General features: G+C 38.1%; 45 protein-coding genes and 1 riboswitch (1 of these 46 running past the window's edge). Of the genes, 17 read left to right on the top strand and 28 right to left on the bottom strand.

Annotated features, from left to right (window positions below; all coding sequences use genetic code 11):
- Window positions 1-147, bottom strand: the beginning of a protein-coding gene (locus tag HND50_09535; GenBank protein ID NOG45463.1) for a P-II family nitrogen regulator. Its footprint begins 195 nt before the window's first position; only the first 147 of its 342 coding nucleotides appear in the window; it begins with the start codon at window positions 145-147; its stop codon lies off the left edge, out of view.
- Window positions 148-450: 303 nt separating this feature from the next.
- Here HND50_09535 and HND50_09530 point away from each other — a divergent pair, with 303 nt between their 5' ends.
- From HND50_09530 to HND50_09520, 3 genes are read left to right on the top strand one after another with little or no spacing between them, the layout of a single operon-like run.
- Entirely contained in the window at window positions 451-1995 is a 1545-nt protein-coding gene (locus HND50_09530) for a sigma 54-interacting transcriptional regulator (protein ID NOG45462.1), read from the top strand.
- A gap of 24 nt (window positions 1996-2019) precedes the next feature.
- Entirely contained in the window at window positions 2020-6549 is a 4530-nt protein-coding gene (gene gltB, locus HND50_09525) for a glutamate synthase large subunit (protein ID NOG45461.1), read from the top strand.
- A complete protein-coding gene (locus HND50_09520; GenBank protein NOG45460.1) occupies window positions 6549-7967 on the top strand; it encodes a glutamate synthase subunit beta in 1419 nt (472 codons plus the stop codon). The genes gltB and HND50_09520 overlap by 1 nt, the downstream gene beginning before the upstream one ends.
- 73 nt (window positions 7968-8040) lie before the next feature.
- On the opposite strand, the gene HND50_09515 is transcribed toward HND50_09520, so the two are convergent.
- From HND50_09515 to HND50_09470, 10 genes are all read right to left on the bottom strand, one after another.
- Window positions 8041-9192, bottom strand: coding sequence for an acetylornithine/succinylornithine family transaminase (locus HND50_09515; GenBank protein NOG45459.1), 1152 nt, complete (start codon window positions 9190-9192; stop codon window positions 8041-8043).
- On the bottom strand, window positions 9189-9980 hold the full coding sequence (locus HND50_09510; GenBank protein NOG45458.1) for a [LysW]-aminoadipate kinase: 792 nt from the start codon (window positions 9978-9980) through the stop codon (window positions 9189-9191). The genes HND50_09515 and HND50_09510 overlap by 4 nt, the downstream gene beginning before the upstream one ends.
- Window positions 9981-10128: 148 nt before the next feature.
- A complete protein-coding gene (locus HND50_09505; protein NOG45457.1) occupies window positions 10129-10767 on the bottom strand; it encodes a hypothetical protein in 639 nt (212 codons plus the stop codon).
- 123 nt (window positions 10768-10890) lie between these two features.
- Complete coding sequence (locus HND50_09500; GenBank protein NOG45456.1) at window positions 10891-11937, bottom strand: N-acetyl-gamma-glutamyl-phosphate reductase; 1047 nt, start codon at window positions 11935-11937, stop codon at window positions 10891-10893.
- On the bottom strand, window positions 11937-12785 hold the full coding sequence (lysX, locus tag HND50_09495; protein NOG45455.1) for a lysine biosynthesis protein LysX: 849 nt from the start codon (window positions 12783-12785) through the stop codon (window positions 11937-11939). The genes HND50_09500 and lysX overlap by 1 nt, the downstream gene beginning before the upstream one ends.
- A 118-nt stretch (window positions 12786-12903) precedes the next feature.
- Window positions 12904-14061, bottom strand: a complete 1158-nt coding sequence (locus HND50_09490; protein ID NOG45454.1) for a 2-isopropylmalate synthase — start codon at window positions 14059-14061, stop codon at window positions 12904-12906.
- Between the two features lie 3 nt (window positions 14062-14064).
- Window positions 14065-14238, bottom strand: coding sequence for a lysine biosynthesis protein LysW (lysW, locus tag HND50_09485; protein NOG45453.1), 174 nt, complete (start codon window positions 14236-14238; stop codon window positions 14065-14067).
- Window positions 14239-14271: 33 nt separating this feature from the next.
- The gene (locus HND50_09480) at window positions 14272-15630 is read right to left on the bottom strand and encodes an aspartate kinase (GenBank protein NOG45452.1); all 1359 of its coding nucleotides are present in this window, start codon (window positions 15628-15630) and stop codon (window positions 14272-14274) included.
- 8 nt (window positions 15631-15638) lie between these two features.
- A complete protein-coding gene (metX, locus tag HND50_09475) occupies window positions 15639-16775 on the bottom strand; it encodes a homoserine O-acetyltransferase (GenBank protein ID NOG45451.1) in 1137 nt (378 codons plus the stop codon).
- A gap of 35 nt (window positions 16776-16810) precedes the next feature.
- On the bottom strand, window positions 16811-18127 hold the full coding sequence (locus HND50_09470; protein NOG45450.1) for an O-acetylhomoserine aminocarboxypropyltransferase/cysteine synthase: 1317 nt from the start codon (window positions 18125-18127) through the stop codon (window positions 16811-16813).
- Between the two features lie 94 nt (window positions 18128-18221).
- A riboswitch (SAM riboswitch) is annotated at window positions 18222-18329 on the bottom strand.
- A 545-nt stretch (window positions 18330-18874) separates the two neighbouring features.
- On the opposite strand from HND50_09470, the gene HND50_09465 reads away from it, so the two are divergent.
- The 13 genes from HND50_09465 (at window position 18875) to HND50_09405 (ending at window position 30192) form a co-directional block, all read left to right on the top strand.
- A complete protein-coding gene (locus HND50_09465) occupies window positions 18875-19729 on the top strand; it encodes an ATP phosphoribosyltransferase (protein ID NOG45449.1) in 855 nt (284 codons plus the stop codon).
- A 3-nt stretch (window positions 19730-19732) separates the two neighbouring features.
- Complete coding sequence (hisD, locus tag HND50_09460) at window positions 19733-21019, top strand: histidinol dehydrogenase (protein NOG45448.1); 1287 nt, start codon at window positions 19733-19735, stop codon at window positions 21017-21019.
- A gap of 170 nt (window positions 21020-21189) precedes the next feature.
- Window positions 21190-22242, top strand: a complete 1053-nt coding sequence (gene hisC / locus HND50_09455) for a histidinol-phosphate transaminase (protein NOG45447.1) — start codon at window positions 21190-21192, stop codon at window positions 22240-22242.
- Window positions 22239-23330: a bifunctional histidinol-phosphatase/imidazoleglycerol-phosphate dehydratase HisB gene (gene hisB / locus HND50_09450; GenBank protein ID NOG45446.1), complete on the top strand. Its 1092-nt coding sequence runs from the start codon at window positions 22239-22241 to the stop codon at window positions 23328-23330. The genes hisC and hisB overlap by 4 nt, the downstream gene beginning before the upstream one ends.
- Window positions 23327-23908 carry an imidazole glycerol phosphate synthase subunit HisH gene (hisH, locus tag HND50_09445; GenBank protein ID NOG45445.1) on the top strand — a complete coding sequence of 194 codons (582 nt, stop codon included), beginning with the start codon at window positions 23327-23329 and terminating at the stop codon, window positions 23906-23908. Before hisB ends, hisH begins: the two co-directional genes overlap by 4 nt.
- Entirely contained in the window at window positions 23905-24627 is a 723-nt protein-coding gene (hisA, locus tag HND50_09440) for a 1-(5-phosphoribosyl)-5-[(5-phosphoribosylamino)methylideneamino]imidazole-4-carboxamide isomerase (GenBank protein ID NOG45444.1), read from the top strand. Before hisH ends, hisA begins: the two co-directional genes overlap by 4 nt.
- A gap of 144 nt (window positions 24628-24771) precedes the next feature.
- Window positions 24772-25530, top strand: coding sequence for an imidazole glycerol phosphate synthase subunit HisF (gene hisF / locus HND50_09435; protein ID NOG45443.1), 759 nt, complete (start codon window positions 24772-24774; stop codon window positions 25528-25530).
- Window positions 25531-25645: 115 nt separating this feature from the next.
- A complete protein-coding gene (locus HND50_09430) occupies window positions 25646-26263 on the top strand; it encodes a bifunctional phosphoribosyl-AMP cyclohydrolase/phosphoribosyl-ATP diphosphatase HisIE (GenBank protein ID NOG45442.1) in 618 nt (205 codons plus the stop codon).
- Window positions 26264-26382: 119 nt separating this feature from the next.
- Window positions 26383-27429: an aspartate-semialdehyde dehydrogenase gene (asd, locus tag HND50_09425; GenBank protein NOG45441.1), complete on the top strand. Its 1047-nt coding sequence runs from the start codon at window positions 26383-26385 to the stop codon at window positions 27427-27429.
- A 261-nt stretch (window positions 27430-27690) separates the two neighbouring features.
- A complete protein-coding gene (locus tag HND50_09420) occupies window positions 27691-28869 on the top strand; it encodes an aminotransferase class I/II-fold pyridoxal phosphate-dependent enzyme (protein ID NOG45440.1) in 1179 nt (392 codons plus the stop codon).
- On the top strand, window positions 28870-29283 hold the full coding sequence (locus HND50_09415) for an OsmC family protein (GenBank protein ID NOG45439.1): 414 nt from the start codon (window positions 28870-28872) through the stop codon (window positions 29281-29283).
- Window positions 29284-29297: 14 nt separating this feature from the next.
- Window positions 29298-29771 carry a YeeE/YedE family protein gene (locus HND50_09410; protein NOG45438.1) on the top strand — a complete coding sequence of 158 codons (474 nt, stop codon included), beginning with the start codon at window positions 29298-29300 and terminating at the stop codon, window positions 29769-29771.
- Window positions 29772-29781: 10 nt separating this feature from the next.
- A complete protein-coding gene (locus HND50_09405) occupies window positions 29782-30192 on the top strand; it encodes a YeeE/YedE family protein (protein ID NOG45437.1) in 411 nt (136 codons plus the stop codon).
- 99 nt (window positions 30193-30291) lie between these two features.
- Here HND50_09405 and HND50_09400 read toward each other — a convergent pair whose 3' ends face one another.
- From HND50_09400 to HND50_09320, 17 genes are all read right to left on the bottom strand, one after another.
- Complete coding sequence (locus tag HND50_09400; GenBank protein NOG45436.1) at window positions 30292-32619, bottom strand: aminotransferase class III-fold pyridoxal phosphate-dependent enzyme; 2328 nt, start codon at window positions 32617-32619, stop codon at window positions 30292-30294.
- A gap of 273 nt (window positions 32620-32892) precedes the next feature.
- On the bottom strand, window positions 32893-33222 hold the full coding sequence (locus HND50_09395) for a hypothetical protein (GenBank protein NOG45435.1): 330 nt from the start codon (window positions 33220-33222) through the stop codon (window positions 32893-32895).
- Between the two features lie 179 nt (window positions 33223-33401).
- Window positions 33402-34463, bottom strand: coding sequence for a GHMP kinase (locus HND50_09390; protein NOG45434.1), 1062 nt, complete (start codon window positions 34461-34463; stop codon window positions 33402-33404).
- The gene (locus HND50_09385; GenBank protein ID NOG45433.1) at window positions 34456-35211 is read right to left on the bottom strand and encodes an NTP transferase domain-containing protein; all 756 of its coding nucleotides are present in this window, start codon (window positions 35209-35211) and stop codon (window positions 34456-34458) included. Before HND50_09385 ends, HND50_09390 begins: the two co-directional genes overlap by 8 nt.
- 5 nt (window positions 35212-35216) lie before the next feature.
- A complete protein-coding gene (locus HND50_09380) occupies window positions 35217-37010 on the bottom strand; it encodes a Na+:solute symporter (protein ID NOG45432.1) in 1794 nt (597 codons plus the stop codon).
- A gap of 50 nt (window positions 37011-37060) precedes the next feature.
- On the bottom strand, window positions 37061-38437 hold the full coding sequence (locus HND50_09375) for a Gfo/Idh/MocA family oxidoreductase (GenBank protein ID NOG45431.1): 1377 nt from the start codon (window positions 38435-38437) through the stop codon (window positions 37061-37063).
- A 185-nt stretch (window positions 38438-38622) separates the two neighbouring features.
- Entirely contained in the window at window positions 38623-39600 is a 978-nt protein-coding gene (galE, locus tag HND50_09370; protein NOG45430.1) for a UDP-glucose 4-epimerase GalE, read from the bottom strand.
- A gap of 2 nt (window positions 39601-39602) precedes the next feature.
- Window positions 39603-40871 carry a galactokinase gene (locus HND50_09365; protein NOG45429.1) on the bottom strand — a complete coding sequence of 423 codons (1269 nt, stop codon included), beginning with the start codon at window positions 40869-40871 and terminating at the stop codon, window positions 39603-39605.
- Window positions 40872-41136: 265 nt separating this feature from the next.
- Window positions 41137-42087: a hypothetical protein gene (locus HND50_09360; GenBank protein ID NOG45428.1), complete on the bottom strand. Its 951-nt coding sequence runs from the start codon at window positions 42085-42087 to the stop codon at window positions 41137-41139.
- A gap of 177 nt (window positions 42088-42264) precedes the next feature.
- Complete coding sequence (locus tag HND50_09355; protein ID NOG45427.1) at window positions 42265-43260, bottom strand: metal-dependent hydrolase; 996 nt, start codon at window positions 43258-43260, stop codon at window positions 42265-42267.
- Between the two features lie 51 nt (window positions 43261-43311).
- Complete coding sequence (locus HND50_09350; protein ID NOG45426.1) at window positions 43312-45858, bottom strand: phosphoenolpyruvate carboxylase; 2547 nt, start codon at window positions 45856-45858, stop codon at window positions 43312-43314.
- Between the two features lie 101 nt (window positions 45859-45959).
- Entirely contained in the window at window positions 45960-47117 is a 1158-nt protein-coding gene (locus HND50_09345) for a glucoronyl hydrolase (GenBank protein NOG45425.1), read from the bottom strand.
- A 13-nt stretch (window positions 47118-47130) separates the two neighbouring features.
- Entirely contained in the window at window positions 47131-48372 is a 1242-nt protein-coding gene (locus HND50_09340) for an alginate lyase family protein (protein NOG45424.1), read from the bottom strand.
- 8 nt (window positions 48373-48380) lie between these two features.
- The gene (locus HND50_09335) at window positions 48381-50849 is read right to left on the bottom strand and encodes a DUF4982 domain-containing protein (GenBank protein NOG45423.1); all 2469 of its coding nucleotides are present in this window, start codon (window positions 50847-50849) and stop codon (window positions 48381-48383) included.
- A gap of 4 nt (window positions 50850-50853) precedes the next feature.
- On the bottom strand, window positions 50854-52023 hold the full coding sequence (locus tag HND50_09330; GenBank protein NOG45422.1) for an alginate lyase family protein: 1170 nt from the start codon (window positions 52021-52023) through the stop codon (window positions 50854-50856).
- Between the two features lie 131 nt (window positions 52024-52154).
- Complete coding sequence (locus HND50_09325; protein ID NOG45421.1) at window positions 52155-54059, bottom strand: T9SS type A sorting domain-containing protein; 1905 nt, start codon at window positions 54057-54059, stop codon at window positions 52155-52157.
- Window positions 54056-57409, bottom strand: a complete 3354-nt coding sequence (locus tag HND50_09320) for a T9SS type A sorting domain-containing protein (GenBank protein NOG45420.1) — start codon at window positions 57407-57409, stop codon at window positions 54056-54058. Before HND50_09320 ends, HND50_09325 begins: the two co-directional genes overlap by 4 nt.
- Window positions 57410-57531: 122 nt before the next feature.
- On the opposite strand from HND50_09320, the gene HND50_09315 reads away from it, so the two are divergent.
- Window positions 57532-57671: hypothetical protein (locus tag HND50_09315; protein NOG45419.1), on the top strand; the 140-nt coding region annotated here is incomplete at its 3' end.

Below are 57671 nucleotides of genomic sequence, written 5' to 3'. Positions count from 1 at the left end.
TGCACCACGATAATTTTCATGATAGCCTTCCTGTTCACCACAACCAAGCGCATTGGTAACAGACATCTTATATATTTGCCGTTCAAACAAAGCCTGCTTAACCGAATTGAGTTTTTCTGGTTGTATATAGGCGATAATTAACTTCACAATTCCTCCTTTGATATTTTACAATTAAGTTCTCGTTTGTTGGCAACAGCCATGCCAAACTTTGCAAAGAGCTATAAATCAAGGAATGAGAAATGCAAAACCTAAATCCAAAAGACAACAATGGCTATATTTCTGACATTTTTGTTAGTTATTTGATTAAAAATACATTTATGTAGGTTTCTTGCTCCAGATAAACTGTTTTTAGTAAAAAAGTTTTGCAATCACTATGGGCAAAATCTATATTGCTCCCACAAAAACGTAAACCCTGAAACTAAGTATAACAATTTTGTAGGATTTGTACAAATGCCGGATATATTAGCTGAAAAGTTTTCAATACTTGTTAAAATAAACAAAGCGGTTAGCAGTACGCTGGATTTAAATACATCATTTTTGGAAACACTAGACATTTTGCAGGAATCCTATGATGTGAAATCCGGTGCTATTTTTCTTTTTGATGAAGATAATAAATACCTGAAAATAGCTGCTTCGGTAGGATATGATGTTAACACGAAAAAGACAAAATATAAGCCGGGCAAAGGCCTAACCGGGCAGATTGCAGAATCAGGAAAACCAATTGTAGTACCTCAAGTTAGCAAGGAACCTCAATTCTTAAACCGTCTTAGTTCCTGGGATCCCGACAGCGATGAAGAGCAAAGTTTTATCGGCGTACCAATAATCTCGGATTATACAACATTAGGTGCCCTTGTAATTAGTCTTCCTTATAATGAGAAGCGCGACTACGTAATTGAAAAACAATTTTTAACATTAGTCGCTTCATCACTTTTACAGCAAATATCTTTAAGAAAAGAAATGGAATCTGAAAGGCAAAAACTAAAAAATGAAAATGTCGTCTTGCGCTACAAACTTCAGGAAGAACACAATTTTAAAAATATTATTGGCAACAGCAACGCCATGCAAGAGATGTACGAACAAATCATTCAAGTAACCAATTCTAATACTACTGTTTTAATCAGGGGCGAGTCTGGTACAGGCAAAGAGCTTGTTGCAAGAGCCATACATTTTAATTCATCCAGAAGTGAAAACAGTTTTGTAAAAGTAAATTGCGCCGCTATCCCGGAAAACCTTATCGAATCTGAATTTTTTGGCCATGAAAAGGGCGCTTTTACCGGAGCGCTTACTCAAAAAAAAGGACGTTTTGAGTTGTCTGATAAAGGGACCATTTTCCTTGACGAAATTGGTGATTTAAGCCCCATGACCCAAGTTAAACTTCTGCGTGTTTTACAGGAAAAAGAATTTGATCGCGTTGGAGGAACTAAAACAATAAAGGTTAATACACGAGTTATTGCGGCAACAAACGCCGATCTAGAAAAGTTGTTAGAAAAAGGAGTTTTTAGGGAAGACCTGTATTACCGGCTGAATGTTTTTTCAATTAATATACCGCCTTTAAGAGATAGAAAAACAGACATCCTTTTACTTGCAGATCACTTCATGCTGAAATATGCACGGCAACAAAACAAGTCTATTCGCAGAATTTCAACGCCGGCAATTGATATGCTTATGAGCTACCACTGGCCGGGTAATGTCCGCGAATTAGAAAACTGCATAGAGCGGGCAACACTAGTTTGTAATGACAATGTAATTCATAGCTTCAATTTACCACCTTCTTTGCAAACTGCAGAGAGCAGCGATACAATAAAACATATCTCCTTAAAAGAATCTGTCTCGACATTTGAAAAAGAACTAATCCAGGATATGTTAAAAACAACAAAGGGTAATAAAGTTAAGGCGGCGCGGATGCTAAACTCAACAGAGAGGATTTTTGGTTACAAAATTAAAACGTATGGGATAGATGTATCCCGCTATAAGAATTCAGCCGATACCAAATAAATCATAATAAAAATCAGGTATAAAATGGGACAATATTTAAAGAGACAAGGACTTTACGATCCAACATATGAACATGACGCATGTGGAGTGGCTTTTGTTGTAAATATTAATGGTAAAAAAGAACACTCCATAATTGATGGCGGCCTGGAAATGTTATGTAACCTGGAACACCGTGGTGCAGTTGGAGGTGATCAAAAAACAGGTGATGGCGCCGGTATGATGGTACAAATCCCACATGAATTTTTTAATAAAGTTCTAAACTTTCCTTTACCGGAGCCCGGAAAATATGGTGTTGCCTTTCTCTTTTTGCCAAAAGAAAAAAAGAAGTATTCTGCCGTACAGGAAATGGTAAAAAATACAATTAGCCAAGAAGGTGGCAAAATCCTTGGTTGGCGTGAAGTGCCCGTCAATCCTGATTGCCTCGGTGATTTTGCAAAAAAGACACTGCCCTCTTTCTGGCAATTGTTTATAACCTTCGAGGAATTGAATGATGACGAATTGACCCGAAAATTGTTTGTTACGCGCAAATGCCTGGAAAACGATGCAGCCAAAAAAGATATGGATATTAATGATTTTTATATTTCCTCTCTTTCTGCACACACCATTATTTATAAAGGCATGTTTGTCTCAACACAGTTTACCTCATTTTACCCAGACCTTACCGATGAAGATTTTGTAAGTGCCATGGCCATGGTCCATCAACGCTATAGTACAAATACTTTTCCATCATGGCCTCTGGCCCAGCCTTTCCGGTTTGTAGCCCATAACGGAGAAATAAATACTCTTCGTGGAAATATTAACAAGATTTCTGCACAGGATTCAGGTCTCAGCTCCAAACTGTTTGGCGATGATATAAAAAAGATTATTCCGGTTGTTACACCAAATGCAAGCGACTCGGCCAGTTTTGATAATGTATTTGAATTGTTAACACTCAGTGGACGTTCGTTGGAACACTCCATGATGATGATGGTTCCGGAAGCCTTTGGCCCCAAGTATCATATCAGTAGTGATAAAAGAGCTTTTTTTGAATATCACGCGGCCATTATGGATCCATGGGACGGACCGGCAGCATTAACCTTTTCAGACGGAGTAAAGATTGGTGCGTATTTGGACAGAAATGGTCTAAGGCCCGGACGCTATATAATCACTAAAAGCGGCAGGCTTGTTTTAGCTTCGGAGGTTGGGGTTTTACAAATTGAACCGGCAGATGTGCTGGAAAAGGGTCGGCTTGCCCCGGGAAAAATGCTGGTTGTAGATACACAGAAACAACGTGTTATTAAGGACAATGAAATTAAATCAACCATCTCGCGCTGGAAACCATACAGACGCTGGCTGGATGAACATAAAATCGAATTAAAAGGGCTTTTCCAAATACCCGGACCGGTTGGCTTTGATGAAAAAACGATCATAACACGTCTACGCGCTTTTGGCTATACCCTGGAAGACTTGAAGCAGGTTATTACGCCAATGGTTAATAACTCGCAGGAACCGCTTGGCTCCATGGGGAACGATGCTGCGCTGGCTGTACTTTCAAAAAGGCCGCAGCTGCTTTATAATTATTTTAAACAGATGTTTGCACAGGTTACCAACCCGCCCATCGATCCATATCGCGAAAACCTGGTGATGTCCTTAATGAGTTTTGTGGGCCGTGAGCGAAACTTGCTTGATGAAACACCCGAGCATTGCCACCAGCTAAAGCTGCATCACCCCATGTTAACAAATGATGATATCGAACGATTAAAAAAGACAGATTTTAGAGGATTCAAGGTTAGCACGGTCCCGATGCTTTTTGATATCAGGAAGCATAATAATGTGCTGGAAGAAGGGCTTAGGCACATGTGCCAGAAGGTGGAAAACAAGATCGACAAAGGTTACTCGATGGTTATTTTGAGTGATCGGGAAATGAGCAAATCGAAAGCGGCAATTCCTGCTTTACTGGCAGTTTCAACCGTACATCAACATCTTGTACGTGTTTCTAAAAGGCACTTAGCTGCGCTGATTGTAGAAACTGGAGAAGCGCGTGAGGTTCATCATTTTGCAACACTGCTTTCTTACGGCGCCAGTGGAATAAATCCTTACCTTGTATTTGAGTCTATGCGTCTGTTAGGTGAAAGAGGGTATATCAGTAGTCATCTTTCCATGCCATCCTCAATTATGCATTATATAACTGCGGTCAACAAAGGTTTGCTCAAAGTTATGTCAAAAATGGGCATCTCCACTTTGCGGGGTTACCGCCACGCTCAAACTTATGAGGCCCTTGGGCTTAGTGATGAATTTGTTGAAAAATATTTCCCCGGAACAGCCACACGCATTGGAGGAATCGGGCTGGAAATAATAGAACGTGAAGCCCGGGAAAGACATATCAGCGCTTTTAAAGCCAGTACTGTTTCAGAAGAGAGGCTTAACTCCGGTGGAAATTTGGCTTATCGGCAATCTACTGAACAACGTCTTTTTTCACCAGAGGCTGTGGTTCTATTACAAAAGGCGGTCAGGGAAAATAACTCAAAAGCCTTCTCAGAGTATTCATCTTTAATTAACGACCACAACAAAAATCTCTGTACACTTCGTGGGTTGTTTCATTTCAAAAAAACAAAACCTGTACCAATTGAAGATGTTGAAGCGGCTGAATCTATTGTCAAAAGATTTGTAACATCGGCAATGTCTTTAGGCTCAATTAGCAATGAAGCACATGAGACGATGGCCATTGCCATGAACAGGATTGGGGCTAAAAGTAATTCCGGTGAAGGTGGTGAAGACGAGATTCGCTACAAACCATTGCCCAATGGCGATAGTAAAAAAAGCAAAGTAAAACAAATTGCTTCCGCACGTTTTGGTGTTACAAGCAACTATCTTGTAAACTCAGAAGAGCTGCAGATTAAAATGGCTCAGGGAGCAAAGCCCGGAGAAGGCGGTCAACTTCCTGGCTTTAAAGTAGATGAAATGATTGCAAAAATGCGCCATTCTACACCAGGTGTGATGCTTATTTCACCACCACCCCACCACGACATATATTCCATTGAGGATCTGGCCCAACTTATTTTTGACCTCAAAAATGCTAATCGTGATGCGCGTGTTTCTGTTAAACTGGTTTCTGAAGTTGGTGTGGGAACCGTTGCGGCTGGTGTTGCCAAAGCCAAGGCAGACATGGTGCTTATCAGCGGAGGAGATGGAGGAACCGGTGCATCGCCACTTTCATCTATTAAATATGCCGGCTCCAGTTGGGAGATTGGTTTGGCAGAAACGCAACAGGTTTTAGTGATGAATAAATTGCGTGACCGCATCCGTATCCAGGTGGACGGACAAATTAAAACGGGGCGTGATGTTGTAGTCGGCGCATTAATAGGTGCAGAAGAATTTGGTTTTGGTACAACCGCCCTTGTTTCAATGGGCTGTATTATGATGCGCAAATGTCACCAGAATACCTGTCCGGTAGGCGTTGCAACGCAAAACCCGGAGTTACGCAAAAGATTTAGCGGGCAGCCGGAACATGTTATAAATTTCATGTTCTTAATCGCAAATGAGGTTCGGGAATTAATGGCCCAACTTGGGTTTCGTAGTTTTGATGAAATGGTCGGCCGTGTGGATATTCTTCAAGTTAACAAAGCCATTGAGCATTATAAGACAAAGGGTTTGGATTTCTCAAGAATTTTTTATCAGCCTAAGGCAAATGGCAGTTCATTAACTTTTAAAGATAAACAGGATACGGATTTCTCACAATCAATGGATTTATCGTTGATTATACAGGCCGGGCCCGCCATTGAAAAAAAAGAGCGGGTTGAAATTGAAAAGCAAATAAGAAACTTTAACCGCACTGTAGGCGCGATGCTAAGCAGTGAAATCTCAAAAAAATATGGATCAACAGGTTTAGCCGAAGATACTATCAAAGCAAATTTTAGCGGTTCTGCAGGACAAAGCTTTGGCGCCTTTCTCGCTCCGGGAATAACGTTCCGGCTGGAAGGTGATGCCAATGATTATTTTGGCAAAGGATTATCTGGTGGGAAATTAATTATTCGACCACCAAAAGGCTCGGCCTTTTCTGCTCACAGAAATATTATTACAGGAAATGTAAACCTGTTTGGGGCAACCAGCGGGCAGGCTTATATCCGTGGAATGGCTGGTGAACGGTTTGCTGTTCGAAACAGCGGAGCGATTGCAGTTGTTGAAGGTGTTGGAGATCATGCCTGCGAATATATGACCGGCGGGCGTGTGATTGTTCTCGGAAAAACCGGTGTAAACTTTGCAGCTGGAATGAGTGGTGGGATTGCTTATGTGCTGGATGAAAACCAGCTTTTTGATACACGATGTAATCTTGAAATGGTTGACATTGAAGTTGTAAGTAATAAACAGGATAGCGGATTTTTGTACGCGATTATAAAAAGACATGTTGAATATACTGGAAGCCGATATGCCAGCAGAATCCTGGAAAGCTGGGATGAAATGCTACCACTTTTTGTAAAGGTAATTCCAGTTGAATACAGAAAAGCTCTACAACGAATGGAGACTGAATCCGTTGAAGAAGGTTTTATCGCCATGACAGAGGAGGTTTACAGATAATGGGAAAAGCAACAGGATTTTTAGAACATAAAAGACAAAAAGCTCAAAACGATCCGGTAAAAAAACGATTGCAACATTACAAAGAGTTTACCAAACCTTGGTCAAACTCAGAACTTTCTGAACAAGGGGCTCGCTGTATGGATTGTGGCGTTCCTTTTTGTCATTCTTCTTTTGGCTGTCCCGTGATAAACCTTATTCCTGAGTGGAATGATTTTGTTTACCGCGATCAATGGCGTGAGGCTTATGAGCGATTAGAGATAACCAATAATTTCCCGGAGTTTACGGGACGCGTTTGCCCGGCGCCTTGCGAAACAGCCTGTACATTATCCATCAATGACACTCCGGTAACCATAAAGCAACTTGAACTCGCTATCATCGAACGGGCTTTTCAGGAAGGATGGGTTGTGCCACGCCCGCCAAAAAAACTAAGTGGTAAAAGCGTGGCCATAATTGGCTCGGGGCCAGCCGGATTGGCTGCGGCGCAGGAATTAAGACGAATGGGCCACGATGTAACTATTTTTGAAAGGTCTTTAAAACTTGGTGGATTGCTTCGTTATGGTATCCCCGATTTTAAACTTGAAAAACACATTATTGATCGTCGGTTGCAGCAAATGAAAGAAGAAGGCGTTGTCTTTAAAACCGATGTGGCCATTGGCGCCGACCTTTCTGCGCGCTATTTAAAAAAATCGTTTGATGTGATTTTGATTGCTACCGGTGCCGGGAAACCGCGTCCATTGGAAGTTCCCGGATCAGAACTTGATGGCGTTCATTTTGCTATGGAATATCTTACAAAATCCAATCTGTATGTGGATGGCCAAATTGATGAAAGTGGAATTATTTCTGCAAAAGATAAAAATGTCCTGGTAATTGGAGGTGGCGATACCGGATCAGATTGTGTCGGTACAGCAAACCGGCAAGGTGCAAAAAAAGTCACTCAATATGAAATAATGCCAAAACCGCGCGAATGGAAGAATTCCTGGAATCCGGAGTGGCCAAACTGGCCAATGATTTTGAGGACATCCAGCTCCCACGAAGAAGGTTGTGAACGCGATTGGGCTATCTTAACAAAAGAATTAAAAGGTGAAAACGGTGAACTAAAAAGCGGTCAGTTCCAGAAAGTAGAATGGCTGGAAAAAAATGGCCGTTTTAACATGAAGCCCGTTCCAGGTTCAGATTTCACACTTGATATCGATCTCGTCTTTCTGGCAATGGGTTTTGTACACGTTGAGCAGGGATCATATTTGAAGGAGCTGGAAATTGAATATGATGAGCGTGGAAATATAAAAGCAGAAAAATATATGACTACGGCCAAAGGTGTTTTTACTGCGGGTGATGCCAATACAGGAACATCACTTATTGTGCGTGCTATTTATCATGGCCGCGAAGCTGCCAAAGCAATTGATGAATATTTAAAATAAACTTTCTGTTTAGCTAAATTTGACTTTCCTAGTTTAAAACCTGGAAGGTCTACATTAACTGTCAAACCTGTTATTAAAATACTTTTCCCACCTTTTCAATCACAAAATCCAGCTCCTCATAACTTATAGTCAACGGTGGCAATAACCTCAAAACCGTTGGTCCGGCAGGAAGTGCCAAAACACCTTTCTTTTGCAAACCGGATATAAATGGCTGAACCTTTTCCTTTAGTTCAATGCCAATCATCAACCCAATCTGGCGAATTTCACGGATTTTGTCTGATTTGTTTTTTGAGAGCTTTTCAACAATGTAGCGGCCTTTTTCTTCTGCCTCTTTGGCCAGGTTTTCCTTTTGCATAAATTCTATTGCCGCCAATCCTGCAGCACAAGCCAAAGGATTTCCACCAAAAGTTGTACCATGTTTTCCCGGCTGCATTTCAATTTTATCGGAGCAGACAACTGCACCCATTGGCATTCCACCGGCAATGGCTTTTGCCAGGCAAATCATATCCGGCTTAATATCAAAATGCTCGAAAGCAAACATTCTCCCGGTTCGGCAAAAACCGGTTTGCACCTCATCTATAATCAACAGGATATTTTTTTCATCGCACAATTGCCTAACCCGCCGGAAGTATTCTTTCTGCCCTAAATTTACACCGCCTTCTCCCTGAACCGCTTCAAGTAAAATCGCCGCGGTTTGATCATTAATTTTATCCTTTAACTTTTCAAAATTATTATACGGCACAAAATCAAATCCCGGAACAATAGGCTCAAAATCTTTTTTATAGGCAGGAGTAAAAGTGGCGCTCAATGCTCCAAATGTTCGCCCATGAAAATTTCGCATTGCGCAAATAAAACTAGTTTTCTTTGTTGAATAACGGGCAAACTTTAAGGCGGCTTCCACACTTTCTGTACCAGAATTACATAGAAAAACCTGCATCAGATTGTTTGGTGTAATCTCAATAAGTTTTTGAATAAACAAGGCGCGCTTATCATTGGAAAATGAGCCGGAACAAGTCATTAAATTTTCAGCCTGTTCGCTGATTGCTTTTACCACATCATCATTGGCATGGCCGATTGAAGCAACTCCCTGCCCTGTTGTACAATCGATATATTCGTTTCCATCAATATCCCAAACTTTGGCATTTTTACCTTTCACCAAAACAAGATCACGTTTGTTAAATAAAAAAACAGAATTCCTTTTTTCAATTTCATTATAATCTATCATTGGATTAGTGTGCCTCCGCCGTTTAACGCATGTGTTACCGGGTTATCAATTCGGCCATCGCTGATAATTACGCTGTTGGCTCCCGATTCAAACAGTTTTTTCAATGCCAGCATCTTACGTTTCATTCGCCCTTCCACCTGTTCTTCACGCTGCTGTAATTCACTTTGTGTGATTTTTTCTACCAGCGATTCCGGATTATTTGGATTGTCCAAAAAACCGGGCGCCTCAATTAATTGTAAAATTTTATCCGCTGAAACAGCTTCCTGTAAAATATTAATTATATCATCATTTTCTGAATTGATGGCAAAGTTGTTCTCATCAATAATCGGCACACAAAGAACAGGCACATAATCATTCTCCAGCAGAAGATTTAGCAAATGTGTGTTTATACTTTTAGGCTTACCGGAAAAATCGCGAACAATTTTAAGCTTACCATTTTCTTTAATGCGGATACCTTTATTACGCCGACCCTGAACCATTTTACCATCCAAACCAGAAAGGCCGACGGCATTTATTCCATTTTGTTGGCACAGCTCTACAAGCCTTTTGTTTTTTAGACCGGAGTAAGCCATCATCATCACATCGAGTGCGCTTTCATCAGAAAAAACACTACTATACCCGGAAACAGATGTTACAACTTTTTTAGATTGATTTAAGTCCGCAACAATTTTATCTCGCAGTGCATTCGCCCCGTGAACGATAATAAATTTTTCATCAAGATTTGCCAAATCCTGTATAATTCCCCAACTATTGATGGATTCGCCGCCACCAATTTTTACTATGATCATCAACTTCTCCCAAAATGTTTTATTTGTATCTAAAAAACGGATTATAGCACTTCATGCTGAGCGAAAACGAAGCATCATATTTTCAAAGAACCTTTCCCTCGTCTACGCTCGGGATGAAGAACATCCTTTAGACAATGCTGTCTAATATTTATTTAAAAACTTTAATTGTCCTGTTTTTTATTATTTGCCAGTTTCTCTCACTGGTGTAAGGCTCCGAACAAATCGTTACCCCATTTTCAGTTTGTTTGTAATGCAAGGTAAAATAGTCATCATCTTCATTAAACAGCGTTGAAACATATACCTTCTCTTTATCCGCCATTATAATATTCATGGCTTTAATGTAGCGTGACCTCTTTTCAATAATCTCAACACCTTTTTGCAAAGCCTGATTCCAACCATCCTTATTAAAACGTTTAATAAAATTAAAGATTTTCTCCGCCCCGATCCGGCCATCCGCTTTTATTTTAACGCCATGCAACTCACCATTAAAAATGAAAACAAGGTTTTCATCATAGAACGGCATATTGTTTTCAACGACAATGTCCTTATCCTGAAAAGCGCTGCGTGCATGCGCAATTAGCAAAGATGATTTCCGAAGCCGAGATAGGTCATCTTCCCAAATGGGCTTGATATTTTTATAATATTTCCAGGCACCATTTTCCAGCCAGGCACATCCCCAACCATGACCCTGGAACTCTTTGCTGTTTTTGGCGATCTCGGCAAATTTTTGCAAGTGATCGCTGATCTTAAATTCGTTTTTGTTTTTAACGTATAATAATCTACACATGGGCTATTTTAATTGATTGAAATTTACCCACCCCTAACCCCTCCAAGGAGGGGAACACAACCTTTTTCTTCTAAAAAAACCATCCCCTCTTGGGAGGGGCAAGGGGTGGGTTGCATTTAGCACCTACACCGGATGCAACCCCGGAAAATTCAAAGCTGTTGTTTCATCAAATCCATGCATAATATTAAAAGCCTGAACCGCTTGTCCTGCTGCCCCCTTCATCAAATTATCAATCGCGCTGATAACCACAAGGCGATTTGTAGATGTGTCCAATTCAAATCCAATATCACAATAATTTGTACCGCTCAATAATTTTGGCTCCGGATAGCGGTAATTACCATCACGCTCTTTTACAATGCGGATAAAAGGCTCACTACCATATTCCTGGCGATATATTTTCCAAATATCCTTCTCAGTCAAATTGTCTTTCAAAAAAACATGGCTTGTTGCCAGCACACCACGCACCATATCAATAGATGTTGCTGAAAAGTGAAAATTGACCGGTTCACCAAAGGCAAGCTCCTGCTCCATCTCGGCCACATGCCTATGTCCGGTTGGTGCAAAAGAACGTACACAGCCACTACGGACAGGATGATGAGATGCTTCACTACTTTTATTGCCCCCTTCACTTGATCCGACTTTTACTTCTACAATTGTTCTATCTGTTTGAACAAGTTTATTTTTATAAAGTGGATACAACCCCAAAATCGTAGCGGTGGCATTACATCCCGCACTGGAAATAAATGAACTGTTTCCCATTTCTTCGCGCCGCAACTCAGGAATGCCATAAATAAAATCGTTTAGAAGTTGTGGTCTCAAATGATCTTTTTTGTACCACTTTTTATATGCTTCATTCGTGCCTAATCTAAAATCTGCACTAAGATCAATTATCTTTTTTGCCTTGTTTTTATACTCATCAATATTGCTCTGCGATGATCCGTGAGGCAAACAGAGAAACAACACATCGCAAGTGCCCAAATCTGCAAGCGAGCTAAATTTTAATGTGGTTAATTTACGAAGGTTGGGATGCACTTTATGCAAGAGTTTACCGAAATGTCTTTCCGACGATACCTGGACAATTTCAACATTTGGATGAAATAACAAGAGCCGCAATAACTCTCCACCGGCATAACCTGAGCCACCGGCAATAGAAACTTTTAATCGTGACATTATGCTTCTCCCCTGGCAACTTTTATAACATAATCCGCAATTTTTGCAGGAATATTTACACCTGTTGTATCAATACTGTTTTTAAATTCCATTGTATAGTTCACTTCATTTACAAGAAGCCCGGTTCTTGATTCAAACAAATCCACAGCCACAACACCACCGCCAACAGCCTTTGCAGCTTGTAATGATATTTCTTTGATTTCGTCAGTTACAACACATTTGGAGGCGACCGCACCTTTGGCCGTGTTTGTAATCCAGTGATCTGAAGAACGGTAAATGGCTGCTACGCATTCATCACCAACAACAAAAGAGCGGATATCGCGCCCCTGTTTTTCAACATACTTTTGAATGTAAAAAATAGAATGGTGATAACTACCCAGAACGGTTTTATGTTCAAGCAATGCTTCAGCAGCATCACGGTCATTTACCTTTGCCAATAACCGTCCCCAAGAGCCGACAGCTGGTTTTATCACTACGGGGTAACCCATTTGCTCAATGGCCTCAACAGCCGATTTTTCCGTAAAGGCAACGCTGACCGGTGGTTGAGCCACACCATGTGCCTGAAGAGCTTTTGATGTTAAAAGCTTGTCGCCACAGACTAAAGCAACTTCCGGCGAGTTTACACACTTAATTCCCAGATTATCAAATAATGTAAGGGCATGTAGTGCACGTGAATGGTTTATGGAACGCTCAACAATTGCATCGTAGTTAAACTCATCCCTGCCGATATTGAAAATTAATTTGCGGTCATCGATCATTTCCAGTTCAACATCTTTTCTTGATCTGAATTCATCCAGTAAAAACTTTTCATCCTTACGGATAAGTGAATGTAGAAATCCTATTTTCATTTTTTTCCTGTTTTTATATTCAATGTCATTCCTGATTGTTTTTATCAGGAATCTAAATTCTTATTTCAAAGTTGTAAGATTCCCGATAAGTACGTTCGGGAATGACAATCACAGCGAATTAGGCTTTTTGCTTGTCGGATTTTTCGCACCAATCCACAATATGTTTTAATTCAGAAAGATTTACGGTGCGCCCTTTTTGCCCAATTGATTTTACATGATCCAAAACATTCAGTTTTAAGGATGCCTCTATTTCTAAATTTAATTTTTCCAGCGCCCAATCTATTGATGATATTCCGGACATGTGGTCCAGTGAAACCTGCATTTCTTTCCCAATAATCTTTGGATCAAGACTTTGGTAATGGGCCGGGTTTTTTACTGCTGCATGGGAATGAACCCCTGCGCAATGTGTAAATGCATTTTCTCCAATTACCGGGAAATTGGCTGGAATTGGAATACCCGAATATTCACTAACAAGCTGATAAAGCTCCGGGAGTTTGCTTAAATCCCAATTCTTTTCAACACCAAAATCGTTTTTTAATGTCACCAGCAATTGTGCTAAATCAACAATTCCGGCACGTTCACCCAATCCCAAAACCGTTGCATCAATTATCTCTGCCCCGGCCCGGAATCCATCAATTGCGTTGGTCAATGCATATCCACGATCATTATGGCAATGTACAGCAATTTTCGGCGATAATCCTTTTGCAGCCAACGCCTCTTTTAAACGTGAGACGTAATCGTAAAAATTATTTGTTGTCCCGGGAATCATAAATCCGGTTGTATCTGCAATACTGATAATATCTGCGCCAGCCTGTACAGCAGCCACAGCAGCATCAACCACATTTTGAAAAGGAGAGCGAACTGTATCTTCGGGAGTATAACGTATCACCAGGGAAGGTTTGTTTTGTTTGGCATAGGCAATTACCGATGCAATCTGGTCAACCGCAGTATGAATATCTTTTTTAAAAACAGTATTCAAACGCTCCTCGGAAACACAATAAAAAATACCTAAAAAATCAACATCGCAGGCCAAAGCCAAATCTACATCGTGGATTAATGATCTTGAATGCGCACCGACTTTAGCATTAAGGCCACGACCTGCTAATTGTTTTACGGCATCATTTATTTCCGGTGTAACCATTGGATGCCCTGCCTCAATAATTCCAATGCCAATCTGATCCAGCAAATCTGCAATGGCCAGTTTAATATGGCTGTCAAAATAAACTCCGGGCGTTTGTTCTCCTTCACGTAAAGTCGCATCTAAAATTTCAATCATTTTTTATTGACCCCAATCCTCTTCTTCTTGCGGTGCTTCTGCAACTTCAGCCGGATCAATATTTATCACTTCCAGCTCCGTACCGCATTCTGCACATGTTAAAAGTTCCCCTTGCTCCGTACCTTCTTCAAGCTTTATATCAGCCCCGCAAACAGGGCAATCTGTTACTTTGCTCATTTTATTTTCTCCTTTATTTTTAAAAGTAATACACTAAATATATTTTTTATGGATCAGCTTTACTGTTGACTCAATATCTTTTTCATTTATTATGAACATGAAACTGATTTGAGAAGAAAACTGTGAGATCAAATCAATCTGAGTATTATTCTGTTTCAAAATTTTGATTACTTCCCAGGAAATATCCGGGTTTCCTTTCAGGTTTTCGCCTACAATACTTACAACAGCTTTTTTGTATTCAACATGGGTTTCACCAATCTTATTGAAGTGATCAATTATTTGGTTGATATCTTTGCTATTTTCAATCGTCAAAGAAATCTTGGTTGCAGATTTAGATATTGCAAAAACCGGGACACTCAAGGTGTTTAAATAGCTGAAAAAATCTGCAATTAGTTTTGTGGATAACAACAGCTGCGAAGATGTTATTGTCAATAAAGTGATTCCTTCTTTGTAGGCAATGGATTTAACCAGTTTTGTGTCGCCATTCCTGGGTTTATCAACAATCAATGTTCCTGAGGAGTTTGGAAGATGTGAATTTAAAACCCGTACCGGAATGCCTTTATCTAGTGCTGGTTGAATAGCCGCCGGAAAAAGAACACGAGCGCCAAAGTATGCCAGTTCACTCGCTTCATCAAAAGTCATTGTTTCCAAAAGTTTCGCCGATGGAATAATTGAAGGATCTGCGGTCAGGATACCATCTACATCTGTCCAAATTTGGATTTCATCTGCTTTAAGAGCAGCCCCTAACAATGATGCACTAAAGTCTGAGCCGTTCCGCCCCAGTGTTGTTGGCGTGCCTTCAGCCGTTGCTCCAATAAATCCCTGTGTTACTACAGTGTTCCCATTCTCTAAAACCGGTGATAGAACCCGGTTAGATCCTTGTTGAATTAAATTGGGAATTGGAATGATATTATCATGCTCATCTGAAGTAATCATTATTTTTCGTGCATCAATAAATTGTGCATTAATACCTTCTTGCCTTAGTAAACTAGTCAGGATCAGCGAAGAAAGAATTTCACCCGTTGATAAAATCGCATGCCCCAAATGGCTTTGCTCCGATTTAACAGTCTTCATCGCCTCCAATAAGGCGCGTAGATTTTTTATCTCTGACAAGATAGTTTTGTTTGAAGTCTCATAAAGCAAACTGTTGGAAAACAGGTCCTTAATTACCGCAAGATGTTGATCCAGAATGTCCTCAATCATCTCCTGTAATGAGTCTCTCTGTTGCCTGGCGGCAGCTTTTATAGATCTTTCGAGAAGATTTGTTATACCGGCCATAGCCGAAACCACAACCAGGGGTTTTCTGTCAAAACTATTTTCAATAATTGAAACTACATTCCGAAATGCATCTGCATCCCTCAATGAGGTTCCGCCGAATTTCATTATAATCATATTGTTTTCTATAAACCTTCCAAAAACGGTTTTATAAATTTACTCATTTGTTCAAACTCAATTAAAAATGCATCGTGCCCAGCTTCAGATTCGATCTCCTTATAAACTGCATTTGGAATATTTTTGGCAATGGTTTTCTGTTCATGGGCCGGATACAAAATATCTGTGTCTATCCCAATGCACAGTGTTTTGCATTTGATAGATTTTAGTACGTCTTCCATTTCCCCACGTTCTCTGGAAAGATCATGCAAATCCATTGCTCGGGATATATTTAAAAATGAGTTCGCATCAAACCGTTCTACCAGTTTTTCACCCTGATAATTGAGATAACTTTCAACCTGAAAAATATTATCTTCATCAAAAAAGCTATTGCCTTCAAATTTACGTTGATTGTAAAACTTGTTGTTAAAGTTTATATCCGTTCGATAAGAAATCATACCTATTTTGCGGGCCAGACTTAAACCTTTTTTTGGCTGATCCTTATAATCTCCACTTTGCCATTGTGGATCATCTATTATGGCCTGCCGTGCCAAATGGTTTAACCCAATACTCCAATCTGAGTGGCGTGTTGTGGTCGCAACCGGAATTATTGATTTTACAAACACCGGATAACAAGCAGCCCATTCCAACGCCTGCATTCCACCTAATGAGCCACCAATTATTGTTTGCAAATTGTCAACAGCAAGGTGCTTCATAAGTCTGTACTGTGCTTTTACCATGTCACGCACAGTCACCTGTGGAAACTCAATTCCAAACTTTTTCTCAGTTTCCGGATTTATGCTTAACGGGCCGCTGCTTCCATAACAACTACCCAGAATATTAGAACTGATAATGAAATATTTGGATGTATCAAACAACTTTCCCGGACCGATCAGTGTCTGCCACCAGCCGGAAAGACTCCCATTTACAGCAGCCAGCATGTTTGATTTATTTATTACTGCATCAGGATAGCTGGCATCTCCAGCAACATTGGCGCCACCTGTTAAAGCGTGGCAAACCAATACAGCATTCGATTTATCTTTATTCAGAGTGCCATACGTTTCAAAGGCAACGTCTATCCCATCAAACGTTTGGCCGCATTCAAATGTAAACGGTTCTTCATCCCTAAAAATATCAACAACCCTGTTTAATGAATCGCTCAATATCCGACCTCTCTTTTTATAAAGTTATGATTTTACTATCAGCACTGATCCAAAGCTTGATCAAAATCTGCAATTATATCGTTAATATGTTCAATCCCAACTGAAACACGGACCTGATCCTGCAAAACTCCCGATGTTTTTTGCTCATCATCACTAAGTTGCTGGTGCGTTGTTGATGCCGGGTGAATAACCAATGTTTTTGCATCTCCAACATTTGCAAGCAAGCTTGCCAATTCAACATTGTTGATGAATTTCTTGCCCGCCTCTAAACCGCCTTTAATACCAAAACTCAGGATAGATCCAAAGTGACCATCCCGTAAATATTTTTTAGCACTTTGGTGATATGGATGCGATTCCAATCCCGGATACCAAACCCAATCAACCTTTGGATGTTGTTCCAGCCATTGGGCTAGTTGAAGTGCATTTTGGCAATGACGTTCAACCCTGAGCGAAAGTGTTTCCAGCCCTTGTAAAAATAAGAATGAATTAAATGGGCTAAGTGCCGGTCCAAGGTCACGCAAGCCCTCTACACGGGCACGGATAATAAAAGCAATATTTCCAAATGGGCCATCTTCACCAAAAACTTCCCAAAACTTTAATCCATGATAGCCGGGATTGGGTTCTGTGAAAACCGGGAATTTTCCATTGCCCCAGTTAAACCGTCCGCTATCAACAATAACACCGCCAATAGAAGTGCCATGGCCGCCAATCCATTTTGTGGCAGAAGCTGTAATAATATCTGCACCAAAATCAAACGGCCTGGCCAGGTAGCCGGCCGCTCCAAAAGTATTATCAACAATTAAAGGGATATCATTTTTGTGTGCGACTTCTGCAATGGCTTCAAAATTTGGAATATTGAGCCGCGGATTACCAATGCTCTCAATATATAAAGCCTTTGTTTTTTCATCGATTAGTTTTTCAAAATTTTCCGGATCATCGCCTTCAACAAATTTCACATCAATTCCAAGCCGCGGAAGCGTCACTTTGAACTGGTTATATGTGCCGCCATAAAGCAAACTAGTAGACACGATATTTTCGCCGGCCTGTGCTACGTTTGCTATGGCCAACAACTGGGCTGATTGTCCCGAAGCTGTTGCCAAAGCAGCTACTCCACCTTCCAAAGCGGCAATTCTTTTTTCAAACACATCTGTAGTTGGGTTCATAATTCGTGTGTAAATATTGCCAAATTTCTTTAACGCGAACAGTTCTGCCGCGTCTTCAGAATCATCAAACAAAAAAGATGTAGTCTGGTAAATTGGAACCGCCCGCGCTTTGGTTGCGGAATCCGGCTCCTGCCCGGCATGTAACTGTAATGTCTCAAACTTAAGTTGTTTACCCTCGTTAGATGTGCTCATCTTTGCTCCTTTTTTATGATTGAATTTTCTTTTTTGTGTAAAAAAAAAATCCTCCACCGGAAGATACCGGAAGAGGATTTGTAATTTTTCTCTTCTCTCATCTCCCCTTGGCAAATATCACCAGGATGGAATTAGCACCTTGACTTGTTGTCAGGTTGCTAAGGTTTCACAGGGCCTATCCCTCCACCTTTCTTGATAAGATTTTTTATTTGAAATTATTTGTCTGCTATAAAATATTCCTTAAAAAAAACCCCTCCAGAAAGTTGAAGGGGTTTGTAATTTTAATTTATTATGATAATAAAAAAAGTCTTTACTAATTGCCCTTCAATAGGAACTACGTTTTAAGCAACGTTTATAGCAAAAGTTTTTCATCATCATATTTTTAGTCATTTTAATCTCTTCAGATTTGTGTTTCATTGTTGGCGCAAATTATAGGGTTTTATTTTTTTTATGTCAAATAAAAATTACAAAATACTTTTTTGGGAGAATAAAAGTCGTTTTTTTTTGACAATTAATTAATAAGGGTTTACTTTAAGCCCATTACAAAAAACATAATAAAAAAATGATTTTAACAAAAAAGCTCATTACTATTCATTCTACAATTATTATCCGCCATATTCATAAACCATGGCCGGGCAAAAATTCTATGTGAATAATAATTAGTTAAAAAAAATTAAAAACATATAAGCCCGGTTCAAAAAGTGAGCCGGGCTTTTTTTTTACCCAATCAGTAAAAGTAGGATAAACATGTTAATATTGGCATTACAGAAATCGGGGCGGTTAAACAAACAATCTGTTCAATTATTAAAAGATTGCGGAATTTCGTTTGCAAACGGAGGTAATAACCCTCTAAAAGTCACGGCTACAAATTTTCCACTACAAATATTATATTTACGTGATGATGATATTCCCGAGTGTATTGCCGATGGTGCTGCAGATTGTGGTATTGTTGGGGAAAATATTATTGCTGAAAAAAACATAAAACTAAAAACAAAAAAGAAACTGGGTTTTGCAAAATGCAGAATGTCCATTGCCTTCCCAAAACAAATGGACTACAACTCTGTAAAAGATCTTAATGGTCTAAGTATCGCAACTTCTTATCCGGGAATACTTCAAACATTTCTTGACAAAAACAACCTGAATTCATCAATTCATGAAATTAGCGGTTCGGTGGAAATTGCCCCCGGGATTGGAATGGCAGATTGTATTTTTGATATTGTCAGCACAGGAAGCACATTACTTGGTAACGGACTGAAAGAAGTTGAAACTGTACTCAAATCAGAAGCTGTACTTGTTTCAAATCCTAAACTGGATTCAAAAAAAGAGAAAATATTAAAACGCCTTTTATTCCGAATAAGTGCAGTAAAAAAAGCGGCCAGTCATAAATATATTTTGTTGAACACACCAAATGAAAAAATTAACCAGATCAGCGCATTACTACCAGGAATGAAGAGTCCTACAATTATGCCGCTGGCAGAAAAGGGCTGGAGTTCTTTACATTCAGTTATCAACGAAGATGATTTTTGGCAAAATATTGAAATGCTAAAAGAAGCGGGTGCCGTTAATATTTTAATTATTCCTATAGAAAAAATGATTGCCTAACTCATGAAAAAAATACGATACCCAGCCAAAGAGAACTGGGCAAATATACTTAAACGTCCTTCCCAGGATTTTGAACCGTTACAGAAAAAAATACAACCTATTTTGGATGCAGTAAGAAAAGAAGGTGATGAGGCCGTAAAACGATTTACCCAAGAATTTGATCAAGTTAATCTAAAAAACCTTACCGTCTCACAGAATGAGATTGAACAGGCAACAAGCCAAATTGACCAATCCTTGAAAGAGGCCATTGCATTGGCAATAAAAAATATTACTGCTTTCCATAAGTCTCAATTAGTTGAAGAAAAGAAAGTTGAAACATCATCCGGAGTGTTTTGCTGGCGTAAAAATTTACCCATAGAGAAAGTTGGGCTTTATATTCCCGGAGGTACCGCGCCTCTTTTTTCCACTGTTTTAATGTTGGGAATCCCAGCTGTATTGGCCGGTTGTAAAGAGATTATACTTTGTTCACCACCAAACCAAATGGGTAAAATCCACCCTGCTGTACTATATGTTGCAAGCCAGATTGGAATTAGTAAAATCTATAAAGCTGGTGGAGCTCAGGCAATTGCAGCCATGGCTTTCGGTACAAAATCAATTCCTAAGGTTGACAAAATATTTGGCCCCGGAAACCAGTTTGTAACAATAGCAAAGCAAATGTTGGCCAATTCCGAAGTTGCCATCGACATGCCTGCCGGACCATCAGAAGTATTGGTGCTGGCCGATAAAAATGCTAATGCAGACTTTGTTGCCGCTGACCTTCTCTCACAAGCTGAACATGGCATTGATAGCCAGGTCATTTTTATCACAGATGATGAACCTTTTTTAGGTAAAGTGAATCAAGAAATATTTAAACAGCTTGCCAATCTACCCCGCAAAGAAATTGCAGAAAAATCGCTGGAAAACAGTTTGCTTATTCTGGTGGATAATCTCGATACGGGAATGAAATTGTCAAACTTTTATGCACCGGAGCACCTAATTTTGATGATTGAAAATTATAAGAAATATGAGTCCAAAATAGTAAATGCCGGATCGGTTTTTCTTGGACCATATTCTCCTGAAGCTGCCGGTGATTATGCATCCGGAACAAATCATGTTTTGCCAACAAACGGATTTGCAAAAAACTATAGTGGCGTATCTATGGATAGTTTTATGAAAAAAATAAGCTTTCAGGAATTAAGCGAAAGTGGTTTAAAAAATATTGGTCCAGCGATTGAAACCATGGCCGAAGCTGAAGAGCTGTTTGCTCATAAAAATGCTGTTTCGGTTAGGCTGAAAAATTATGATTACTAAGGGATATAAATCGGAAACCCACCCCTTGCCCCTCCCGAGAGGGGAATTGGACTTTTGGCAATGAAACAACATAAGTTCCCCTCCTTGGAGGGGTTAGGGGTGGGTAAGAAATTATTCTAGAATACTTTCGACAAAAGTCGATAAAACAATTTTGATTAGGAAATTTATCATTGGAAATAGAGAAGTTATTACGAAAAAATATAAAAGCTTTTAAGCCATATAGTTCAGCGCGGGATGAGTATACCGGTGAAGTTGGGATTTTTCTTGATGCCAATGAAAATTCGCTCGGCTCTGTTTTAGAGCTGCAATCAAATCGTTATCCTGATCCATATCAGAGTGATTTAAAAAACAAACTTAGTCAAATAAAAAATATCCCTGCGGAAAATACTTTTCTGGGCAATGGCAGCGACGAAGCAATCGATTTGTTAATTCGCGCATTTTGTGAACCGCGTGAAGATTCGGTAATAATAATGCCTCCAACTTACGGCATGTATAAAGTTTGTGCGGATTTGAATGATGTGAAAACGATTGACATCCCCTTAAATAAAAGTTTTAATATTGAAATTGAACCTGTATTAAAAAGCATTACAAAAAACACAAAATTGATTTTTCTGTGTTCTCCAAATAATCCCTCTGGAAATCTTTTGCAAAAAGAAGCAATTGAGTTTTTATTAGAAAAGTTTAGCGGATTGGTTATTGTTGATGAAGCTTATATAGATTTTGCAGAGGCCGAAAGCTGGACTGGGCGACTAAATGAATTCGAAAACCTTGTGGTTCTTCAGACGTTTTCTAAAGCTTGGGGCTTGGCTGGTTTACGGTTGGGGATGGCCTTTGCTCATCAAAAAATTATACAAATTTTAAATAACATAAAGTATCCATATAACGTAAATATGCTGACTCAAACACATGTGGAAAATGCATTACAAAATGTTCTGTTGAAGGAAAAAATGGTTCAAAGGATTCATTCACAAAGAACCCTTTTAGAAGAAAACTTAAAGGAGTTAAGAAATGTGCAGGAAGTATTTCCATCCGATTCTAACTTTTTATTAGTTCGATTTTCTGATGCAAAAAATGTTTACCAAAAACTTTTACAAAAACAGATAATTGTCCGGGACCGTTCATCCTTGATTCATTGCGAAAACTGTTTGAGAATTACTGTTGGCACTGAACTTGAAAATCAAAAATTGATTAACACATTAAAAGAAATTGAAGAGGGAAAATGAAAAAAGTTCTTTTTATTGATCGTGATGGAACGCTCATTATTGAACCGGCTGATGAACAAATCGATTCACTTGAAAAGCTGGAATTCTACCCTGGCGTTATCGTTAATCTGCATAAAATAAGTAAGGATCTGGATTTTGAGTTGGTGATGGTCAGCAACCAGGATGGACTTGGATCAGCATCATTTCCGGAGGATACTTTTTGGCCGGCTCATAATAAAATGATGAAAACACTGGACAGCGAAGGCATCCAATTTAGTGACATTTTGATAGACAGCAGCTTACCACAAGAAAATTCTCCCAACAGAAAACCGGGAACCGGGATGCTAAAGGAATATCAAAATGGTGAGTATGATCTGGCAAATTCTTTTGTAATCGGCGACCGTATGAGTGATGTGCAATTGGCAAAAAACCTAGGCGCAAAATCAATTTTAATTAGCGACAGAGAAGATGCAAAAGCCGATTTTGTAACAGATGACTGGAGTGAGATTTATTCAATATTGCGCTTCCCGGATCGGGTTGCAGAGCTGAGAAGAACCACCCATGAAACCGACATATTCGTCCGGCTTAACCTTGATGGAAACGGACAAGCAAAACTAAATACCGGAATCGGTTTTTTTGATCATATGTTAGAGCTATTTGCAAAGCACTCTATGTGTGATTTGACTGTGGATGTAAAAGGCGATTTAAATGTTGATGAACATCATTCTGTTGAGGATACTGCTATCGTAATTGGAGAATTATTTTTGCAAGCTTTGGGGAATAAAAAAGGGATTGAACGCTATGGGTTTTTACTGCCAATGGATGAATCGATTGCACAGGTTGCAATAGATTTTTCAGGTAGAAACGAGCTGCAATGGAAAACAAAATTTAAGCGTGAACGAATTGGTGAAATGCCAACTGAAATGTTCTATCATTTTTTCAAATCATTTTCAGATAGCGCCAAATGTAACCTATATATAAAAGCAAAAGGCAAAAATGAGCATCACAAAATTGAAGGGATTTTTAAAGCAGTGGCCCGTTCAATAAAAATGGCTGTAAAGCGTGATTCAGGCAATCAGCAAATTCCCAGCACTAAAGGGTTGCTATGAAAATAGTGATCATAAAATATAATGCAGGCAATGTTTATTCTGTCCGATCGGCCCTACAAAGATTGGGTGTTGAGCCTTTTGTAAGCGATGACCCGGGAACAATTCAAAATGCAGATAAAGTGATTTTTCCCGGTGTGGGAGAGGCGAGTACTGCAAAAAACTACCTCGATTCAAAAGGATTGTCTGATGTATTAATTGAGTTGAAACAACCTGTTTTAGGGATTTGCCTTGGGCTGCAGCTTTTTTGCAAACAATCGGAAGAGAACAATACCATAGGCTTAAATATTTTTGATACCGAAGTAAAAAAATTCCCGGAAACTGAAAAAGTCCCACACATGGGTTGGAATGCATTGCAGGACTTAAAAGGACCCTTGTTCACAGATATTGCAGATCGTAGTTACGTCTATTTTGTGCACAGCTATTATGCCGAATTAAGCAAAAATACAATCGCAAAAACGATCTACTCTGTCCCATTCAGCGCGGCATTACAAAAAGATAATTTTTACGCACTACAATTTCACCCGGAAAAAAGTGCAAAAGTGGGTGAACAAATCTTAAAAAATTTTATGGAACTATGATCAGAATAATCCCGGCTATTGATATTATTGAAGGTAAATGCGTCCGCCTGACAAAAGGCGATTTTGAGACCAAAAAAATTTATAACAGCGATCCTCTTGAAGTGGCAAAACAATTTGAAGATGCCGGTATAAAATATCTGCACATGATCGATTTGGATGGTGCACGACAGCGTAAAATAATTAATCATCCCGTTTTACAAAAAGTAGCTAAAAATACAAATTTAAAAATCGATTTTGGCGGTGGTGTACAATCAGATCATGATTTAAAAATTGCTTTTGAGTGCGGCGCACAACAAATAACTGCCGGTAGTGTCACAGTCAAAAATGAAAAACTGGCATTATCCTGGCTAAAAAAGTATGGACCGGAAAAAATTATATTAGGCGCAGATTTCAAAGATAACAAAGTTGCAGTATCCGGGTGGCAGGAAACCAAATCGATTGAGATTCTAAATTTTTTAAAAAATCAATATATAAATGGATTTCGAAATACCGTTTGCACAGATATTTCCCGTGATGGTGTTTTGCAAGGCCCGGCTTTTGATTTTTATCAGATTGTAAAAAAAGAAATCCCCGGACTTAATATCATAGCCAGTGGCGGTGTTTCAAAAATTGAAGATGTGGTTGAGTTAAATAAAAACGGCATGGATGGTGTAATTATCGGCAAAGCTATTTACGAGGAAAAAATTCAACTTAAACAATTAGAACCATTTTTGGAGTAGAAGTAAAAAGTCATTGCCGAAGGCACTTATCGGGAATCTGAATATAAATTTTTTAGATTCCTGGCAAGAACACTCAGGAATGACAAACTTTAATTTGCCAAAAAAAATGATAGTCAATCAAACGACTTAAGTGGCGATAAAAATATGCTGACAAAAAGAATAATTCCATGTCTGGATATCAGGGATGGCAAAACAGTAAAAGGAATCAATTTTGTAGACATCCGTGAGGCTGGCGATCCGGTTGAACTTGGGCAGGCTTATGCTGACCAAGGTGCAGATGAGTTGGTTTTTTTGGACATAACAGCCACCATTGAAAAACGGGCCACATTTGCCAAACTTGTAAAAAAAATTGCCTGTTATATCAACATCCCATTCACTGTTGGCGGTGGAATCTGTACCGTTGAAGATGTGGAAGTCTTATTGGATTCAGGAGCAGATAAAATATCTGTAAACTCTGCTGCTGTTAAAGAACCGGATTTGCTTAACCAGCTATCCGAGAATTTTGGAAGCCAATGTGTAGTTTTGGCAATTGATACTTTCTTTGATGAAAAGTACTGGAAAGTTTATGTTCATGGAGGGAGGACACCAACAGAATTATATACAGAAAGTTGGGCCATCGAAGCTGTCAAAAGAGGTGCCGGAGAGATTTTATTAACTTCTATGAATCATGATGGGACCAAAAAAGGTTTTGCACTGGATATTACCAGTAGCCTATCGGAAAAACTTTCTGTTCCGATTATAGCCTCGGGTGGCGCGGGAAATTCCTCGCACTTTGTTGATGCTTTTACAACCGGAAAAGCCGATGCTGCTCTTGCAGCGAGCATATTCCATTTTGGTGAAATCAAAATCCCGGACTTAAAACTAGATCTTTTTGAAAAGGGTGTGAATGTAAGGATCGCTTAAAATTTTAGAAAGTGAAAAAAAGATATTGCCTGTCATACCGAGCAAAGCGAAGTATCCCCTTATCAATTATTGGATTCTTCGTTCGATATAACCGAACTCCAGAATGACAGCATTCATGATTTTGCAACAGGACATAAAAATGACTATAAATTTTGACAAAAATAACGGACTTGTGCCCGCAATTATCCAGGATGAAAAAACCAATAAAGTGCTAATGCTGGGTTATATGAACCAGGAGGCTTTGGATAAAACCCAAAAATCCGGAAAAGTAACTTTTTTTAGCCGTTCCCGAAATACGATCTGGACAAAGGGGGAAACATCCGGTAATTATTTGGAATTGAAAAGCATGACTGTTGACTGTGACCAGGACACACTTTTGGTAAAAGCCAGCCCGGCCGGACCCGTTTGCCATACAGGACAAGATACCTGTTTTAATGAGGCCAATTCTGCCAGTCATAGTTTTCTCTCTAAACTTGAAGAGTTAATCAAAGAACGCAAAACTATAATGCCGAAGGGATCATATACAACTGAATTGTTTGCAAAAGGAATAAATAAAATTGCTCAAAAAGTTGGTGAAGAAGCAGTTGAAGTTGTGATTGATGCGATGGCAAATAATAAAGGTCGGGTCAAAGAAGAGTCAGCCGATTTATTGTATCATTTGTTGGTTTTACTTGCTCATCAAAATATTGAGTTCAGTGAAGTTGTAGACGTATTAGAAAAAAGACATAAGTAAAGCAAATGTCATGTTGAGCCCGGTTTTATTGGGAGAAGCATCCTATTTTTAATTCTCAGAAAAAATAGGGATTCTTCACTGCGTTCAGAATGACAGGACCAATTTAAAAAGGAAAGAAAATGAATAATCCTGAAAAGAAAATAGCTGTGGCCATATTAGGCGCGACAGGCAGCGTTGGACAAAAATTCATTCAATTATTAGAAAACCACCCCTGGTTTGAAGTTAAGGAAGTTGTCGCCTCCGAACGCTCGGCGGGGAAAAAATATCCCGAAGCTGCGAATTGGTTTCTGCCTGGTACAATTCCTGAAAATGTTGCAAAACTGACTGTCAAGACACTGGATTCTTCTTTAGAAAGTCCGCTTCTTTTTTCTGGTCTTGACGCAAAAGTAGCCGGAGAAGCTGAGGAACATTTTGCTAAGCTAGGCCATTTTGTTGTCTCTAATTCAAAAAATCATCGCTTTGATAAGGATGTGCCGTTATTGATACCCGAAGTTAACGCAGATCATTTGCAATTATTGGATTCGCAAAAGTATAAGGGCAAGATTGTAACCAACCCGAACTGCTCAACCATTGGTCTGGTTATGGCTTTAAAACCTTTGCTCGATTCATTTGGTCTGGAACAATTGAATGTTGCAACTATGCAGGCCATTTCCGGCGCCGGTATGCCGGGCTTACCAAGTGCAACAATCCTGGAAAATGTAATTCCACATATTGGTGGTGAAGAAGCAAAAATGGAGGCCGAGCCTTTAAAAATTTTGGGCAATTTTAAAAATGGGGAAATTGAAAACTTAACCCTTCCTATCAGCGCCCTTTGTAACCGTGTTCCTGTAATTGACGGGCATACCGAATCGGTTCAGGTTAAATTATCAAAAAAGGCAAGCACAGATGAAATTATTCAGGCCTGGAGGAATTTTACTTCAGAGCCACAAAATTTAAAATTGCCTTTTGCACCATCAAACCCGATCCACTATTTTGATCAGCCGGGCTATCCGCAACCTCGCCTGCACCGCAATCTTGAAAATGGAATGGCCGTTTCAATTGGAGGTTTGCGAGATTGTAATTTGTTTGATTATAAATTTACCGTGCTCTCACATAATACAATCCGCGGAGCAGCAGGAGGTGCAATTTTGAATGCAGAGTTAATGGTGGCAAAAGGGCTAATATAGCAGGTATTCAAGCTCAATAAATTTCAGTCGATATAAAAAAAAGTTTACATTTATAACAATTGCTGATATATTGGCCCTAAAAATGAGAATAATAATGATTTTAAAAAATATTAAAAATATGTGCATGTGCTATATGATGATGGAGATTTCAAATACTGGAGATCTGGTTGGTGTATAACACATAATTTTAAAAAATTATTAAAAGCCCTTCGGATACCGGAGGGCTTTTTTTTTGCCCAAAATTAAAAAAAAGAGGAGAGTATGTATAAAACTGAAACAAAGGATATCCGCAATCAATTTCCACGGTCAGAAAACCGGGAACATTCCGTCCCGCTTTATTTAACATCCAGTTTTGTATTTGAAGATGCCGAACAAGGCCGTGCCCTGTTTGCCAATGAAATTTCCGGAAATATCTATTCGCGATTTTCAAATCCAAACACAACCGAGTTTGTTGGTAAAATGTGTTCTTTGGAGAAAATGGATGACGGCTTTGCATTTGCCTCCGGAATGGCAGCCCTATTTGCCGGCTTTGCAGGATTATTAAAATCCGGTGACCATATCCTGGCCTCGCGTGCGCTGTTTGGCTCCACTTATCAGATTTTAGTAAAAATACTCTCCCGCTGGGGAATAACCACAAGCTTTGTCAACGCGACACAACCAGAGGAATGGGAATCAAAAATAAATAAAAACACAAAAATGCTTTTTATTGAAACACCATCAAATCCCGGGTTGGACATAGTAGATCTGTCGCTGGCTCAGCAATTAAAAAACAAATACAACCTTATCTTGTTTATTGACAACACTTTTGCAACACCCATTTTGCAAACACCGGCAGATTATGGGGCAGATTTAATTGCCCATTCTGCAACAAAATATATTGACGGGCAAGGCCGTGCTTGTGGTGGAGTAATTGTGGGTAAGCAAGAATTGATTGACGAAGTGCGATTTTTTGCCCGCCAAACAGGACCATCAATGGCGCCATTTAATGCATGGTTATTTTCGAAAAGCCTGGAAACACTTTCTCTAAGAATGGAGCGTCATTGTTCCAATGCTTTGGCACTGGCCAGGGAATTAGACCAAAACCAGCACTTAACCTATGTACGCTATCCAGGCTTGGAATCGCATCCGCAGTTTTTATTAGCCCAAAAACAAATGAAAGGTCCCGGCGGGATTGTTACATTTCTTTTAAAAGGCGGATATGATCGTGCGCAGAAATTTATAGACTCGCTACAAGTGATTTCCAAAACTGCTAATCTTGGTGATACACGTTCTGTTGCAACTCACCCTTCATCCACAACACACTCAAAGCTAACAGTCGAAGAGCAGGAGCAGGTCCTTATTTATCCCGGGCTGGTTCGAATCTCGGTCGGATTGGAAAGTAGCGAAGACATTATTGAAGACGTTACACAGGCCATAAAAAAATCAGAAAAAGGAAAATAAATGAATATCGAAATTAATAAAAAAGACAATGCTTTTCACATGGAAGCTATGGGTTCCGGGCCGCTTTCCGTTTCGATTGATGCCGGAAAAAAGTCTGGGGGAAATGATAAAGGCACCCGCCCTATGGAATTGATTTTAATGGGTTTAGGAAGCTGTAGCGCAATTGACCTTATCTCCATCTTAAAAAAACAAAGGCAGCATTTAGATGATTTAAAAATATCTGTCAAAGCCAAAAGGGATGAAAAAAATATCCCGGCAGTTTTCACTGAGATACATCTTGAATATGAATTGTCAGGTGAGTTAGAAGAGAAGAAAGTTGAACGGGCACTTGACCTTTCTATAAATAAATATTGTTCCGTTTCTAAAATGTTGGCAACAACAGTAAAAATAAATTATACATTTAAAATTAATTAGCTCTTGGAGGATTTATGAATTCGTTTTTTGACACTTGGGAATGGTATATCGCCGGCCCACTTTTAGGGATTTTTGTCCCGCTGCTTCTGATAATTGGAAATAAGCAATTTGGGATTAGCTCTTCTTTTGAGCACATGTGTTATGTGATGATACCAGGATCAAAAAAACACTTCAAAGAATATTCTCCTGGCAGTAATGCATGGAAACTTTTTTTTGTAATTGGGATTGCTATTGGCGGGTACCTGGCAACAACTTTTTTTAGTTCAACTGATTTGACTTTTTTACCTGAAACCTACTATTCAACCACGGGAGTAATTAAACTATTTATTGGTGGTTTGCTTATTGGATTTGGGACCCGCTATGCCAATGGATGTACAGCCGGACATTCTATTTTCGGTTTATCTATACTAAATGGTGGTAGTCTTAAAGCGACATTAGCTTTCTTCGGTGGCGGATTACTTTTCACTTTTATTGTAAATTTTTTATAAAGGAAATCTCATGCGTAATTTAATTTATCTTTTTTTAGGGCTATTATTTGGAATTGTGCTTATAAAATCCGAGGTGATTAACTGGTTCCGGATCCAGGCTATGTTCAATTTTGAAGAACCACATATGTACCTGATATTCGCTGCCGCAATTGCAACCGGGGTTTTATCGATATTGGTGTTAAAGTATTTTAAAATAGAATCCTTCAACGCAGAACAATTAAACTTTAAAGGTAAAACTTTTAACCGTGGATTTATTTGGGGTGGATTAATTTTTGGTATCGGCTGGGCCATAACCGGCGCATGCCCGGGGCCTGTTTTTGCACAAATCGGATCCGGAGAATATCCTGCATTATTTACACTACTTGGCGCAGTAATTGGTGCTTATGGTTATCAGGCGGGAAAATCAAAACTGCCCCATTAAAGATTATATTATTGGCGCAAGAGTAAATTAATCATTTAGATTGTTTTCTCTTGTTCCAATAAATATAAACCTAATAGTCTTGATCATGTCATTTTGATTTTATCCAGAAAAATTTTCTTTTAAAACAAATTCCAGGTTCGCTATAACCCGATCCGCATTTTCTTTACTAAAAACAATTGGTGGTTTCAATTTAAGCACATTGTTATAAGGTCCATCGGTGCTAATTAAGATTTTCTTTTCTTTCATTTTTTCAATTATTAGCGCCGCTTCATCTGTTGCGGGTTCAAGCGTATCCCTGTTTCTTACAAGTTCAACACCAATAAATAATCCGGCACCGCGGACATCGCCAATTAATTCAAACCGCGATTTTAAATTTTCCAGCCCACTAATTAAATAGCTGCCAACTTTCAGTGCATTCTCCTGCAACTGTTCAGATTCGATCACATCCAATACAGAAAGCCCAATGGCACATGACACCGGGTTACCACCAAAAGTATTAAAAAACTCCATGCCATTATTGAATGAATCTGCAATTTCTCTTGTTGTTACAACTGCTGCTAATGGATGCCCATTTCCGATTGGCTTTCCCATGGTCACGATATCAGGCACAACATCCTGAAGTTCAAATCCCCAAAAGTGAGACCCAACCCTGCCAAATCCAACTTGCACCTCATCGGCAATACAAACACCTCCGGCAGCTCTAATCTTTTTATAAACTTCTTTTAAATAACCCTGTGGAAAAACAATCTGTCCGCCACAACCGGGTAACGATTCGCAAATGAATCCGGCAATTGATTTATCTTCTTTTTTCAAATCCTGAATCCGCCATTCGATAAATTCTGCATATTTATTTCCTGCTTGCAGATCCTCTTTTTTATATGGTCCACGATAAACATCCGGTAATTCTGCCTTAACTGTATACGCACCGGGCCCGGCTCCGCCTTTTTGATTATATTTATAGGGGCTAATATCAATTAAAGACGGTGTGTTTCCGTGATATGCATGATCAAGAATTATCATGTTTTTTTGCCCTGTATGGGCATAAGCCAATCTCAACGCCAACTCATTTGCTTCACTGCCAGAGTTAACAAAAAAACAAACACTTAATGGATCTGGGAATTTTTTTGTCAAACGGTCTGCATAGTCGATAAGATTATCGTGCAAATAACGTGTATTTGTGTTTAATACGGAAACTTGCTTTTGTGCCGCCTGGACAACATGAGGGTGGCAATGACCAACATGGCAGACATTATTCACACAATCAAGATATGTATCACCTTGACCATCATAAAGATATTGCATCGCGCCACGAACAATTTTTAAGGGCTCTTTATATGAAATGGAAAGTGATTTCCCTATAAGCTTTTTTCTTTTTTCAATTATTGAATCTTTTGATTCGGTTTTTGATAAATCAATTGGTTTACCACAGGCTTTTGAATAAAGTGATTTAGCTTTTAATGGATTGAACTCGAGGAGCTTCCACAAAAGAGCCCAGGCATTTTCCTCAGAAACAGAAATGTATTCATTGTCAGGCTGGGTTTGTCGCTGATAAGCAGACATGGTAACACTAAGACATAGTCTTGCACAAATTGAGTAAAATAAAACTTCAATTTCAATCTCTTGTAAGGGAAATTTTTTATGATAACCGGCAACAACTTCCAGAGTGTCTTCAACCGGATTTTCTTTGTTGAACATAAGATATGCCAATGCAATGGCAAGCTCAAAAACTATATAAGTATTGACCATATCACCAAAATCAATTACGCCCAAACTCCCATTTTCTTTTACAAGTAGATTGTAATCGTTGGCATCATTATGGATTGCTCCTCGGCGCATTTCAATAAACTTTGGAACAACCTCATTTTCAAATTGCAATAAAAAATATTCAACAAGGCTTTTATCACGCTGGCTTTTAATATGTTTTATAAGGGTTCTTATTTGCAGCACGTGCTTTAAATCCCAGTACCAAAAACGATGAAGAGCCGGATGGTCAATATTTTCAATCTGTTTATCTATTTCTCCCAGAATGTCACCAATCGAGGACAACAATTTTGGCGATAAATTATCTGCTTCTGCAAGGAATATTCCATCGATAAATGACATAAGCCGGGTATTGAATGACTCTTTTTTTTCATTTATGATAGGTGTAATAAAAAGCCCCTCTTTTGATTTCAACAAAATAGGTGATTCAAATTTGTCATTGTTGGCCAATTTGATCAGGACTTGATTTTGGGCTTCAAGAATTGGGAAGGTTTCTGCAGGATTTGCGATTTTGAAAATATATTTCCGGCCTTGTTCTCCTTTAAGCTGAAAATTTTGACCGATATCGCCAACCAAGCATTTTGCTTTAATATTCAATTCATATGAGTCTGCAATAAACTTTTCTACTTCTGCTTCTGAAAAACGAGGATAAACAGATACTTTCAATTTTCTAAACTCCACAGGTAATCTACTATTTCAACATTATCATTTTGCGGCTTTGGATAAAATCTTTTACCGATCCTGAAGAAGGGAAAGTAATTAACTCGTAAATATAATTCCACTTGCAAAACCGGTGGCATTAAAGGTTACTGAATATTTTCCCGGTTTTTGAATTTTATTAACTATTGTTTTTATTTTCTTTCGGAATTATCATAAATAATAAGTTGAATATAAGCTCAAAAAACCCCGAATAAACATCGGGGTTTGTGATATAAAAAATTACATCGGAATATCCATTAGCTCAAAAACATCAATTGCAAAATTGCCTTTCCCTTCACTTAAAAAAGGATGTCCATCCGCCAGGCTTTTTGCTGCATTAATATCAGCAGCTTGAACAATAGAATATCCGTTTAGCAAAGCCGCTGTACCTTCGCTGCCATTATCCAATAATGAAACACCATTTGCCATTGGTTGTCCAACATCAACCAAAGAACTACCTGTCTTTTGGATCCATGCATTCCAGGCATCCATTATTGCCTTGCCTTGCTCCTCAGACATGTCACTCATATCTGTTGCTGGTCCCTTGTAAACAAATATATATTTTGCCATATTTTCTCCTGGGTTTAGTTAATGATTATAACTTTTTGTAATTAGCCAATATTTCTAAATTAATTGCTGAAAGTTATTTACCCTTAAGACGAATGAATGACTTCATTGTGGACATTTGATTTATTTTGAGGTTTGTATGAGAATAATTAGTGCGGATGATTCAGAGAAAATAGAATTTTTTATGAAATAGTTATTATGTATGCTTTACCACCACAAGCTTCGATTGCTTTTGCTATTTCTTCAGCATTTTCCGGTGCATAAACAAACATACATCCGCCTCCACCAGAACCATTGATTTTCCCACCATAAGCTCCAGCATTAATTGCAGCTTTTAACATTTGATTAATTTTTGGTGTGGATATCTTCAATTTTTCATTTAAAATTTTTTGATGCTCAGTCATTAATAAGCCAAATCGTTTTTCATCAAAGTGTTTTGAATTGAGCAATTCCAAAGCGTCCTTTGTGATGTCTCGATTTATGACAGCCCCATGAAGTAGTTCTGTTTGAAGTTTTGATAGTATTGTTTTATGATTTTTAATTTCACTTAACGAACAATCTTCCAATTCAAAATCGCTATCAATTTTCTTTATTATATTTACCGCTTCCAAAACTCCAAGTTTTACACGATTTAAAATTCCGAGAGTATCCTTCGCTTCAAGGGAATCGCCTAAAACAAAAGTACCTAACTTCACCGGTAATTTCTGTAGGTTTGTTTTCTTTGCAAAATCCTGATACAAAACTCCCCCAACAGCACTGGCGTAATGATCCATCATCCCGCCTGGTTCACCAAATTCTTCAACCTCTGCTAAATATGCTAAACGGCCAATAAAAGCAGGATCAATAAACTCTGGTTTTTGAATGGAGTTGGCTTTAATTAAAAATCGTGTCCAGGCAACACATAAGGCAGAAGATGATGAAGTGCCTGAATTTATAGGTATGTTTCCCTGTACCGTGCAGTCCCAACCGTTTTCAAATCTCGCACCATTGCGAAGAAGTACATTGAATACACTACGAAAATAATCGCGTTTTTTTATGTATGAAAGCTGTTGATTCTTTTGCGGAATACTGAATTGTTCTGAACTTTTAATATCCGGTAAATAAATTTTAAAAAGATTATCATTTCGTAGCTTGCCTTGAATGCTTACTTTTAGATTTATTGCCGCTGTAATTGTGGGCAAACCCAAATAATCCTGGTGTTCACCAAACAAACCAATTCGTCCCGGAGCAGCTACTTCAATCATTAATTTGCCCGATTGATTTCATTTGACTTTCAGCAAATTCCAGATCAGCAGGAGTGTTTATACCAAATGAAGTTAGAAAGTCATTGCTGATTTCTGTCTCAACATCAAGCCCTTTTTTTACCAAGATTTTTATTACATCCGGCAAATAATATTCGGTTTGTACATTATTATTATCGATTTCAGCCAGGGCTTGTTTTAAACTTTGCCAATCAAAACAATAATGTGAAGAACTCACCTCACGAATTTTTTTCTCTTCGATGGTAGCGTCCTTTTCTTCAACAATGCGCAGAACCTTTCCATTTTTATCGCGGACAACCCTTCCCCATGGAAGCGGGTTTTTTGATACCGCCGTTAAAAAACAAACAGCTTTATTGCCGGTCTGCTGTTTTGTGAGTATTTGTTTAATGATTTTTGAATTGATAAAAGGAGCATCACCAACCATAATTAGCAAGCTGCCATTAAACTCTTTCAGCCAATCCGTTGCAGACATTACTGCATGCCCGGTTCCTAATTGCTGGCGCTGAACGATATAATCTACACGGTCATTAAGAACTTTGCGTACTTCTTCAATATTGTGGCTTCCAACTATAACTCCAATTCTCTCAATTGATGAAAACTCTAAAGCTTCCACAACATACTCAAGAATTGTTTTACCCAGAATTGTATGTAAAACCTTGCTTACAGACGAGTTCATCCTGGTTCCTTTGCCGGCAGCTAAAATAAGCGCGCGAGTTTTCTGTTTTTCCATCAAGCTCATCTAACCCGAAAATTTGCCCATAATTTTATCAGAAATACTGAAGAAAGTATCGAAACCACTGTTGTAATGGATGCGGCAAAAATATTGCCATACAACCAAAAACCGATTGCAAATAAACCATTGTAAATTACAAGCAACCCTAAAAATACACCTAACAAACTTGAAGGCATATCCCATTTCTCAGACAGTAATGCATCAACATCATGTCCTTCTTTGCGGCCAATTTCCAGAATCCTTTTCCAACAGGGACCACCCGGTGTTACTTTTTTGCAAAAGTTGAACAAAGTTTCTTGATCAGTCGGTTTGGAAAATAATGTAACAGTAACCCATCCAATTGTTGTAATTGCTACTCCAATCACCAGGCGCTGCCATTCAATTATTTCCGGTAAACCTAATTCCGGGTGAACAATCTCGAAATATATTGCAACCAAAAATGATATAACCATCGCCGCTATTTCACTGGCCGCATTGATTCGCCACCAAAACCAGCGTAATAAAAACAGCAACCCGGTTCCGGCTCCAATTTGGAGCAAAATATGAAAAGCCTGCAAAGCATTACTAAGAAATAAAGCAAGAATTGCTGCTAAAATCATTAAAACAAGAATCGTAAGTCGCCCGGCCAAAACCTGTTCCTTTTCACTCGGATCTTGTTTAACAAATCTTTTATAAAAATCGTTTACAACGTAAGACGCACCCCAGTTTAAGTGGGTAGAAATCGTTGACATTACGGCCGCAATTAAAGACGCAACTACAATTCCCAAAATTCCTGCAGGCAGGTAAGTTAACATCGCCGAATAAGCTAAATCATTTTTCAAAATACCGGCATCAATGTTTGGAAAAGCTTTTCCCAAAGAATCTAAATCCGGAAAAACCACAAGTGAGGCAAGGGCAACTAAAATCCAAGGCCATGGCCGCAAAGCGTAATGTGCAAGATTAAAAAAGAGGGTAGCTCCCATTGCATTTTTTTCATCTTTTGCTGCCAGCATTCTTTGGGCAACATAGCCACCGCCACCAGGCTCGGCTCCGGGATACCATACACTCCACCATTGAACGGCAATAGGAATTATCAATACTGTCATTAATAAGTTTGTATCAGAGAAGTCCGGCAAAAGGGAAATTTTACCTTGTACAAGCGGATTGGCAAGCAGGTTTTCAATCCCGCCAACTTCCGGTAAATTTACAACGATATATGCTGCATACACGGCACCGATCATCGCAATCGAAAATTGAATAAAATCTGTTATAAGCACGCCGCGTAAACCACCAAGCATGCTGTAAACCACCGTTATTAGCGATGCCCAAAAAATTGTCTGGAAAGGGGTTAACCCCAGCATTACACCGCCAATTTTTATAGCTGCCAAAAGTACAGTAGCCATAATCACTACATTAAAAAATATGCCTAAGTAGAGTGCCCGAAAACCTCGTAAAAATGCAGCAGCCTTTCCACTATAACGGAGCTCATAAAACTCGACATCTGTCAACACTTCCGATCTGCGCCAAAGCTTTGCATATATAAAAACTGTGACCATGCCGGTTAGTAAAAATGCCCACCACATCCAGTTGCCGGAAACTCCGTGCTGGCGTACAAGATCTGTCACCAGGTTTGGTGTATCTGCAGAAAAGGTTGTAGCAACCATTGAAACACCCAGCAACCACCATGGCATACTTCGCCCTGAAGCAAAAAACTCTTCTGTGTTGGATCCGGCTCTTTTGGCCACACTAAGACCAATACCCAATGAAATAGCAAAAAAACCAATAATTGAAACCCAGTCAATCAATTGAAGCGTCATAATGTTTTCCTTTGGAATAATAAATTCCGGTTTCAATTTCCACGTTAATTTTAAGGTTCTATAATAGGCAGCTTTTCCCTTGTTTTCCATAACCCTCTTGTAAAGTCCGGGAAATCTACCGGCTTGCTTTTGTTTGCTACCGAAATTTCTGTCAATTCAGAAACACAGCTTTGCGCGGCTGCATCATATACATCCATATCTGTTGGCGTTCCTGTTTGCAAAGCCCGAATTAAACGATAATCTTCTATAAAATCCATGCCGCCATGTCCTGCCCAGGAAGCATCCTTCCCAACTTTTTTCCAAAGCGGGTGCTCATACTCTTCATAATATGAATCGAGCTCTTCCCATCTGTGAGCGGGGCTTTTCCCTTCAATATGAATACGGTGCGGCCAACCTTCCGCAATTCCTTTAGTGCCCTGCATTGTAAATTTTCTGCTATATGGGCGAGGCAGATTCGTATCATGATACAGGGTTATTGTTAAGCCTTTTACAGTTTTGATTAAGCTAATATTTACATCCCCCAAGGCATATTTTTGTTTTGAATATTCATGATCTGCGCCAAGTTCTTTATTGGCATACAAGCCAAGCCCTCGTGAATTACTGCTCATTGACACCAAGTAATCAAACTGGTCTCCGCGATTAATATCCATACATTGCGCAACCGGACCCAGGCCGTGCGTTGGATAAAGATTTCCATTTCTGTCAATTGAATGTTTTACACGCCAATCTCCTTCGTATAAACCGCCCAACTTGTATTTTCGTAAATCATGCAAATATCCGCATTCTGCATTAATCAATTCTCCAAAAAGACCTTTCCGGGTCATGTTAAATATTAACATTTCCATACGATTATAATTGCAATTTTCCATCATTACACAATGCTTCTGATATTTCTCTGCCGTTTCAACCATCTCCCAGCATTCATCAATTGTTACTGCGGCAGGTACTTCCGTAGCAGCGTGTTTACCATTTTTCATCGCTGCTATCATTACCGGAACATGCCAATTCCAAGGTGTCGCCGTGAAAACTAAATCCAAATCTTCTGTTTCACACATTCGTTTAAAATCATGTTCGTCTTTGGAATATCCCATTGGTTTTGGATGTCCTTTTTCCACAACCAGCTTTTGCATCTTTTCAACTTTTTCCGGAATTATATCACAAATTGCTTTAATCTCTACACCCTCAATATTTAGAAAATTATGAACATGGCCGGATCCCTGCATTCCAACACCAACAAATCCAATTTTCACAACAGGAATCGGATCAATTTTTGGCAACCCTGGCTTTGTTGCAATTGCATACTTTTTAGGCGAGCAGCTATTAATCGCTACACCTGCAAGGCCTACACCGACACCAAGAGAAACTGTCTTTTTTATAAAATCTCTACGACTTTGATCTAAAGTAATTTCTGCTTTATTGTCATCCATTTTCTTGTCCTTTGTTTTGATCATATGGGTTGGAAAAATGAAAATATAATTAAAGTAAACTTCTTTAGCCAGCGAGCAACGAATGTAACGTTGGTAAAATAAAGTAAAATTTATTGAGAAAAGCTTTTGAAAGTGGGAAGGGAAAGCTATCGAAAAATACATTTCCTCAACAAATTGAATTCATTTTAAAGATAAACAGGTTTCATTGTTTTAAAAATGGTTTCAAGATCTGAGTGTTTGGCTTTCCAGTTTAATAGTTTCAGTGCTTTATCAGAACTTGCAACTAATTCAGCAGGATCACCAGGACGGCGCCCGGTAATTTCGAAATCAAGCTTTATACCAACAACTTTTTCTGCAGATTTTATTACATCAAAAACCGAATTACCATTACCTGTTCCCAAATTGACAGTTAGATTTTCGTCTTTTTCACAAATGTATTTCATGGCTGAAATATGAGCAGTTGCCAAATCATTTACATGGATATAATCCCGGATACAAGTACCATCTTTTGTATCATAATCATCGCCAAATACCAGCATATTTTTACGCATACCGCAGGCAACTTCCATTACTATTGGTGAAAGGTTGGCAGGATTTTTTTCCTTGCCACGAATCTTTCCACTGATATCATATCCCGTGGCATTGAAATATCTCAAGGCGCTGTAGCGAATGTTTTTGAGCCGGCTGTACCAGGCCAGGTTTTGTTCAATACACAGTTTTGTATAGCCATAATAATTTGTCGGATCCAGCGGATGTTTCTCATCAATAGGCAAATATTGAGGATTACCATACACTGCAGCCGATGATGAAAAAACAATATGTTTTGTATTATTTGCAAGCATGGTATTAAGAAGATTGATGGTTCCGGAAATATTATTCTTTGCATATTTTGCAGGGTCGGCCATTGATTCGCCAGCTGCTTTCCAGGCAGCAAAATGAAAGACAACATCAATACCTTTGGCAAATGCCTTTTTCAAGTCACCATCACTTATAATATCTCCTTTAATTACTTCTGCAACACGTGTATCAATATTCTCTTGCAAACCAAGTGAAAAATTATCAAACACCGTTACCGAAAAACCCTCATCACACAATTGCTGAACGATATGACTGCCTATATAACCAGCGCCGCCTGTAACCAAAACATTTTTGATATTACTCATAGTTAATTTTCCAAGTCACTTAAAAAAACTGTTCCAAATGCGCGGATACTCAAAGCCATTACCTTGTTCTCTCCAAAAACTTTTTTTATTAATTGCCGGTATTCTTCAATTGACTTATTTGGCAAAAAGACTTGCATAGTCCCTGCAAAACCTCCACCGTGAACCCTGCACGCTCCTTCACCAATTTTGGAAATAAACTTTTCAGTAATTGCCAGAAACAGGGAGACGCCTTGGTCATGAACATTTTTTGCTGAGTAAATATTTTGTAACCACTTGAATGAAGAATTACCTGACTCTTTTACCAGATTCAAGAACTCTTGAAAGTTTCCCGTTTTTAAGGCCCTAACCTGATCCCAGACACGTTCACTTTCAGCTAAGAAATGTGTTGCACGTAGAAGCGCCCGATCACCAATCTGATTTCGTAAAGATTTTATTTCTGTTATTAATTCTTCGTACTCAATTTCACGGCAAACAGTACTGTCTAATGCCTCCGCTACTGATTTCATTTCTTTTGGAATATTAGCATAGTCGTCAGTTAGGTCGGCATGACTGCTTCCTGTATCAACAACCAGCAAACTGTATTGTCGGGCATCAAAATCAAAATCGATTTTATCAACAATTGGGTTTTCCGGATCTTTAAAATCTATGGAAATAATCCCACCAACAGCGCATGCCATTTGATCCATCAATCCACAAGGTTTTCCAAAATATTCGTTTTCAGCATACTGCCCAATTTTTGCCAGTTCTTCCGGGGAAATAGTATTTTCATTATACAAGGCATTGAATATTGTTCCAATCAGTATTTCTACCGAGGCCGATGAACTGAGTCCCGATCCTGGTAAAACATCACTGGTCATGAAGGCATTGAAACCGCCAACTTCATATCGCAACTGCTTAAAGCGTGCTGCAATTCCCCTAATCAATGCAAAAGTTGTTTCCTTTTCTTCCTGAATAATTTTTAGTTGTGATAAATCAACAATAAAAGGATCATCAAATCCTTCTGAATACAAAATAACTTTGTTTTCATTGTTTTTTGTAACAGCAGCAATTGAGTCAAGATTAATACTTGCCGCCAGCACTCTGCCATTATTATGATCAGTATGATTACCGCTAATCTCTGTTCTACCCGGAGTACTGAAATAATGGAGTTCATTATCACCAAACTTCTGTTTAAAAATATCCGCGAGATGTCTATAACGTTTTTGCTGGTTTTTAAGAATTATATCATTCTTGCCATATATTTTAAGTAAGGCTTTATCTAAAACATTCATAATTCACTTATCTAATATTTTTTTATTCTTTAAAACAAGAACATTGTTGCCTGACTTCATGGCCACATTCAGAAGATAAACTGCAGTTTTTACATAAGGACATTTCCCAGGCCTGACGAAACCATGCTCCATTCTGAAGGATCCATGATATAATATATTCCTGACCAGGGTCTTTTGTTATTGAGCAGCCCTCGCACCATTTATCAATCTCGATCTTCTTTTTTTGGGCTAATATATATTGTTTCATTTCTTTCTTCCACATAAGCTAAACCAATTGTATTCCATATTTTGCTTCAAAATGCTGGTCTTGTTCAAGTACGATTAATCCCTCTTTATTATTAAAAGCATTAACATTGCTGGTCACTGGTTCAATTGCGATAGAATTACGATGAGGAGGAATATAAATTTGTAAATAATTATATTTGTCCGGACCTGTTTCTTGCCATAATCGAATTGTAGCTTCTGATCCTGGATTATATAATTCTGTAGACAGGATTTGTTCTCCGCTTTGAACAGAAAAACATGAATCAAATTCACTCAAACCAATAGGGCTCAATTTATGAAAATTTTTATAATCAATTCTTTCACCTGTAGGAACCATCTGTTCATTAATAATTATTTTTTGATCTACGGGCAATTTTAACCACAAATCATCAACCTTTGAGTGAAAAGTGAAAAAAGGATGAAAACCATCCCCAAAAGGCATACGACTGTCACCTGTATTTTTAACCATTGTACTGCAAGTAAAACCATCTTTTTCCGAAAGGGAGTAAATAATTTTCGCTTTAAAAGGGAAAGGATATCCGGTAATATTTCCAGAATAGTCATAAACTAATTCTACCTTTGCCCTGGATTCTGATTCTTCAACATTTTCTATCGTAAACTCTTTATCAAAAAGAAATCCATGAAGAGCATTATTTAAACCTTTCTCATTACAGGCGAGTTGAAAAACACTTCCCTCAAACTCATATTTTCCATCAGCCACGCGATTTGGAAAAGGAATCAATCTTGCGCCTTTATAAATTTTATCTCCAACTATTTCTTTCTTTGAAGGATTTCCATCTAATAAACTATATAGTTTCGATTTTTTAGAAAGTACAAGTTCATTCAGGCTGCTACCAAATCCCGGCAGGATAGTAATCTGCTCACCGTTTTTGTCGTTTAAAAGCCTTAGTTGCTCTAAACTATTTCTATTAAATTGTATTAATTTTATCATTTGAAATGGATTTTGAGTAGGACTGACTTTGTAATTAATCTATTCAGCAAATTATAACAAACAACATTTTATTGTCAACTCTTGAAACAGGTTAAAAATAGCACTTTTTCTTAAACATTTAATCATCTGGTAATTTTATCTTAATAGAGTCAAAGTGATAAGTATCTTTCTATCGAATTAGTCCAAAAGCATTGATAAAAATATCTCACGACCTGTTTCTGACCTTGACCGGTATGTATTAAAGGTGACCCGACCATTTGCTTCATCAAAATTTAACTTAATTCCCCAAAGAGGTTTTGTACTTGTTGGTACCATTGCATAGCGAATATCGCCCAGTACATCAGAGTGTTCCGGGTGCCAAACCAGATAGCCATCAGAGAATAGTTCAAAGCGCCGAATGTCACGATATGTCGTCATGCTTTCATTAAGTTTGGGGAGATCTTGTTTGATATCAAAGGCAGGGAGACTATCACCGCGAAAAATTTTACCTTCACCCGGCAGACTCACTCGCACCGCATCAACATAATACAATCCATCTGCCCGATAAATCGAACGCCATAGCAGCAGGTTTCCAATAGTTGGTTTCACTACCAATCGCTCTGCTATATGGCCGCGTTGTTGGGCCAGGGAATTAGCCATTGTTTCAGCACGATCATGTTGAATTGCTCCCAGTGATAAATAAGCGGCGGCAAAAAGTAGGCCTATCCTTCCGGCAAGCGGTTTACATTTTAAAACACCAAAAGCAATTACCGCTATTAATGCTAAAGAGAACGCAGGATCGAAAATGGATATGATGCTCCAAGCAACTCGATCATTGTTAAATGGCCAGAGCAAATGAGTACCGTAACTGGTGCAGGCATCCAGAATTCCGGCAGTAGCATATCCCAGAAGTGAAAAAAAATAGATGCGTTTAGGAGATAGTTTCTTTTTAAAAAACGGCCAAAGCAATAATGAAGCAAGTAGAGCCCCAAAAGGAATAAACATAAAAGAATGAGTGAAGTGGCGGTGATACTCTAAAAACAAAAGCGGATCTTCTATGGATTGAATTAAGGCATCGGCATCAGCCAGTAAGGGAGAGATAAATCCAACTATTGAAGCCAATCGCACTTCATCAGATCTGGCTCCGGCTTGTGCAACTGTTGCACCCAGCAGACCTTGGGTAACTATATCCATAATTATATTTTATTCTTTTTTTAAATGGCTCAACAGTACTAAAAATATTATTTAAGCTGAGTTTCGGCTTGCGTTAATATTTCCATATAATGATCGTTGAACTATTTTTTCGTACTTATTTTTATGCTCGGAGTCTTGTTCAATTTTTTGTAAGGCAAATTGCTGAATTACTAATAATGGCAAAACAATTTGTTCTCTAATCTCGATTGAACTTTTTGAAACCGGTTCTTCTTCCATCAAAACATCATAACCGGAGATGAGAAGAGTCATTTCTTTTGATAGTTTATACTCATTAAATAATATGTTCCAGAAATCTTTAAATTCTTTATTTTTAGCAATGTAGCCGGTTAATTCAAAATAACATTTCGATAAAGCCATCATGCTGTTATGAATTAATGCTTTAAAGAACGGAACTTCCTTAAACAGATTCTTCAATTCATTGGTTTTGCCATCATTTACAAGTGATTGAATTGCTGTTCCAATGCCAAAATAACCGGGAACATTTTGCTTTAATTGGCTCCATGAACCTACAAACGGAATTGCTCTCAAATCCTTCAATTCCAGTTTTCCTTTGTTTCCTCTTTTGGTCGGCCTGCTACCAATATTAGCTTCGCTGTAATATTTTAGAGTACTTTTATTCTCCAAATATGGTATAAACATTTTGTGGTTTTTAAGGGCATTATATTTTTCAAAACTTAACCGGGCAAGCTCCTCAATTATTTCTCTTGAGCTCTCAGAAATAGTGTTTCCGTTTTCAAATAAGCTATTGGATAATCCGGCAGTTAGCAGTTGCTCCCAGTTATGGATAAAATGTTGTTTAGTTCCATACTTACTTGTAATCGTTTGTCCTTGAATGGTTAATTGAATTGCATGGTTGGCAATTTTTTGACTTTGTGATGCATAGAAACCGTGCGTTTTACCACCACCACGTGCAGGTGGTCCACCACGACCATCAAAAAATATTGCCTTGATATCATATTGATCACAAAGTTCAGATAAAATCTCCTTTGTTTTAAAAATGGACCAATTTGCATGTAGATATCCTCCATCCTTTGTTCCATCGGAAAAACCAAGCATGACGGTTTGAATATTTTTTCGATGTCTAATATGGGATCGGTACTCAGGGATTTCAAAGAGTTCTTTCATGATTAATTCGGAATTTGCCATGCCATCCATTGACTCAAACAGAGGAATAATATCAATATTTATTTTAGTTTTTTTCCAGCAACACCACCTTAAAAGACAATAGACAAATAAAACAGAAAAAATATCTTCAGCATTACTAATTATATATCTGTTGCAACCTTCTTCCCCATTTTTTCCCTGGATATTTTTCTGCTCTATAATTGTGCGAATAGTATCTTTTACTATATCGTCATCAAATTTATCAATGTTTATTTGAATCTCATGATTCAGAAGAATTGAAATTAATTCATCTCTTTTCAGTTCATCCAAATTATTTTTGATCAGTTTTTCTTTTTTAAGAATCGCCTCGACTGTTTGTTTATGCACGCTGTGGTTTTGCCTGATATCGAGTACTGCAAAATGCGTTCTGAATATTTTTACTTTGTCGATAAGATTCTCCAACTCCTCGAGGTACAAACTGTTATAATTATTTACAAGGAACTTTTTTATACTATTGAGCGGATTTATAATCTCTTCAAATTTTATTGCTTTTGCCGGATCGAACATGGTTTTGTATAGCTTTGTTCTCAACTTTATTATAATTTCTTCTACTTTCCTGAAGGTCAGTTTTTGCCCTAAATTTTTAATGTCCTGGTAATAGCATTTCATCAAAGTCATGCGTAATTCATCAGCAACATCCTTTGTTATTTCTGACGTAACAAAAGGATTGCCATCCCGGTCTCCACCCGGCCAAAATCCCAACTGAATAATATTTGGATTATCAAAAGTAGGGTTTTGCACGCTCTTTTTGATATAAGAATATAGCTCCGTTACAGCACCATAATAAACATTTTGCAGGAAGTAGATAATATTTTTTGCTTCATCAAATGGTGTCGGTTTTTTCGAATTAATTAAGGATGTCAATCCAAGCTGCTGCAATGTAAGATCAATTTCATTGATATCATTTTTTTCAATTAGCAGCCGCAGCCTGGCTATGATATCCAATACTGAAGGAGGGTAAAACTGTGTTGGATGAGCTGTAAATACGATACGTGTACTAAATGATGACAGTTTTTCTAATATATTTTCCCCATCTTTTTTACTGCCCAATAGATAAATATAATCTTTGAGTGATAAATGATTATTCAAAGTTAGAAGTTTGCTAAATGCCGAATCTTCAACACTATCATAAAGCACAACTTGTCGTTCAACATATTGAATAACCCGAAACATAAAATCGATTATTTCTTCTTCCAGTTTTATATCTGTGTGATTACTGAAAAATGAATTCAGGATTTCAAGCGGCTCTTTTCCTGACTCAAGCCCCTGCTTGCACACATGGTGCATTAGAGGGAGAAGCATTCCTATGTTGCTGATTTTCCTATAAGGAAGATTTAGAAATAAACTGTTGTAAACATTGAACTTATTCTTTACTAATTTTTCAAACTCTTTTGCTATCTTTGGGTTATTCATAACTGATTACTATTTGTTTTTGATTGAAATTAACTTTTATACTTACAAGATGCTGTTTTCATAAAGCTCCGATATTCGCAATTATGGATGTAATAATCAATTTACTTGTTTATCAGTTTAAAATATTTATTTAATGCTTCCATAAAAAAATAATCCCCTGCCGGATAGGATTCATCCATACCCCAACCTTTATGATGATGGTAAATAGCATGAATCAATAATCCTTGTTCGGTATCGCGATTACTGCTTTTAAATGTATAGTTTTCAAGTAGGCTTTGAGTTATCTTTTTAGCATAATTTCTATATTTGTCAGACAGCAGACCATTTGATAATTCTGCTAAATCAAAAAGCCCGCTTGCCAAAACTGCCCCCGCTGAAGCATCCTTTAACACATCTTCCCCGGCAAGATCAAGATCCCAAAAAGGAACATTGTCTTCCGGCAATTTATTGATGTAATAGTCTGCCATTTTTTGGGCAGTTTCCAAAAACACAGAATCCTGAGTTCGCTTAAAACTGTTTGTAAAACCATAAACTCCCCAGGCTTGTCCACGCGCCCAGGTCGATTCATCACCAAATCCCTGATGAGTTCTTTTCTTTAAAACCTCTCCTGTTTCAGGATCAAATTCTATTACATGATATGATGAATAATCTTTTCTAATCGCCGCTTTCAAAGTTGTTTGGGCATGGCTTAGGGCAACATCGTAATATTTCTGGTCACCACTTACTTCATACGTCCAGAACAGAAGTTCAAGATTCATCATCGTATCAATTATTATCCAGCCGGCTTTTTTTTCTGAGCCAAGCTTTCCCCAAGCACGAATAAAATTGCCGTTTGTATTAAATCTTTTATAAAGCATTTCAGCTGCCAATAACGCAGCTTTTTTGTATTTTTCTTCCCCGGTTTCATTATATGCTCTAACACAGGTTGGCAAAAAGATAAATCCCATGTCATGCGTATAGTCAATGCCCGCATAGTTTAGAAGGCTATCTGCGTGGATTAAAGCCCTTCTCTTTAGCTCTTCATCTTTTGTTAGCTCATACATCAAAAACAGTTCACCGCCTGTAAATCCGGAAAACCAATTTACTTTTTTGCGAAATTTCCATTTTCCTTCAACAGTATATTCCGGCCAACGGCCATCAATTATATCATCTTTTTTTATAAGCTGATCCTTAATCTGTTCTATTTGGTTATTACGATTTTTTTGTAATGAACAGGACCAGATTATAGAAAGTAAAACAAAAGTTAATAGTATTCTCATGTTGTCTTATCCGTTAATAATTTGCCATTGAAACAAGGTTAGTCATCAACAAAAACGGATCATAAGATGAACTTAGTTTGCTAAGCTCCCGTTGATGTCGTTTACTTTTATACAAATCAAGATAGGGTTCATCCGGAAATTCTTTTCCCGCCAAATAAAGAAATATAGGTTCTTTCTTTGATAGTTTTACAATTTGTTGATTCGTCCACTTTTCAGGATTTTGCAAATAGGGTATCATATAGTCGATTGTTTTTTTTACACTACCGCCTTTCGCGTTTTCAAACTGCCATAAATTGGAACCTTCCGACTGAACATTTCTGATAAACAAAGAATAAGCGTCAAGATTAAAACACATATAACTAAGAGAACGGGTCCGCTTTTCCTCTTCAGGCATAGATCCATTGCCCTCAATCTGATTCGGTATCACATCCTCTTTTACATAATCTGCAACCGTTCTTAGCAAATCTTCATTTCCGGTTAATCGGCTGTATGCGGCTACCTGAGCACACCACCAGGTTGTATGATTGTTGCCTTGTTTTTTTTCATCTAAACCGTTTTTAGATGTGTTAAGCCATTCAAGATAATCTTTGAACCAGGAAACAATTTCTTTTTTATGATCAACCGGCCATTGACCTGTGTAATCGAGTAAATAGAAAGCCTCAACTAATTTCGTCCAGCGATGTGTGTCGATAATTCCCACACCACGTCCCGGGCTTTTGTTGGGAATAGCCTGTGCATAATTCAAATTAGGATTCATTCGTTTTTCAGGATTAATAAACCAGACTTCTAAAATGTTAAGCGCATGCGAAATATATTTAGGTTCATCAAAAAGATATCCGGCTAAAACCAAGACAAATGTACTTTGATAAACTCTGTTTAAAGACGACTTGTGCCCCATAAACCGGTTTGGATTTCTAACCCCGTCTTTACGAATAAATGGTGCGTCAGGATTATCAGGATTTGGCCACCAGTATGGACTTTCACTATAATAATCCTGCGGGTCCTTGCTGATGGATGGACTTTTATAATCTGTGACACTCCACGGGCCTTTTTTGAGAAAGACGTTTGCGAATTGTTGGAGTTCCTCAAGATAAGGTTTTAGCTGAGGATTGGATTTTTCAACTTCAGATTTAAGTTTTTCAATCTCCGATTCTTCAAAGTACAAAAACGCCTGTTTCTGATTTTCTCCTGCAAATAACTTAATAGAAAACAAAAGCGTAATGATTATCATCTTCAAATAAAATAGGTTTTTCATTGTTATCCTTAATTTTGAACGGTTAGTGAAATGACTATATAATCCCCTTTAAAATCCTGAGTTCGGGCTTCAATGATCGCACGCTTATTATTCTCCGGGATAAATTCTATAGCTGCTCTACCACTGGCAAACTCAATTACATCACTTTTGGTTGGAGTTCCATAATATTTTAGCAATTCTCCTCCTCCATTCAGATCAAAATAAACCCTTTTATTATATGAAGGAACCAATGCTCCTTTTTTATCCACCACTTTGGCTTTTATAAGAATGTTGCCATTTTCCAACGATTGTTTTGTTAGATTGATTCGCTCAGCTTTAGCCGGGAGTTTTGTATGGTATGTGAAATTTAGAGTATCGGCCGTAACAACTTTACCACTTGAATAGCCAACTGCAACTAATCGGTTTTTACCTTCTTTGAAACCAACACTCCAACTTAATCCGCTTGCCGGAAATTTTGATATATCTTTTTCTTTTACTCCCGTATCAACTCCGTTTACAATAAGTTTAACTTTTTTACAATTACTAAAAACATTAACCGGAAGTTTTTGCCCTTCTTTGCCATACCTATCTAGCCAGGTTTTTGATTCGATATAACAAAATTTGGAACTTGTATTCCAATAGCTTTTAAAAACATAATAGGCATCTTTTGGGTTTCCTGCCCGATCTACCAAACCTTTTTGATTGATGTAAGGGATTGCATTTTCAGGACGAAGCGGTGTTCCAAAATCTTTAAAAGCCCATTGGGCACTTCCCGGAAACCAATCAAGTTGCTCACTCACCATCAAATGCCAATCAAACAAATCGACAATATAACTTTCACTCCAATCACCCTCGCTTGATATTTTTTTAATATTGATCATGTTGGGTTTTTCATCCCACTCGTTCTCTTTTACCAAACCTTCTCCAGTTATTGGGTTTTCAGTATGACGTCCAACATGGCTCGATCCACCATATTCAGCATGGATAAGTCCTTTATATTTTTTACGTGCTTTCTCCAACGCTTGCTTATAAGTTTTATAAACGCCAGAGTACCAACCTGCCCAGATAGATGGAGAAAAAACATCGGTTATATCAGCGCCATCATAATATTTTCGCATTGTTGTTAAACGGTAAGGATCAAGCTTGTGGGCAAGATCATTTAGCTGAGAAACCATAGTCTTCAAAGAATCAGGATTATCACCACCTGGAAAATCAGGCTGCCAATAAAGTTCATTGCCAACTGACCATAAAATTATACTTGGGTGATTATAATTTTGCAGAATCTGTTCTTCAAATAATTTAGTTGTATTTTTTTTCCATTCGGTACCTCCCATACCGCCACGACACCAGGGAAGTTCATCCCAAACGAGCAAGCCAAGTTCATCACAGGCACGATATATTTCCGGGTCTTGCGGGTAATGAGCCAGCCTTACAAAATTGGCACCAATTTCTTTTATTTGCTCAATATCTTTGCGATGCAGCTTATCCGGCATCGCGTTTCCATAACCAGCATGTTCTTCATGTCGGTGCGTTCCACGTAAAAGAAGTCTTTCACCGTTCAAATAAAATGGGCCATGCTCCTTAAATTCAAACCAACGATATCCAAATCGCTCATTCAATGTGTCTTCTTTTTCCCCTGACATCTTAACTTTAAGTTCATATAGATTTGGATTATCTGGTGACCAAAGTTGCGGATTTTTTGTTGGTTCAAATTCAACCTCAAAAGTATTAATTCCAGTGCCAAGTTCTCTATCAATATTTTTGGAAGTTACAATTTTTCCGTTGGGATCGATCAGGTCAACCTTTAAATCAACTTTGGTTTTTTGCACATTACTGTTTTGGACCGCAATTATTGCAGTTGTTGTAGCACGTTTTTTAATTACTTCAGGCATTTCTACTCTAACCCGATCAATAAAAATTTTAGGCAAAACCTGTAGCCAAACATCGCGGGTAATCCCCCCGAAAATAAAAAAATCCGATTTTTGTGATGGAATGATATTTGGATTTATTGAATTATCCGCTTTGACAAGCAACTCATTTGTTTGTCCTATTTTTAAAAACGGAGTGATGTCAATCGTAAAGCCAACATAGCCGCCAATATGTTCGTCTGCTTTTTGGCCGTTTACAAAAACTTCACAACTGATATTTACACCTTCAAAATAAAGCCGCAATATTTTGTTTTTCGCATCTTTTGGAATTTTTATTTCTTTCTTGTACCAGCTGGCATCACGGCGGTAACCGGGATTATTATCTGTTGCATCAAATTGATTCCAGGTATGAGGTAGGTTGATTTTTTGCCAATCTGTAAATTCTGTTAATTCATTTAACGAGCAATTTTCTTCCAGGTATTGCCAACCTTCATTTAAAAGAAAGATCTGGCGACTTCCTGTTGTCTCCACATTTTCAGAATAATTTTGACGAAGCTTATAATAAGGTTCATCCGATGCTGTTAATAGTGTAGCAAAACAAACAATTAAAAATAGTAGTAGTTTTTTCATTATATTATTTCACCCATAAAATTGGTTGACGAATTGGATAGTTGCGAATGATCTCCTGATCTTTTGGATCTGGATTGAGGGTTTTCCATAAATCCAGGTAAGCCTGGTTATTATAAACTATTCCTGCAAAAAGTAATGAAGGATGCCTGACAGGCCATTTATCAAAATACATCACATCTTTTTGAAATGGCCAGCTTGATTTGTCAGCGATGTAAGGGAACATAAACTGCATAGCTTTTTGTATACCGCGCCCATCTGCTAATTTGAAATTCCACAAATCATTTTTATCAGAAGCAAGCATACAAACCATGGCCATCGCATCGAGATTAAAAAGCATATATCCGTATGGCTTGGTCCTTTTTATTTCTTTTGGAAAACTTCCATCCAAAGCCATCTGATCGGGAACAAGTACATCCTTAAACATTGTTCGGACATAATCCATTTGCTGATTATTACCTGTTAATTTGGCAAAAGCGGCCACCTGCATTGCCCAGCATGTGCTGTGATTATTTCCATTATCCCGTTCTTTGTGACCATATGGATGCGTTGTAATCCACTCCAAATATTCTTTAAACCATTGTTTTATTGCTAATAATTGGTCTGGCTTAAAAAATGAAATTTTTTCAAGAAAGAGAATTGCCTGAACAACTTCTACAAGGTGAATAGTATCAATAATGCCAATACCACGGCCAGTAACTTTTCCTTTAATAGCCTGCGCATAAAGCAAGTTAGGATTCATTCGTGTTTTTTCATTTACAAACCAAGCCAACAAATGCGTTAAAGCAGAATCTGCGTATTTTCTATCATCCGTTATTTTATATGCTGCAACAAGACTTGGTACAATTAAGCTCAAGCGTCTCATCGCTTTGCGATGGGCCGTAAAATTTTCAGGGTTTGTCATACCATCTTTTCGGATGTATGGACCGTTCGGATCTTGGGGATTTGGCCACCAATAATCGCCTTCTGAATAATAATCGTGGTTACCACCAACACTTCGATCGCTATGCTCTGCAGTAACTGTAATAGCTTTCTCATTTAAATACATATTTGCTGAACTAATTATTCGAGCGCTGTCGATTGATGCGATATCATCAAAGCTGGTTGAAATATTTTGAGAATAAGAAAAGGAAATAAACAGAAAGAGATAAAGAATATAATAGGGTTTAAAGATCATTAGCTTTCCACCATCTTTACTAAGAAGTTTGTCTAAGTGAATCAAATTATTTGAGGAGAACTAGCATTTGACCCGTTGCTGTTACCAAGAAAACAGCCTCCAATTATACCTGGTAACAGCCAGATCAGATATTATCTTAATAGCATCATCTTGCGTGTGTAACTAAATTCCCCGGCTACAATTTTATAATAATATATTCCGCTCGGAAAATTGTCAGCATTCCATTTTACGCTATAATTTCCTGCATTTTGTTTTGCGGAAACCAAAGTCTTCACCTGTTGACCTAGAATATTATAAACAGCTAAATTCACATCTACCGCTAATCCGGAATTGTTGCCAACATGGTACTTAATTTCTGTTGACGGATTAAATGGATTTGGGAAATTTTGATCCAATTTAAAGTCTTTCATGTTAGCAGTCGTTATATCAGGATCAATAGAATCAATAATACGTAAACGTTGATCTAGTTGGGCATAATATATGGATCGTGGCTTTAGATCGGGAATGTTGTTTCCTTCAATATAGCCTTCAGGCTCATCGAACGATGAATACGGTTTATCACCTCGGATTTGTTTCCCAAAACATCCAATTGCATAATTTTGTGCTGTCGGTGCCTTTTGTACAATCAGATATCCATCATTCACATCACAATTCCATGCCACAGAATGTGCAACTGCCCAGCCATGACTTGTCCCGTAATATCCGCGATTATATAGACCAAGCAGACGTTTATTTAATCCCAGGCGTGGTCCGTCCAGTTCTTTTAAGTTATCGAACAAAAGTGCCTGGCTCCATCTTCTATGCCCTTCGCTGCTGGTGTAAGCGCCTTCGGATGTACAATCTACAAATACAATCCCAGATGTTGTACTTTTCCCATTAGACCCATAATGATGACGCCCATTACTTGCTCTGCAGTTTTTAAATATTATTAATTGTGATGAAGCGCTGACATTAAAGTTATACATATTGCCGCCTTCGATCGTAGCAACCGGATCTAGCGCTTGACAATTTTCCACCGTAACGCGTGTTGCCGATTTGGTGCGAACTCCCGATAAACCAAAATGTAAAAAGGTACAGTTTTTAATCCAGGCATCTTCAATATTAAAAAGATCAATTGCATTCCAAGCATGGTTTTCATCCGGAACACCATTTGTTTGAATATCTATTCTCAGGTTTTCAATACCGATATTTGTTAGTAAGTTTTGCCGTGAATATTTATAAATTACACTCTGTGCCAGATTTTTTATCAGGTGATTATAGACAGGTGCATCAACAGTAATCTTATTACCATTGATTGCTGTAATGTATCGGTTATATCTGATGGGCAAACTACCTTGTTCCCAGGGAATATCTACGCCAGGCTCAGCACCTGCTTCATCGGAATGCGTGCCGCCATAATCGATCGCCTCCAGCCATTCTGCTGTACAAGGGTGCTCAATTATAATGTTGTCTCCAACCTCATACCAAAATGTGCTGCTTACTGTGAAAGATTTTTCACCCACAAAAACAGTATCATCAATAATATTTTTAAACGTCCCGGAAACAAATTCACTCCAACCGGAATCATAACCACCCCCGGCAATAATAACGGAACGCTTAGCTGGTAAATTGCCGGTAGCCCACAGAATTGTATTAGATGTACTGTCTTCACCGTCATCCATACCGCGCAAAATAACACCATCAAATTGGAGATTAATTATTCCTTGTACTTCATAAACTCCAGCCTCAAGTAACAATGCGCCTCTAAAACCATTTTCATCTTTTGGGTTTAAAGCAACTTCAAACAAAGCATTTTCGATATGGATTGTATTATCACCGTCTATTGGCTGAATGGTTTTAACAACTGGGATTTCAGGAATAGGCTGTTCTCCATTTCGATAGCCTGCATAGCTAAAATCCGGAATGCGATTACCTTCTGAATCTTTTATATAAACAAGTTTTTCACCTTCATCGAAATAGACAATATCCGACTGCCAACCGGACTGTGCATAAACTTCAAATAATAATACTATTAGAAGAAATAATAGCTTTGTCATTTCAGCAAAACCATCTTTCTTATTAAAACATTATTACCAGATTGGATTTTATAAAAATATACCCCTGATGCATATTTTTCTGCATTAAAGGTTATGGTATGATGACCCGTTTCAATCCAGTTATCATATAGAGTTTCTATCAGCTGGCCAGCCATATTATAGACAGAAATATTTACATCTGCGGCTTTTGGAATAGCGAAACTTATTTTTGTTTGAGGATTAAAAGGATTTGGAAAATTCTGATGTAATGCAAATACTTTAGGTGTATTTAGATTATCTTCGATTGATACTAAAGTAGAATCTTCAGCACCCCATATTTCGAATTCAATTAAACTATTCAGGCTATTTACATTATTCATGTGGCCTGTATATCGAATGTACTTACCGGTGGCATCTTCAAGATCAAATCTTTCATAACCATTTGTTTCGCCACTGCTCTCAACATTTTCCAATTCGGACTTCCATTCAAGTCCATCATTAGATGTTTCAATGTCGAATGTGTATTTCTGCGCGTTACCGTTGTAAAAAACAATTTTTAAAAATGAAATTCTGATAACTTCGGGTAAAACATAATATATCCATTCACCATCTCCATCAGCTGCCCATCGTGTATCTAAATCTCCGTCGATTGTATTTGCACCCCATGAATTACCTTCATAAGAGCTGGTAAAAACATTGAAAAAGTTAAGAGTAAACTTACTTACATTTCCGGCAAGAGTATCCACTCGCACAATAATGGTTTCGGATGATGTGGTTACAAATTCATTATCAAAAGCTTTTGCATAAACATTGTAATCACCGGCAGAAACGCTGTTCCACACATAGGTATAAGGTTGAGCAAATGCTTCTCCCAGCTTGGCATCATTGGCATAGAACTCAACTTTAACTATCTCACCATCTAAGTCCAGTGCGTTGGCTGACAATTCAATTGTATCGCCGGATTCATGAGATGAGCCCGATTCCGGACTGATCATTTTTACAATAGGCGGGATATTGTCATGCTCTGAGTAATTGCCTTTATACATATTCCCTTCAGGGTGCCTGGTATTATTTCCAACATAAGCAGATCCGCTACTTACATCCACAATATAGGCATTAGCATCATCCAGATAGACTTCATTGCCAATAAATGCATTATCAAGCCCCCATCCAATTGCACGCTGGTGAACCTGAAAAGCATCCGTAATAATTGGATTGTTACTTCGATAGGCAATATTATCTCTAATAATTGAATAGTTACCTTTGGCATCGATAAAACTATCTGAATAATTTGCTCCTGTAATTCCTTCTCCATAAAAAACACAATTTCTAACTACGTTTCCGGTAGAGCCTTCTTTTATATCTACAGACTCCGCTCGAACATTCGGACCAATCATGCTATATTCAACTATATTGTAGTCACTCTCTTTTACAAAGTCATCCCATTTACCAACATCCGATCCAAAATAAACACCCTCACCAAAATCAGGTGTATACAAACCCGTTTCTGTTATTGTGCAATTGCTAATTAAATTATATGAGCTGCCATCTCTAATATGGATGGCTTCTTCACCAATACTATCAACCTCTGTATTAAATATTTCGGTATGATTGGAATGATCAAGCATAATTCCTTTTTTACCTTCTCTCAATACCAATCCCTGAACATTCCAATAATCGCCGGTTATATAGAGTATATATTTACTGCTAATAGATTCACCCTTTAAAACAGGTTTATTGCTTAGGTTTGCACCTAATATGTAAATTGGGTTTTCCGCTGTTCCACTATTGCCACCAAAAAAATGCGCTTGGGAATTGCCACTTGTAGAGGTAGATCCTACATAAACTCCCGGGTCAATTACAATTTTATCCCCAGGTTGTGCAGTCTTCATAGCATCCTGAATTTGAACTGCAGTTGAACAACGAATTTCATTACCAACAGGACCTACATCCAAGGAGGTTAAAGGTCTATATTTAACAATATCACCGGAGTATTCATCCGCCCCAACATCATATGTGGATCTCATTTGCCCATCAATATCAAATAAATAGTCATCAAGTCCTGAAACAAATTCTGAGCTATCTATAAGCGGACTGGTGGAATTAAGATGGAACACGCTATAAGAGTCAATTGAAAAATCCGGATCAAGCCATTTATAATCAGAGGTATCAATATCTCCGGCACCACCATCACCAAATAACACATTTCCTAAATAGGCCAATCCATCCGGTTCTTTCTGAATATTTACAGCCTTCTCTACATCACTCACAACAAGGTTATTTGCAATTGTTAAATTTTTGGGTGGATAACTATCTGATCCAAAAACACCAATGTCGATATTTTTACCCAGGTTATAGGCCAATGTATTGTATGCAACTAAACAATTTTCTGGGCGATCGTAGGTATTTTCTCCATTTGCCAAATCATCCTGCGAACCACCACCAATTGCGATTGCTCCTCTCGCGCTTGAAGAAGATCCAATCAGATTTAAATTATCATTATTATAAAGGTAGTTACCAATAATTTTCTGATTGTCCCCGTAGAACCTTATACCACCCGATCCATTCATAATAAAGTTACTCTCAACCAAACAGCTATCACCATGGCGTAAAACGATGGAACCGTTGCATTCACTCAAAGTATTTCTGCGAACAGTAAAATTTGTCGACTTAACTGAAATTACTTCAACATCACCCTTACAGTTTTCAAACAAGTTATCTTCGATTACCGAATATGATGAATAATTCTGTCGATTACTATCACCAAAACGGATGGCTTCTCCACCATTACTTCCTGTAAAATAATGACCTTTAAAATGGTTGTGGTCAATCTGCACATATTGGGAAATACCATTACTTGGGCCATACACTACAATAAAACAACCTTCATCATACTTTGCTTCAAATTCATTATGATCAATTCTAATATTTTGTGAGGCATCGGTTACATATAGCCAATAGTTTTTCATCCCACTTTCCTGCATATCAAATACACAATTGGAAAGGCGAATATTTTCTGAAGCTTTTATTTCAAGGCCATCCCTTTCAACAACCGATGTTGCTATTTTAAAACCTGTAAGATGAATATAAGAGGAATTCTCTATTAGAAAACTTTCATTTCCTGTAATTACAGCATCAGTAACATCTTCTGAGCGTATTGTTATCAAGTTATCCTCTATACCATGAATATTATTAATTTTAATATCTGAATTTGTAGAATATGTGCCATTGGCAAGAATTATTTCATCACCTGGATTTGCACTATCAATTGCATCTTGTAATTCTGAAATTGAATTGACCGAAATTGATTCTCCCTGAACATAGACGAAAGAAAAAAAGAGAATAAACAGAAGTGTGTATGTTGTTTTCATTTTCTAAAACCTGAAGAATAACCTATTTCTTATGTTATTATTTTGCCCTACTTATAGTTAGTATCAAATGATACCTTAATGAATTTTGTGTATTTTAAACCAAAATCTAAGGAGGTATCATTATGGATCAAAACTTTACCAAAAGGCTTCATTCCAAGTCTGTTAAAAACGCTATTGTTAATAATATTTCTCATGATTTCAACCTTACACCGATACTGGCTGAAGCTTACTTTAACCAGATTAAAAACTATTTCTTAGAACA

The organism is Calditrichota bacterium, from assembly GCA_013112635.1.
In the GTDB taxonomy this organism is placed as follows: domain Bacteria; phylum Calditrichota; class Calditrichia; order Calditrichales; family J004; genus JABFGF01.
This window is presented reverse-complemented; position numbering and strand designations above follow the sequence as displayed.

Excerpts from the sequence above, each read along its gene's own strand:
- HND50_09530 (NOG45462.1), top strand. The coding sequence starts at position 451 with ATGCCGGATATATTAGCTGAAAAGTTTTCAATACTTGTTAAAATAAAC.
- gltB (NOG45461.1), top strand. The coding sequence starts at position 2,020 with ATGGGACAATATTTAAAGAGACAAGGACTTTACGATCCAACATATGAA.
- HND50_09520 (NOG45460.1), top strand. The coding sequence starts at position 6,549 with ATGGGAAAAGCAACAGGATTTTTAGAACATAAAAGACAAAAAGCTCAA.
- HND50_09515 (NOG45459.1), bottom strand. The coding sequence starts at position 9,192 with ATGATAGATTATAATGAAATTGAAAAAAGGAATTCTGTTTTTTTATTT.
- HND50_09510 (NOG45458.1), bottom strand. The coding sequence starts at position 9,980 with ATGATCATAGTAAAAATTGGTGGCGGCGAATCCATCAATAGTTGGGGA.
- HND50_09505 (NOG45457.1), bottom strand. The coding sequence starts at position 10,767 with ATGTGTAGATTATTATACGTTAAAAACAAAAACGAATTTAAGATCAGC.
- HND50_09500 (NOG45456.1), bottom strand. The coding sequence starts at position 11,937 with ATGTCACGATTAAAAGTTTCTATTGCCGGTGGCTCAGGTTATGCCGGT.
- lysX (NOG45455.1), bottom strand. The coding sequence starts at position 12,785 with ATGAAAATAGGATTTCTACATTCACTTATCCGTAAGGATGAAAAGTTT.
- HND50_09490 (NOG45454.1), bottom strand. The coding sequence starts at position 14,061 with ATGATTGAAATTTTAGATGCGACTTTACGTGAAGGAGAACAAACGCCC.
- lysW (NOG45453.1), bottom strand. The coding sequence starts at position 14,238 with ATGAGCAAAGTAACAGATTGCCCTGTTTGCGGGGCTGATATAAAGCTT.
- HND50_09480 (NOG45452.1), bottom strand. The coding sequence starts at position 15,630 with ATGATTATAATGAAATTCGGCGGAACCTCATTGAGGGATGCAGATGCA.
- HND50_09470 (NOG45450.1), bottom strand. The coding sequence starts at position 18,127 with ATGAGCACATCTAACGAGGGTAAACAACTTAAGTTTGAGACATTACAG.
- HND50_09465 (NOG45449.1), top strand. The coding sequence starts at position 18,875 with ATGTTAATATTGGCATTACAGAAATCGGGGCGGTTAAACAAACAATCT.
- hisD (NOG45448.1), top strand. The coding sequence starts at position 19,733 with ATGAAAAAAATACGATACCCAGCCAAAGAGAACTGGGCAAATATACTT.
- hisB (NOG45446.1), top strand. The coding sequence starts at position 22,239 with ATGAAAAAAGTTCTTTTTATTGATCGTGATGGAACGCTCATTATTGAA.
- hisH (NOG45445.1), top strand. The coding sequence starts at position 23,327 with ATGAAAATAGTGATCATAAAATATAATGCAGGCAATGTTTATTCTGTC.
- hisA (NOG45444.1), top strand. The coding sequence starts at position 23,905 with ATGATCAGAATAATCCCGGCTATTGATATTATTGAAGGTAAATGCGTC.
- hisF (NOG45443.1), top strand. The coding sequence starts at position 24,772 with ATGCTGACAAAAAGAATAATTCCATGTCTGGATATCAGGGATGGCAAA.
- HND50_09430 (NOG45442.1), top strand. The coding sequence starts at position 25,646 with ATGATTTTGCAACAGGACATAAAAATGACTATAAATTTTGACAAAAAT.
- asd (NOG45441.1), top strand. The coding sequence starts at position 26,383 with ATGAATAATCCTGAAAAGAAAATAGCTGTGGCCATATTAGGCGCGACA.
- HND50_09420 (NOG45440.1), top strand. The coding sequence starts at position 27,691 with ATGTATAAAACTGAAACAAAGGATATCCGCAATCAATTTCCACGGTCA.
- HND50_09415 (NOG45439.1), top strand. The coding sequence starts at position 28,870 with ATGAATATCGAAATTAATAAAAAAGACAATGCTTTTCACATGGAAGCT.
- HND50_09410 (NOG45438.1), top strand. The coding sequence starts at position 29,298 with ATGAATTCGTTTTTTGACACTTGGGAATGGTATATCGCCGGCCCACTT.
- HND50_09405 (NOG45437.1), top strand. The coding sequence starts at position 29,782 with ATGCGTAATTTAATTTATCTTTTTTTAGGGCTATTATTTGGAATTGTG.
- HND50_09395 (NOG45435.1), bottom strand. The coding sequence starts at position 33,222 with ATGGCAAAATATATATTTGTTTACAAGGGACCAGCAACAGATATGAGT.
- HND50_09390 (NOG45434.1), bottom strand. The coding sequence starts at position 34,463 with ATGATTGAAGTAGCTGCTCCGGGACGAATTGGTTTGTTTGGTGAACAC.
- HND50_09385 (NOG45433.1), bottom strand. The coding sequence starts at position 35,211 with ATGGAAAAACAGAAAACTCGCGCGCTTATTTTAGCTGCCGGCAAAGGA.
- HND50_09380 (NOG45432.1), bottom strand. The coding sequence starts at position 37,010 with ATGACGCTTCAATTGATTGACTGGGTTTCAATTATTGGTTTTTTTGCT.
- HND50_09375 (NOG45431.1), bottom strand. The coding sequence starts at position 38,437 with ATGGATGACAATAAAGCAGAAATTACTTTAGATCAAAGTCGTAGAGAT.
- galE (NOG45430.1), bottom strand. The coding sequence starts at position 39,600 with ATGAGTAATATCAAAAATGTTTTGGTTACAGGCGGCGCTGGTTATATA.
- HND50_09365 (NOG45429.1), bottom strand. The coding sequence starts at position 40,871 with ATGAATGTTTTAGATAAAGCCTTACTTAAAATATATGGCAAGAATGAT.
- HND50_09360 (NOG45428.1), bottom strand. The coding sequence starts at position 42,087 with ATGATAAAATTAATACAATTTAATAGAAATAGTTTAGAGCAACTAAGG.
- HND50_09355 (NOG45427.1), bottom strand. The coding sequence starts at position 43,260 with ATGGATATAGTTACCCAAGGTCTGCTGGGTGCAACAGTTGCACAAGCC.
- HND50_09350 (NOG45426.1), bottom strand. The coding sequence starts at position 45,858 with ATGAATAACCCAAAGATAGCAAAAGAGTTTGAAAAATTAGTAAAGAAT.
- HND50_09345 (NOG45425.1), bottom strand. The coding sequence starts at position 47,117 with ATGAGAATACTATTAACTTTTGTTTTACTTTCTATAATCTGGTCCTGT.
- HND50_09340 (NOG45424.1), bottom strand. The coding sequence starts at position 48,372 with ATGAAAAACCTATTTTATTTGAAGATGATAATCATTACGCTTTTGTTT.
- HND50_09335 (NOG45423.1), bottom strand. The coding sequence starts at position 50,849 with ATGAAAAAACTACTACTATTTTTAATTGTTTGTTTTGCTACACTATTA.
- HND50_09330 (NOG45422.1), bottom strand. The coding sequence starts at position 52,023 with ATGATCTTTAAACCCTATTATATTCTTTATCTCTTTCTGTTTATTTCC.
- HND50_09325 (NOG45421.1), bottom strand. The coding sequence starts at position 54,059 with ATGACAAAGCTATTATTTCTTCTAATAGTATTATTATTTGAAGTTTAT.
- HND50_09320 (NOG45420.1), bottom strand. The coding sequence starts at position 57,409 with ATGAAAACAACATACACACTTCTGTTTATTCTCTTTTTTTCTTTCGTC.